Annotated in this window: 49 protein-coding genes and 1 pseudogene (1 of these 50 only partly in view); 22 read left to right on the forward strand and 28 right to left on the reverse strand. The window is 71.6% G+C overall.

Annotation, left to right across the window (positions count from 1 at the left end; translation table 11 throughout):
• Positions 1-129: 129 nt before the first annotated feature.
• Positions 130-801 (reverse strand): annotated as a pseudogene (locus KBX00_RS14150) (hypothetical protein); the annotation flags it as partial.
• 598 nt (positions 802-1,399) lie between these two features.
• Between KBX00_RS14150 and KBX00_RS14155 the strand changes: the two are divergent.
• Entirely contained in the window at positions 1,400-1,993 is a 594-nt protein-coding gene (locus KBX00_RS14155; protein WP_210826986.1) for a DoxX family membrane protein, read from the forward strand.
• Between the two features lie 60 nt (positions 1,994-2,053).
• Here KBX00_RS14155 and KBX00_RS14160 read toward each other — a convergent pair whose 3' ends face one another.
• On the reverse strand, positions 2,054-2,728 hold the full coding sequence (locus KBX00_RS14160) for a response regulator transcription factor (RefSeq protein WP_210826987.1): 675 nt from the start codon (positions 2,726-2,728) through the stop codon (positions 2,054-2,056).
• Positions 2,725-3,870: a sensor histidine kinase gene (locus KBX00_RS14165; RefSeq protein ID WP_210826988.1), complete on the reverse strand. Its 1,146-nt coding sequence runs from the start codon at positions 3,868-3,870 to the stop codon at positions 2,725-2,727. Before KBX00_RS14165 ends, KBX00_RS14160 begins: the two co-directional genes overlap by 4 nt.
• Positions 3,871-4,088: 218 nt before the next feature.
• Between KBX00_RS14165 and KBX00_RS14170 the strand changes: the two genes are divergently transcribed.
• Together KBX00_RS14170 and KBX00_RS14175 are read left to right on the forward strand one after the other, a co-directional pair.
• On the forward strand, positions 4,089-6,227 hold the full coding sequence (locus tag KBX00_RS14170; RefSeq protein WP_301547939.1) for an MMPL family transporter: 2,139 nt from the start codon (positions 4,089-4,091) through the stop codon (positions 6,225-6,227).
• A 103-nt stretch (positions 6,228-6,330) separates the two neighbouring features.
• Positions 6,331-7,284, forward strand: a complete 954-nt coding sequence (locus KBX00_RS14175) for an alpha/beta fold hydrolase (protein WP_210826991.1) — start codon at positions 6,331-6,333, stop codon at positions 7,282-7,284.
• Positions 7,285-7,317: 33 nt separating this feature from the next.
• On the opposite strand, the gene KBX00_RS14180 is transcribed toward KBX00_RS14175, so the two are convergent.
• A complete protein-coding gene (locus tag KBX00_RS14180) occupies positions 7,318-8,277 on the reverse strand; it encodes a DNA polymerase domain-containing protein (RefSeq protein WP_210826992.1) in 960 nt (319 codons plus the stop codon).
• Positions 8,278-8,477: 200 nt separating this feature from the next.
• Here KBX00_RS14180 and KBX00_RS14185 point away from each other — a divergent pair, with 200 nt between their 5' ends.
• Positions 8,478-9,029: a TetR/AcrR family transcriptional regulator gene (locus tag KBX00_RS14185; protein ID WP_210826994.1), complete on the forward strand. Its 552-nt coding sequence runs from the start codon at positions 8,478-8,480 to the stop codon at positions 9,027-9,029.
• 36 nt (positions 9,030-9,065) lie between these two features.
• Complete coding sequence (locus KBX00_RS14190; RefSeq protein WP_210826995.1) at positions 9,066-11,315, forward strand: MMPL family transporter; 2,250 nt, start codon at positions 9,066-9,068, stop codon at positions 11,313-11,315.
• Between the two features lie 60 nt (positions 11,316-11,375).
• Here KBX00_RS14190 and KBX00_RS14195 read toward each other — a convergent pair whose 3' ends face one another.
• Positions 11,376-12,632 carry an erythromycin esterase family protein gene (locus KBX00_RS14195; RefSeq protein ID WP_210826997.1) on the reverse strand — a complete coding sequence of 419 codons (1,257 nt, stop codon included), beginning with the start codon at positions 12,630-12,632 and terminating at the stop codon, positions 11,376-11,378.
• Between the two features lie 85 nt (positions 12,633-12,717).
• On the opposite strand from KBX00_RS14195, the gene KBX00_RS14200 reads away from it, so the two are divergent.
• Positions 12,718-12,909, forward strand: a complete 192-nt coding sequence (locus tag KBX00_RS14200; protein ID WP_093405351.1) for a DUF2795 domain-containing protein — start codon at positions 12,718-12,720, stop codon at positions 12,907-12,909.
• A gap of 5 nt (positions 12,910-12,914) precedes the next feature.
• Here KBX00_RS14200 and erm read toward each other — a convergent pair whose 3' ends face one another.
• Positions 12,915-13,712 (reverse strand): ErmE/ErmH/ErmO/ErmR family 23S rRNA (adenine(2058)-N(6))-methyltransferase, encoded by a 798-nt coding sequence (erm, locus tag KBX00_RS14205; RefSeq protein WP_210826999.1) that lies wholly within the window; start codon positions 13,710-13,712, stop codon positions 12,915-12,917.
• Between the two features lie 329 nt (positions 13,713-14,041).
• Positions 14,042-14,944 carry a Gfo/Idh/MocA family protein gene (locus tag KBX00_RS14210; RefSeq protein ID WP_210827000.1) on the reverse strand — a complete coding sequence of 301 codons (903 nt, stop codon included), beginning with the start codon at positions 14,942-14,944 and terminating at the stop codon, positions 14,042-14,044.
• A gap of 167 nt (positions 14,945-15,111) precedes the next feature.
• Between KBX00_RS14210 and KBX00_RS14215 the strand changes: the two genes are divergently transcribed.
• Together KBX00_RS14215 and KBX00_RS14220 are read left to right on the forward strand one after the other, a co-directional pair.
• The gene (locus tag KBX00_RS14215; RefSeq protein WP_210827001.1) at positions 15,112-15,510 is read left to right on the forward strand and encodes a hypothetical protein; all 399 of its coding nucleotides are present in this window, start codon (positions 15,112-15,114) and stop codon (positions 15,508-15,510) included.
• Positions 15,503-15,931 (forward strand): hypothetical protein, encoded by a 429-nt coding sequence (locus KBX00_RS14220; protein ID WP_210827002.1) that lies wholly within the window; start codon positions 15,503-15,505, stop codon positions 15,929-15,931. Before KBX00_RS14215 ends, KBX00_RS14220 begins: the two co-directional genes overlap by 8 nt.
• Positions 15,932-15,968: 37 nt before the next feature.
• On the opposite strand, the gene fabG is transcribed toward KBX00_RS14220, so the two are convergent.
• A complete protein-coding gene (gene fabG / locus KBX00_RS14225) occupies positions 15,969-16,727 on the reverse strand; it encodes a 3-oxoacyl-ACP reductase FabG (protein WP_210827003.1) in 759 nt (252 codons plus the stop codon).
• 140 nt (positions 16,728-16,867) lie between these two features.
• On the reverse strand, positions 16,868-18,520 hold the full coding sequence (locus KBX00_RS14230; RefSeq protein WP_210827004.1) for an alpha-amylase family protein: 1,653 nt from the start codon (positions 18,518-18,520) through the stop codon (positions 16,868-16,870).
• A gap of 58 nt (positions 18,521-18,578) precedes the next feature.
• On the opposite strand from KBX00_RS14230, the gene KBX00_RS14235 reads away from it, so the two are divergent.
• Both KBX00_RS14235 and KBX00_RS14240 read left to right on the forward strand, forming a co-directional pair.
• On the forward strand, positions 18,579-19,169 hold the full coding sequence (locus KBX00_RS14235; RefSeq protein WP_210827006.1) for a DUF1349 domain-containing protein: 591 nt from the start codon (positions 18,579-18,581) through the stop codon (positions 19,167-19,169).
• Positions 19,170-19,244: 75 nt separating this feature from the next.
• A complete protein-coding gene (locus KBX00_RS14240; protein WP_210827008.1) occupies positions 19,245-19,901 on the forward strand; it encodes a DedA family protein in 657 nt (218 codons plus the stop codon).
• 86 nt (positions 19,902-19,987) lie between these two features.
• Here the strand turns inward: KBX00_RS14240 and KBX00_RS14245 are convergent, their stop codons facing one another.
• Both KBX00_RS14245 and KBX00_RS14250 read right to left on the reverse strand, forming a co-directional pair.
• A complete protein-coding gene (locus KBX00_RS14245; RefSeq protein WP_210827010.1) occupies positions 19,988-21,391 on the reverse strand; it encodes a chitinase in 1,404 nt (467 codons plus the stop codon).
• Positions 21,392-21,541: 150 nt separating this feature from the next.
• Complete coding sequence (locus tag KBX00_RS14250; RefSeq protein WP_210827012.1) at positions 21,542-22,966, reverse strand: carbohydrate-binding protein; 1,425 nt, start codon at positions 22,964-22,966, stop codon at positions 21,542-21,544.
• Positions 22,967-23,178: 212 nt separating this feature from the next.
• Here KBX00_RS14250 and KBX00_RS14255 point away from each other — a divergent pair, with 212 nt between their 5' ends.
• From KBX00_RS14255 to KBX00_RS14270, 4 genes are all read left to right on the forward strand, one after another.
• Complete coding sequence (locus KBX00_RS14255) at positions 23,179-24,333, forward strand: glutamate--cysteine ligase (protein WP_210827014.1); 1,155 nt, start codon at positions 23,179-23,181, stop codon at positions 24,331-24,333.
• Between the two features lie 4 nt (positions 24,334-24,337).
• Positions 24,338-25,708, forward strand: coding sequence for an FAD-dependent oxidoreductase (locus tag KBX00_RS14260; protein WP_210827016.1), 1,371 nt, complete (start codon positions 24,338-24,340; stop codon positions 25,706-25,708).
• A 92-nt stretch (positions 25,709-25,800) separates the two neighbouring features.
• The gene (locus tag KBX00_RS14265) at positions 25,801-27,222 is read left to right on the forward strand and encodes a WGR domain-containing protein (protein WP_210827018.1); all 1,422 of its coding nucleotides are present in this window, start codon (positions 25,801-25,803) and stop codon (positions 27,220-27,222) included.
• Between the two features lie 249 nt (positions 27,223-27,471).
• A complete protein-coding gene (locus KBX00_RS14270; protein ID WP_307868629.1) occupies positions 27,472-28,344 on the forward strand; it encodes an aminoglycoside phosphotransferase family protein in 873 nt (290 codons plus the stop codon).
• Positions 28,345-28,421: 77 nt separating this feature from the next.
• Here KBX00_RS14270 and KBX00_RS14275 read toward each other — a convergent pair whose 3' ends face one another.
• From KBX00_RS14275 to KBX00_RS14285, 3 genes are all read right to left on the reverse strand, one after another.
• Entirely contained in the window at positions 28,422-29,228 is an 807-nt protein-coding gene (locus KBX00_RS14275) for an Fpg/Nei family DNA glycosylase (RefSeq protein ID WP_210827019.1), read from the reverse strand.
• Positions 29,229-29,374: 146 nt separating this feature from the next.
• The gene (locus KBX00_RS14280) at positions 29,375-29,572 is read right to left on the reverse strand and encodes a DUF397 domain-containing protein (RefSeq protein ID WP_210827020.1); all 198 of its coding nucleotides are present in this window, start codon (positions 29,570-29,572) and stop codon (positions 29,375-29,377) included.
• Positions 29,565-30,140: a DUF5753 domain-containing protein gene (locus KBX00_RS14285; RefSeq protein ID WP_210827021.1), complete on the reverse strand. Its 576-nt coding sequence runs from the start codon at positions 30,138-30,140 to the stop codon at positions 29,565-29,567. The genes KBX00_RS14280 and KBX00_RS14285 overlap by 8 nt, the downstream gene beginning before the upstream one ends.
• Before the next feature lie 150 nt (positions 30,141-30,290).
• Here KBX00_RS14285 and KBX00_RS14290 point away from each other — a divergent pair, with 150 nt between their 5' ends.
• From KBX00_RS14290 to rocD, 3 genes are all read left to right on the forward strand, one after another.
• Positions 30,291-31,199, forward strand: a complete 909-nt coding sequence (locus KBX00_RS14290) for a DUF308 domain-containing protein (RefSeq protein ID WP_210827022.1) — start codon at positions 30,291-30,293, stop codon at positions 31,197-31,199.
• Between the two features lie 359 nt (positions 31,200-31,558).
• Positions 31,559-32,374, forward strand: a complete 816-nt coding sequence (ddaH, locus tag KBX00_RS14295) for a dimethylargininase (protein ID WP_210827338.1) — start codon at positions 31,559-31,561, stop codon at positions 32,372-32,374.
• Positions 32,371-33,585 carry an ornithine--oxo-acid transaminase gene (gene rocD, locus KBX00_RS14300; RefSeq protein ID WP_210827023.1) on the forward strand — a complete coding sequence of 405 codons (1,215 nt, stop codon included), beginning with the start codon at positions 32,371-32,373 and terminating at the stop codon, positions 33,583-33,585. Before ddaH ends, rocD begins: the two co-directional genes overlap by 4 nt.
• A gap of 50 nt (positions 33,586-33,635) precedes the next feature.
• Here rocD and KBX00_RS14305 read toward each other — a convergent pair whose 3' ends face one another.
• The 6 genes from KBX00_RS14305 to KBX00_RS14330 all read right to left on the reverse strand — a co-directional run bounded on the left by KBX00_RS14305 (position 33,636) and on the right by KBX00_RS14330 (position 41,302).
• Complete coding sequence (locus tag KBX00_RS14305) at positions 33,636-34,784, reverse strand: FHA domain-containing protein (protein WP_210827024.1); 1,149 nt, start codon at positions 34,782-34,784, stop codon at positions 33,636-33,638.
• Positions 34,784-35,074: a 4a-hydroxytetrahydrobiopterin dehydratase gene (locus tag KBX00_RS14310; RefSeq protein WP_210827026.1), complete on the reverse strand. Its 291-nt coding sequence runs from the start codon at positions 35,072-35,074 to the stop codon at positions 34,784-34,786. Before KBX00_RS14310 ends, KBX00_RS14305 begins: the two co-directional genes overlap by 1 nt.
• A 221-nt stretch (positions 35,075-35,295) precedes the next feature.
• The gene (locus tag KBX00_RS14315; protein WP_210827028.1) at positions 35,296-39,075 is read right to left on the reverse strand and encodes an SCO7613 C-terminal domain-containing membrane protein; all 3,780 of its coding nucleotides are present in this window, start codon (positions 39,073-39,075) and stop codon (positions 35,296-35,298) included.
• Between the two features lie 48 nt (positions 39,076-39,123).
• Positions 39,124-39,444 (reverse strand): divalent-cation tolerance protein CutA, encoded by a 321-nt coding sequence (gene cutA, locus KBX00_RS14320; protein WP_210827030.1) that lies wholly within the window; start codon positions 39,442-39,444, stop codon positions 39,124-39,126.
• 9 nt (positions 39,445-39,453) lie between these two features.
• Entirely contained in the window at positions 39,454-40,470 is a 1,017-nt protein-coding gene (locus KBX00_RS14325) for a 1-acyl-sn-glycerol-3-phosphate acyltransferase (protein ID WP_210827032.1), read from the reverse strand.
• A 1-nt stretch (position 40,471) separates the two neighbouring features.
• Positions 40,472-41,302, reverse strand: coding sequence for a patatin-like phospholipase family protein (locus KBX00_RS14330; RefSeq protein ID WP_210827034.1), 831 nt, complete (start codon positions 41,300-41,302; stop codon positions 40,472-40,474).
• A gap of 179 nt (positions 41,303-41,481) precedes the next feature.
• Here KBX00_RS14330 and KBX00_RS14335 point away from each other — a divergent pair, with 179 nt between their 5' ends.
• A complete protein-coding gene (locus KBX00_RS14335) occupies positions 41,482-43,179 on the forward strand; it encodes a protein kinase (RefSeq protein WP_307868634.1) in 1,698 nt (565 codons plus the stop codon).
• Positions 43,180-43,192: 13 nt separating this feature from the next.
• Here the strand turns inward: KBX00_RS14335 and KBX00_RS14340 are convergent, their stop codons facing one another.
• The 8 genes from KBX00_RS14340 to KBX00_RS14375 all read right to left on the reverse strand — a co-directional run bounded on the left by KBX00_RS14340 (position 43,193) and on the right by KBX00_RS14375 (position 51,133).
• Positions 43,193-44,254 (reverse strand): glycosyltransferase, encoded by a 1,062-nt coding sequence (locus KBX00_RS14340; RefSeq protein ID WP_301547955.1) that lies wholly within the window; start codon positions 44,252-44,254, stop codon positions 43,193-43,195.
• A 150-nt stretch (positions 44,255-44,404) separates the two neighbouring features.
• Complete coding sequence (locus tag KBX00_RS14345) at positions 44,405-45,076, reverse strand: BON domain-containing protein (protein WP_210827040.1); 672 nt, start codon at positions 45,074-45,076, stop codon at positions 44,405-44,407.
• A 180-nt stretch (positions 45,077-45,256) separates the two neighbouring features.
• Positions 45,257-46,795 carry a trypsin-like peptidase domain-containing protein gene (locus KBX00_RS14350; protein ID WP_210827042.1) on the reverse strand — a complete coding sequence of 513 codons (1,539 nt, stop codon included), beginning with the start codon at positions 46,793-46,795 and terminating at the stop codon, positions 45,257-45,259.
• 62 nt (positions 46,796-46,857) lie between these two features.
• Complete coding sequence (locus KBX00_RS14355) at positions 46,858-48,411, reverse strand: HAMP domain-containing sensor histidine kinase (protein ID WP_210827045.1); 1,554 nt, start codon at positions 48,409-48,411, stop codon at positions 46,858-46,860.
• Positions 48,408-49,109 carry a response regulator transcription factor gene (locus KBX00_RS14360; protein WP_099853003.1) on the reverse strand — a complete coding sequence of 234 codons (702 nt, stop codon included), beginning with the start codon at positions 49,107-49,109 and terminating at the stop codon, positions 48,408-48,410. Before KBX00_RS14360 ends, KBX00_RS14355 begins: the two co-directional genes overlap by 4 nt.
• Before the next feature lie 115 nt (positions 49,110-49,224).
• A complete protein-coding gene (locus tag KBX00_RS14365; protein ID WP_210827046.1) occupies positions 49,225-50,202 on the reverse strand; it encodes a 1-acyl-sn-glycerol-3-phosphate acyltransferase in 978 nt (325 codons plus the stop codon).
• Positions 50,199-50,963 carry a GNAT family N-acetyltransferase gene (locus KBX00_RS14370; protein ID WP_210827048.1) on the reverse strand — a complete coding sequence of 255 codons (765 nt, stop codon included), beginning with the start codon at positions 50,961-50,963 and terminating at the stop codon, positions 50,199-50,201. Before KBX00_RS14370 ends, KBX00_RS14365 begins: the two co-directional genes overlap by 4 nt.
• Positions 50,930-51,133 (reverse strand): hypothetical protein, encoded by a 204-nt coding sequence (locus tag KBX00_RS14375; protein ID WP_210827050.1) that lies wholly within the window; start codon positions 51,131-51,133, stop codon positions 50,930-50,932. Before KBX00_RS14375 ends, KBX00_RS14370 begins: the two co-directional genes overlap by 34 nt.
• Between KBX00_RS14375 and KBX00_RS14380 the strand changes: the two genes are divergently transcribed.
• From KBX00_RS14380 to KBX00_RS14395, 4 genes are all read left to right on the forward strand, one after another.
• Complete coding sequence (locus KBX00_RS14380) at positions 51,126-51,773, forward strand: hypothetical protein (protein WP_210827052.1); 648 nt, start codon at positions 51,126-51,128, stop codon at positions 51,771-51,773. The two genes, KBX00_RS14375 and KBX00_RS14380, sit on opposite strands and share 8 nt — an antisense overlap.
• 148 nt (positions 51,774-51,921) lie before the next feature.
• The gene (locus tag KBX00_RS14385; RefSeq protein ID WP_210827054.1) at positions 51,922-52,857 is read left to right on the forward strand and encodes an ABC transporter ATP-binding protein; all 936 of its coding nucleotides are present in this window, start codon (positions 51,922-51,924) and stop codon (positions 52,855-52,857) included.
• A complete protein-coding gene (locus tag KBX00_RS14390) occupies positions 52,854-53,669 on the forward strand; it encodes an ABC transporter permease (RefSeq protein WP_210827055.1) in 816 nt (271 codons plus the stop codon). Before KBX00_RS14385 ends, KBX00_RS14390 begins: the two co-directional genes overlap by 4 nt.
• A gap of 272 nt (positions 53,670-53,941) precedes the next feature.
• Positions 53,942-57,435, forward strand: partial view of a multifunctional oxoglutarate decarboxylase/oxoglutarate dehydrogenase thiamine pyrophosphate-binding subunit/dihydrolipoyllysine-residue succinyltransferase subunit gene (locus KBX00_RS14395; RefSeq protein WP_210827058.1) — the 5' portion only. 298 nt of this gene lie beyond the right edge of the window; only the first 3,494 of its 3,792 coding nucleotides appear in the window; the start codon lies at positions 53,942-53,944; its stop codon lies off the right edge, out of view.

Raw genomic sequence — 57,435 nt, forward strand, 5'->3', positions numbered from 1 at the left:
CTTGTGAGAACTCAGCAGGACCGCATTCCGCTTGACGGACTTGACATGCCAGTGAGCCTCACTCTGCCGATACAGACCGATGTCATCAAAACCGTCACCATCAAAATCAGCACGCGGCCGACCGCCGTTTCGCCACTGCGCCACACTCTCGCCGCGGAGCACGCTGAGCAGTGCCCGTTTGTTGTCGTAGCTCTCGACCTGGTTGCGGTTCTCGCTGAGGTGGATGTGCCACAGGTGGGAGTCGTCGGAACTCACCGTCGTCTCGTAGCGGAAGTCGTACCCCTCCACCACGTTATCGTTGTCGGTCTGGCCGAAGAACTCGCGCCAGCCGTCCAATCTGGGGTCGTTGGGGTCCTGTCCGGAGGCCAACAGCCGCTTGGAGTACTTGGCGATATTGCCGTAGTCGGCGGCGGCGGCGACCCGCGGCCCAACGGGAAGCGCGTCGAAGTCCGGGTTCACGGCGGGGGCGAATCCCTGGGCCTCCGGGAAGGTCCAGTCGTAGGCCGCGGCCTTGTCCGATGGGCCGCCCTGGTCCACGGCGTCCCGCACCGAGTAGTCGTATGAGGGGTTGGCAGCACGGGTGTTGTGGTAGCCCCGCTTGTTGTTGTAAATGCCGCCGTTCTGCGTGCCACTCTCTAGGGCGAGAAGCTCCTGCATCAGCCACCAGGAGGCCGCAGTGATGCGGTCCGGATTGGGATTCGTGGCCGCAGCTGCCGGTGCGGCAGAAGCGAGTGCGGTGCCTACGCACAGCGCCGTGGCCGTCGCGATACTGAGCGCAGACCTGATAAGTAATCGATGCACTTTGAAATCTCCCGTCGCAATAGGGTCACGACCTCCAGGTCGTGGTTGACGAATTCGTGCACTCACCCGCAGGCGTGGCCGAACCATTCCGCTGGCCGCACGAGAACCTTGGCGGTAATGGGCGATCGTGGTAGCGCCCTCGACATTTGAGGGCACCACGGATGGAGATGACGAGACAATGGGACATACCTTGCACGCTTGCGAGTGCGACACTGCTGCGGACCCGTCGCTGAATTCGACGCTAGGTGATGGATGGGGCCCGACGCTGCCCCGAACGATGCATGAGTGATATCGATCACTCATAAAATCGAGTGGCTTGTTCGAATCACGATTCGCGCTCACAGAGAAATGAATTACACATGTACAGGGATTGAAGAGCGCGTGGCTTTGGATCGGGCAACTCCCCGGCCGTCGCCGTGCTCCGTCCAGGAGGCGGCGTGGCCGCATCCATGGACTTCGCAGGCATCCGGCCACGTCAGCCGACGGTCCCGCCACGGTCGGGACCTTGGTCCTGACGGCTTCGGGTGTTCCGGCCCGCGCGCGGCGGAACGCAGCGGCGCGAGAGTGGTCACGTAAGCAGCTGACCACGGAGGCAACGATGACCGTCCACCACGGCACCCACCGATCGATCGAGCGCCCGCTCGAGCACGCCGAACTGCCCGGCGCCATGCTGACCACGACCGCCGCCCGGGCCCTTGCCGTGCTGCGGATCTCCACCGGCCTCGTCTTCCTCTGGGCCTTCCTCGACAAGACCTTCGGCCTCGGCTACGCGACTCCGGCCGAGCGGGCCTGGATCAACGGCGGGTCGCCGACCAAGGGTTTCCTCGCCAACGTCGAGGTGGGACCGTTGCAGTCGATGGCCCACTCGATCGCCGGGACGTGGTGGGCGAACATCCTGTTCATGGTCGGCCTGGCCGCCATCGGCCTCGCCCTCATCGCCGGCGTCGGCCTGCGGGTGGCGGCCGCCTCGGGCACCCTGATGATGGCGCTGATGTGGCTGGCCGAATTCCCGTTGGCCCGGTTCACCGCCGGTGGCGACCCGACCGGTTCCACCAATCCGGTGGTCGACTATCACCTGATCTACGCCGTGGTCCTGGTTGCCCTGGCCGCCGCGTACGGCGGGCACACCTGGGGTCTGGGCCGGCTCTGGGCCCGCCTGCCCTTCGTGCAGCGCCACCGTTGGATGCTCTGACGCCCAACTCGACAACGGTGCCCGACCGTCACCACGGTCCGGCACCGTTCTCGATGGACATCATCCGGAGGCGGCGGGCGGGTTCGGGGTGGCAAGTCCACTCTCGTAGGCAAGGACGACGAGCTGAGCCCGGTCTCGGACCTGAAGTTTCACCATGGCCCGACTGATGTGAGTCTTTGCGGTGGCAACACTGATGACCATGTGGGCGGCGATCTCCTCGTTGGACATGCCACGAGCGGCCAGGGCAACAGCCTCCCGTTCGCGATTGGTGAGCGTGTTCAACGCCGCAGTGCTGCTGGTCGCCGGTGGTCGAGACACGTACGCGGCGATAAGCCGGCGCGTGATGACGGGTGCCAGTAACGCGTCGCCCCGCGCGGCGACGCGAATCCCGTGCAACAGATCGGCCGGTTCGGTGTCCTTCACGAGGAAACCGGCGGCCCCGATGCGCAACGCGGCGTACACGTGCTCGTCCAAACCGTAATTGGTCAGGATGACGACGTGCACACCGGCGAGCATCGGGTCGGCGGCGATCTGCCGAGTGGCCTCAATCCCGTCGAGGACGGGCATCTGAATGTCGATCAGAGCCACGTCGGGCAGGTGCCGTGCGGCAAGCGCAACGGCCTGATACCCGTTGGCTCCTTCCGCGACCACCTCCAGGTCGTCCTCGGCGTCGATCAGCGCGCGGAACCCAGCCCGGATGAGGGACTGGTCGTCGACGAGCATCACGCGGATCATGGGGCCACCGCCCAGGGCAGGGTCGCCTGTACGCCGAATCCGCAGCTGTCGCCGGGGCCGACGTCCAACGAGCCGCCGAGTGCGGTGACGCGCTCCCGCATGCCGGTCAGTCCGACGCCCGCGACGACCTCACCATCGTTGCCGTGCCCGTCGTCATCGACCCGAATGACCAGTGCGTGCTCGCGGTAATGCAGCCGGACAGCGGCGGTGGCCGGCCCGGCGTGCTTAACGACGTTTGTCAACGCTTCCTGGATGATGCGGAATGCGGCCCGGTCGACCGGGGCCGGCAGGTTCCGAGGTTCCCCGGTGACCGTCACGGTGATTGCCAACCCGGCCTCCTGCAGGTCGCGGATCAGGTTGTCCAGCCGGTCCAAGCTCGCTCCGGGCGAGTTGTCGACGGCGCGCAGGACGTTGAGGGTGGCACGCAGTTCGCGCATCGCCTCCTGGCTCGCCTTCTGAATGGTGACCAGGGCCTCGGGGACTGGTTGAGCGTGCTTGCGCGACAGGTGTATGGCCACGCCGGCCTGCACGTTGATGATCGAGATGCAATGGGTGAGGGAGTCGTGCAGCTCGCGGGCTATTCGCAGGCGTTCCTCGTCGGCTCGACGCCGAGCGGCCTCCTCCCGGGTGCGCTCCGCCTCGATCGCGCGTTGTTCGGCGTGCTGAAGGTGGATGCGACGCTGCCGGGACAGCTCGGCGGCGACGCAGCTGGCCACCATCCAACCAATGAGCAGGAACCAGCGTTGGAAGACGTCCGGTGCCGTCGCGGCGGTCGCGGCCACGCCAACATCACCGACAAAACCGCCCACCAGGATGATTCCGATGGCCGTCCCGGCAGCCCGCCGCAGCCCTGTCCGGACGGCGGCATACAGCGCCACCAGGACAGGTAGCGCGGCGGCCAGACCGGGGTATCCCCGTATCTGGTAAATCAGGAGACAGCCGGTGGTGACCACCAGAACGAGGGTCGGCGCCCGCCACCGCGCGACCACCGCCACCGCCGCGACGAACAGCAGGAGCGCGCCAGCGGGATCGAGTGGTAACCGACCAGGTGCGGCGGTGGCCGCGCTGACGAACACCAGCACGACGAGACCGGCGGTTTCGGCCACCAACCGCCGTCCGTCACGCCCTGCGTCGTCAGCCATGCTTCGCACGATAGGCAGTCCTGCCCTCGTGCCGCGTCCGCCGACAGGCTCAGCGTCCACTACCGCACGGGAGGTAGGCGGAGCCGGTATGAGACGTCGGTGGTAGCCGCACATGCCTTCCGCTGCGGGACGACCGCGTGCCGTTGAGCCGGCATCCTCACTCTCACCGGATCAACAACCCGGTCCGTCACCGCAGAAAGGCGGAGCCCGTGTCACGGATGACGAGATGGGTGCTCGCGCACCAGCTGCCGGTGGTCTTCGTCTGGGTGACGCTCGCGCTGGCCGGCGCGGCGCTGGCCGGTGACACCATCGACCGACTCAGCTATCAGACGCGGCTGCCGGACCGCGCGGGCCAGCAGGCAAACGACGCCATCGCTGAACGTTTCGGTAACACCGGTGGCCGCAACGCCCCCCTGTTGCTGGTGGTGACCGTGCCGCCGGGCGCGACCCTCGACAGCCCCGATGTGGGTCGGCAGTGGACGGCGCTCGTGCAACGAGTGACGCCCCCCGGCGGACGCAACGCAGCATACCGTGGACCCGGCAGCGAAGCGCTGCTCTCGGCGGACGGACGCACCACAGTGGCGTTGGTCTACCCTCCGGCGAATCCGTCGAACGCGCCCTACGAGCGGTGGCTGCCCGGCATCCGGGCAGAGGTCGCTCAAGCCAGGATCGCGGGTGCACCGGTCGAGTTGACCGGTCAGCCGGTACTGTCCGGCCGCAACAGCGGCGCGCAGCCCGGACCGATCTACGAGACGCTCATCGGCGCGGCAGGGGCGTTGTTCGTGCTGGTCCTCGTCTTCGGTAGCGGCCTCGCCGTCGTGCCGGTGCTGATGGCGGCGGTGGCCATTCCGACGACGTTTCTACTGGTACGCGGGATCACCGAGGTCACCGACGTCTCGTTCATCGCGCAGTTCCTGGTGGCGCTCATCGGCCTCGGCGTGGCGATCGACTATGCGTTACTCGTCGTCACGCGCTGGCGGGAGGAACGGACCAGGCCCGACACCCGCGGTCCCGACCCCGCAACGCGCGCCGAGGCGATCGTGAGATCCATGGCCAGTGCTGGCCGTACGGTGGTGATCAGCGGCGCGACGGTGGCTGTATCACTCGCGGCACTCGTGGTGCTGCCGGTGCCATTCCTACGCAGCGTCGGTTACGCCGGTCTGCTCATCCCGCTGGTCAGCGTTGCCGTTGCCGGCACCTTGTTGCCGGTCATTCTCTACTCCCTCGGCGACCGGTTGGACCGGCCGCGTCGTGAGCGCCGCCCGGACAGCCGGATCTGGACCCGGATCGCCCGCGCCACCACTCGACGCCCCGTAGTCGGCGCCCTGGTGAGCGGCGGGGTTCTGGTCGCCCTGGCCGCACCCGTGCTAACCCTGCAACTGGGCCAGCCGGCTACCTCGACGTTGGCCCCGCAAAGTCCATCAGGCCGGGCCTTCCAGCAGCTCATCGATGCGGGTCACGGTGCCGGCATCGCCCGCCCCGTCGAGGTCCTCGTCGCCGCCGACGCCACCGACACCACTCAGGAGCGGCTTCGTCGTATCGACGGTGTCGCGGGCACCGTCGCCGAACCGAGCTGGAGGCGCGGCGAGCTTCAGATCATCGATGTGTGGACGGTGCAGGACCCGTCCGACGATGGCGGCCGGGCGGCGGTGGCGGCCGTGCTGGAGACCGCCCGGCAAGCCTCGACCGCCCTGGCCGGTGGGGGTCCGGCAACCGACGCCGACTTCATCGAGGCCGTCTACGGCTCGTTCGGACCCATCCTGCTCTTCATCGCCGTGCTCACCTTCGTCATCCTGGCCCGGACCCTGCGGTCGATCGTGCTGCCGCTGAAGGCCCTGGCTCTCAACGCGCTGTCCACCTGTGCGGCGTACGGCGTGGTGGTGTTGATCTGGCAGCAGGGCTACGGCAGTGAATTGCTGTTCGGCACGCCCGCCATCGGGGCGATAACCATCTGGATCCCGATCGCCGTCTTCGCCTTCCTCTTCGGACTCTCCATGGACTACGAGGTGTTCATCCTGCACCGCGTACGGGAGGCGCACCTCGACCTGACCGCCGAGGGTGAGCCCGACACGGTCGTGTCCTCGGTCGTGACGGGAATCGGCCGGACCGGACGGCTCGTCACGTCGGCCGCGCTCATCCTCTTTCTCGCCTTCACCGCCCTGGCCAGCGTCCCGATCACCGATGTGCGGGTGTTCGCCACCGCTCTGGCGGCAGGCATCGTCATCGATGCCACCCTGGTCCGAGGTGTCCTTACCCCGGCTGTGATCACTCTCCTCGGCCGCTCGAACTGGTGGTTCCCTCGCCCGCCGAGCCGCCTGCTCAGCTCGGTGCTGAGCCGGCGACCGCACTCGACCTAGATCAGATAGGACGGCAGCTATGGCACCCCCGACACACCCGCCGCGTCGACACCGCCTTCGGAGGGCTCTTGTCGCGGCGCTGAGCATCCTGGTCGGCCTCCCAGTGCTGGCTGCGGTCGGCCTGACCCTGTGGGACGGCGGCGTCGACCTCGATCCGCAGCGCGAGTTGCTGCCGGGAGTCGCGATCAACCTACGGACCGCCGACACAGACCTGGGCCCGGTCGAGTACGACCTCTCCGGTGACGACGGTCCCGTCGTGCTTTCGGTACACGCCGGGCTGGGCGGTGCCGACCAGGGTCGGCTGTTCGCCAACTGGCTGCACGACGAATTCCGGATCCTGAGCCCGTCGCGCCCGGGCTACCTCGGCACTCCGCTGCGCAGCGGACGAACCCTGGCCGAGCAGGCCGACCTGCTGGCCGCCCTGCTCGACGAGCTCGACATCGAGCAGGTCGGCGTGTTCGCGGTGTCGGCTGGCAGTCCGGTCGCGTACACCTTCGCCGCCCGTCACCCAGGGCGGGTGTGGGGCCTGGTCTCGATCAGCGGCGTCAGCCTGCCCAACCCGGATGCCGCCCCCGGCTCCGCCCTGCGTTCGGCCTTCTTGAACTCGATCGGCCAGAAGCTCGCCAAGCTGACCGCATCGATATCGCTCGAATCGATCGTTGCCGGCACTCTCGACGAGACCAGCACGTTCACCGAAGAGCAGAAGGCGCAACGCGTCGACCACATCACGCACACGGAGGACGTCCGGCTCTTCTTCACGGCGATGTTCGACACCACCTTCCCGTACGAGAAACGCATGCCCGGCACCCGCAACGACACGCTCCAGACGCGCGAGATGCGGCTCGCCTTCGACCGGATCGCCGCACCGGTCCTCGTCATGCATGGTGACCGCGACGGCGACGTGCCGTTCGAGCACGGCGAGCACGCCGTAGCCCAGATCCGGGCAGCGCGGCACCAATGGATGCCGGAGGAGGACCATCTCGGATTCTGGCTGGGTCCCCGCGCTGAGGAGTGGCAACAGGTCGTCCGGGCGTTCCTACGCGAGCACGCCGGCTGATTCGTGCGACCGCACCGGCGCGGCTGTCGCTGCTCAGTCGGTTCCGGCGCGTCGGGCGCGGGCCCGACGGCGGCCCTCCTGCATGGCCTGCACCCTCGGTACGGGAATCGCCCGGCCCTCCTCGATCAAATCGACCGGGAGCCGCTGGGGTGCCGGTATCAGGTCGGCCCACGGATCCCGCTGCGCCACCAGCGCCGGGACCGTCCGGATGGTGAAGTCCGCCGGGGTGACGGACGCCAGGTCCGGCCAGGGCACCGGGAAGGAGACCGGCACGCCGGGACGCAGTCGGGGGCTGTACACCGACACGACCGTCGCGCCGCCGGTGCGGGTGGGGTCGACGAAGACCTTGCCGCCCCGGTCCTCACGGATGAAGGCGGTGGTCGCCAGCGCCGGATCCAGTCGTTCCGCCCGAACCGCGAGGGCCCGGGTGGCCGCAGCCAACTCCTCGGCGTCGGAGCCGGGCTCGACCGGGACGAAGACGTGCACCCCCTTGGCGCCGCTGGTCTTCACCGCGCCCGCCAGCCCGGCGTCGGCGAGGGCCTGCCGGACCAGCAGCGCGGCCGCCACTCCGGCCGCGAACCCACCACCCTCCGGCGGATCGAGGTCCAGCACCAGGTGGGTGGGACGGCTCAGGTCGTCGACCACGGCCAGGGTGGGGTGGTACTCGACGGCCCGCTGGTTGGCGAACCAGAGCAGGGTACGGCGGTCGTCGCAGAGCGCGTACGCGATCTCCCGGCGGGACGCCTCGGCCCAGATCGACACCCGGCGTACCCAGTCCGGGGTGTAGCGCGGCAGGTTCTTCTGCATGAACTGCGGCTGTCCCGGGCGCACCCGGACCACCGACAGCGGACGGCCGCGCAGCTGCGGGACGATCCGGTCGGCCACCGCGTCGAGGTAGTCGACCAGGTCGCGCTTGCTCGCGCCCGATCCGTCGAACAACGGCTGGTCGAGATTGGTAAGCGCGACCCCGTCCCGGGTCTCGTCAGCCCCCATCCGATCACCATCCCGGGCGGACGCCCGGTGGTCAACCGGAACCCGCAGGTGATCCGTTGATGCCGTCAGCTCGACAGGCTGTGGGAGGACGGCGCTGGGCAGCCGGGCGGAGAGCCAATCCGGCACCGCTGGTTGTGGGAAACGCCACTGATCTGACCGATCGGTCAGCTCTGACCGATCGGTCAGGCATGCTGGGAGTCATGGCCCGCACCACCCCGCAGACGCACGGCGAGATCCTCGCGGCCGCGGCGAGACGCTTCGCCGCCACCGGCTACCGGGGTACGTCGTTGCAGGACATCGCCACCGAGGTGGGCTGTTCCAAGGCGGCGGTGCTGTACCACTTCGCCAACAAGGAAGCCATCCTCACCGAGCTGATGGCGCCTGCGATCGAGGTGCTGCGGTCGCTCGACGACCGGATCGCCGACCAGCCCGGGCCGGCCGCCGCGCAGCGGGTCGCCGCCGAGGGCTTCGTCGACCTCGCGGTGCGGTTCCGCGGTGAGATCGCTCTGCTCCGGGGCGAGTTTCCGGAGTTGCTGCAACAGCCCGACTTCGCCCACATCCAGCAGATCTCCGAACGGTTGATCGACGCGCTCGCCGGGCAACCCGAGCGGGCCTCCGCCCGGATCACCGCGCTGGTGCTGCTCGCCGGCATCGCCGAGACCTGCGGCCAGTTCGCCGACGTGCCCGACCAGGAACTGGGCGACGCGCTGCTGGCCCTGCTGCGCCGGGCGCTCGAACCGCCCGCTCACTGACCCGTCCCACCATCCACGACCGAGGGAAAGGACCTCATGGCGACCCTGCTCTACCGGCTAGGCCGGGGATCGATGCGTCGGCGGCGACTCGTCGCCGCGATCTGGCTCGTCGTACTCGTCGGGCTCGGCCTGGCAGCGGCGACCCTGCGCGGCCCGACGGCCAGCAACTTCACCATGCCCGGCACGGAGTCGCAGCGTGCGCTCGACCTGCTGAACGAGCAGTTCCCAGCGGCGGCCGGCGCCACCGGCACGATCGCGGTCAAGGCACCGGCTCCGGGACAGCTCGGCACACCCGATGGCCAGGCGGCGATCCAGTCGATCGTTCAGGAGGCAACCACCGTCCCCGGTGTGCTCGCCGCCGTCGACCCGTTCCAGGTCGGCTCGGTCTCTCCCGACGGCCAGTACGCGCTGATCCAGGTGCAGTTCAACGACGGTGCCGACCAGATCACCGAGGAACAGCGCGAGGCGTACGAGCAGCTCGGTACCCAGGCCGAGGCCCGGGGTTGGCAGGTGGCGCCAGGCGGTGAGGTGCTCAACACCGAGCCCGAGGTCGGCTCCACCGAGGCGATCGGCGTCGCGGTGGCTCTCGTCGTCCTGGTGGTCACCTTCGGCTCGCTGGTGGCCGCGGGCATGACCATGCTCAACGCGCTCATCGGCGTCGGCGTCGGCATGGCCGGCCTCTTCGCGCTCAGCGGCGTCATCGAGCTGACCAGCACCGCACCCATTCTGGCGCTGATGCTCGGCCTGGCCGTCGGCATCGACTACTCGCTCTTCATCACCTCGCGGTATCGACAGAACCTGCTCGACGGCATGCCGGCGGACGAGGCTATCGGTCGGGCGGTCGGCACCGCCGGTTCGGCGGTGACCTTCGCCGGGGCCACGGTGGTCATCGCCCTGGCTGGTCTCGCGGTGGTGAACATCCCGTTCCTGACCGTGATGGGCCTGGCCGCCGCCGGCACCGTCACCGTCGCGGTGCTGGTGGCGGTCACCCTGCAACCAGCGCTGCTCGGCTTCGCCGGACGCCGGGTGCTGCCCCGCCGGCTGCGCTCGTCGGTGCCGGTGGCCCTGACCGCCGACGACATCCCGGACGCCGCCCGCCGCAGCGACGTGACCACCCACCGCGCGGCGCCGGAGACCGCCCCCAACGGCAGCGAGGACACCTCGGCGTTCGGCTTCCGGTGGGCCCGACTGGTCACCCGGCTCCGAATTCCGGTGATCCTCGTCAGCCTGCTCGGCCTGGGGCTGCTCGCGCTGCCGGCACCGGACATGCGCCTGGCGCTGCCCGACGCCGGTACCGCTCCGGTCGGCTCCGCCGCCCGGGTCTCCAACGACCTGATCACGGAGGGCTTCGGCCCGGGCTTCACCGGCCGGCTCGCGGTGGTTGTCGCCGGGGACGACGCAGCGGCCACCGCTGCGGCCGTTCCGCAGGTCACCGCCCTGGTCCAGGGCACCGACAACGTGCTCGCCGTGGCCCCACCGCAGCTCAGCCCGGACGGCCGGACCGCGCTGCTCGGGGTGATCCCGCAGACCGGCCCGACCGACCCGGCCACCGAGACGATGGTGCACGACATCCGCGCCGCCGTCGGCGGCATCCAGGGTGCCGATGTGCTGCTCACCGGCGTGACCGCGATCGGCATCGACATCTCGGAGAAGCTCTCCGACGCGTTGCCGATCTACCTGGCGCTGGTGGTCGGCCTGTCGATCCTGCTGCTGATGCTGGTGTTCCGCTCGGTGCTGGTGCCGGTCAAGGCGGCGCTTGGCTTCCTGCTCACCGTCGCCGCCACCTTCGGTTTGACGGTCGCGGTCTTCCAGCAGGGGCACCTCGCCGACCTGGTCGGCCTGGACACTCCCGGTCCGCTGATCAGCTTCCTGCCGATCCTGCTGATCGGCATCCTGTTCGGCCTGGCCATGGACTACGAGGTGTTCCTGGTCTCCCGGATGCGGGAGGACTTCGTCCACGGTGACACCGCCCAGCAGGCCACCATCAACGGGATGGGACACGGCGCGCGGGTGGTCACCGCTGCGGCTCTGATCATGACCTCGGTCTTCGGCGGCTTCATCTTCCTCGACGACCCGGTGATCAAGTCGATGGGCTTCGCGCTCGCCATCGGTGTGGCCATCGACGCCTTCGTGGTCCGGATGACAATCGTCCCGGCGGTGATGTCGCTGCTCGGCAAGGTGGCCTGGTGGCTGCCGCGCTGGCTGGACCGGGCCCTGCCAAACGTCGACATCGAGGGCGAGAAACTGCGCGCCCGGCTCGACGACAAGGTCGGCGCCGGCGCCTGACCCGCACGGCGACACGGCCCTCCACCGCGCGTCGGCTGGAGGGCCGTGTCGACACCGGCTTCAGACGCCGGCCGGGTAGGTCTCCATCTCGCCCGGAGCGGCCAAGGCCGGCAACGGGTGCAGCGCGGTGGTCTCGTCGCACCAGATGAAGGCGTCGTAGCGTTCCCCCAGCCGGGTCGGCACGTAGTTGCCCCACGACTCGAACGACGGGTCGTACACCACCCCGATCGCCCGGTGGTCGAGTGAGTCGGTGACCCAACCCGGCTGGTCCGGCCCGCCGAAGACCAGCACCGCCCGCTCCGGCATCAGCTCGTGCAGCCGGTGTTCCAACGAACCCTCCCGGGCCGGGGGCACCACCATCGCCTCCGCCGGCGAACCCCAGCGCGGCGCGGCGATCACCGTGCCCCGCCAGCTGCCGAAGCCGATCAACACCACCTGGTCCGCGCCGTGACGTTCCCGCGCCAACTGGCCGATGTTCACCATCCCGTCGGCGGCCATGTCGGTCGCCCGCGCGTCACCGACGTGCGTGTTGTGCGCCCACACCACGCCCCGGGCACCCGGCCCGTAGCGGTCGAGCAGTCGATCCAGGGTGTCGGTCATGTGGCCGTCCCGGACGTTCCACGAGCCGGGCCCACCGGCGACCATCTCCCGGTAGTAGCGCTCCGCGCCGGCCACCACCTCCGCGTTCTGCCAGGCCGAGAAGGCGTCCGGCCCGTCCGCGGCGGCATGTTCACGGGTACGCGCCAGCAGCCGGATCACCTCCTGCTCGCAGCGGGCGGAGACGAACCGGCTCGCCGCGCCGTACTCCTCGACCCGCTTGCCGTACGGCTCGAAGCACCGGTAGGCGTCCTGGGCGGCCTCCAGCGACGCCGGCTCCTCCTCACCGAGGTAGTCGAAGATCGCCTGCATCGACTCCCAGAGGCTGTAGACGTCGAGCCCGTGGAAACCGACCCGGGCCGCCGCGCCCCGCTCCATGTTCCAGGCCCGCAGCCAACGGCAGAAGCGGGCGACCTCGGCGTTGGCCCACATCCACGTCGGCCACCGTTCGAACCCCTCCAGCGCGGTCTGCGGCTCGGCCGGCGCTCCCGGGGCACCGGTCACCGATCGGTGCACCCGGTCGCAGTCCGGCCAGTCGCCCTCCACCGCCACGAAGGAGAAGCCGCACTCGGCGACCAGCCGGCGGGTCAGCTGCTCCCGGATGCGGTAGTAGTCGTAGCTGCCGTGCGTCGCCTCCCCGATCATCACGACCCGGGCCTCCCGGGCGCGCTCCAGCAACGGATCGAGGTCGCTCGGCGCACCGAGCCGCTGTACCAGCATGCCTGCGGCTACCCGGCACCCCGACGGGCAAACGCGGTGGCCTGCCGGGGTGTGCCGGGGCACCTGCGCGGGTAGTTCGCACAGCATGACCGACAGCGGTGCCGCCCTGCACGAGTACCTCGCCGGGCTGGACTATCCCGTCTCCCGTGAGGATCTGATCCGCTGGTGCCAGGAGAACGGCGCGAGCACCGAGCAGTTGCAGGCGGTACGCGCGCTGCCGGTGGACCAGTTCAGCTCGCCCACCGAGTTGACCGAGGCGCTGGGCACCCTCCCCTGAGCCGGCTAGCGGGCGTGCAGCAGGCGGTACAGCACCAGCCACTGCTCCGGCCAGACCTGCCCGACCGGGAGGTCCGGGTCGAGCCGGCCGGCACGCAACGCCGCCGCCAGCCGCCCCCGCGGATGCTCGCGGGCCAGCGAGGCCGCGAGCGAGCCGCCGACCCCGCCGAACCCCAGCTCGACCATCCGCCGGTACGCCGGTAGCGCCCGGGGTGGCAGCAACGGCGTTGCCCGCCGCTCGATGCGCAGGATGCCGGCGTCGACCCGGGGCACCGGGCGGAAAGCGGTACGCGACACCCGCCCGGCGAGCCGCCAGTCGAACTCCGGCCAGCTGAGCACCGTCAGCCGGGTCCACCGGCCGTAGTCACCGGCCCGCCGCCGGGCGTACTCCAGCTGGGTGAGCAGGGTGGCGGCGCGCAGTTGCGGCGCGGTCAGGCACCAGCGCACCACCGCCGCGGTCAGCGACCACGGGATGTTGCCGACCACGGAGAACTCCTCCCCCGGTGCCACGGTGGCGAGGAAGTCGGCCTGGCGGTGTGTCACGTTCGGCAGGGTCGCGCAGACCCGGGCCAGTTCCGTGGCGGCGACGGGGTCCACCTCGTACGCCGTCAGCCGGCCGCAGCGCGCGGCCAGCCGACGGGTCAGTTGCCCCCGCCCGGCGCCGACCTCAAGCACCAGCCCGTGCGGGTCGGGGCGGGCGGCATCGACGAACCGCGCGACGGCGGCCGGGTCGGCAAGGAAATTCTGGGAGAGCACGCGACGGGACCGGTCGCGCTCGGTCGTGCGGGTACGGCGGGGCGCCATGGCGTCGTCCTTGTCTGTCGCCGGGTGGCGACGAGAGCGGACAGGCGACCGTCGACGGGGCCTGTCCGAGCGATCGGGACTCGGACGGCCCTGGTGAGATGGCGCGGAAGCGGCACCGCGCGATGCGGCGCGGGTGACGCGGGCGGATGCGCGGAAGGCGTCAGTCGCGGGTCGCGCCGGCCAGGGCCGGACGCCGGACGCGCGGGCGGACCACCAGCAGCGGCCCGTAGGCGGCCGGCGAGGCGACCGCGTTGATCAGGGCGTACACGCACATGCCGGCGACCCTACCGGCCCTCCCGGCCGGTGACGACCGGTTTAACCGCCCGCACTCAGGCCGGTACGTCGATCACGGCGCCCTGCGCGCGGGCGGTCTCGGCGGCGGCGAGAACGGTTACCACCTCGCGGCCGAAACGCACGTCGCAGCGGTGGTCCCGGGTATCGGCGTCGACCTCGGCCAGCAACTGGTCGATCGCCACCCCGAACGCGGTCGCCGGGCTCGCGCCACCGTTGGGGAGTCGCTCGATGCCGCTCTCGCCGTAGAAGACGAACTCGGCGGCGACCGAACTGGGTGGTGCGTCAAGCGTCAGCGAAACCGTGCTGGTGGCCCCGTCGGCGTGGCTGAGCAGCAGGTGCACCAGGCCGCCGGGACCGTCGGTGGCGGCGACCCGGGCCACCCGACCGAGCACCGGCAGCAGCACGGCCAGCGCGTGCGGGCCGATGTCCCACAGCGCGCCGTGCTCCCGCCGCCACGGCGACTGCCCGTACGGGCTGCCGGGCTGGAAGATCGAGGCGAACCTGATCACGCTTGCGGTGTGCCAGCCGCCGGCCGCAGCGGTCGCGGCGATGAAGCCGGCGACGTCCGGCTGGTACCGGCCGGTGAAGAAGACCACCGACGCCACACCCGAGCCGGCGGCGGCCTCTACCACGCGGTCGGCGTCGGCCACGGTCAGCGCGAGCGGCTTGTCCAGCAGCAGGTGCCGACCGGCGGTGGCGGCCCGGACGGCGATGTCCGCCTGGACGTCCGGCGGCAGTGCGACGGCCACCGCCTCGCCCGCCTCGATCAGCGAGTCGACGTCGTCGAACGCCGGTACCCCGTACCGGGTGGCCAGCGCGGCGGCCTTGTCGGGGTTGCGCCCCCACACGCCGACCAGTTCCGCCCTCGGGTGCGCCTCGAGCGCCGCCGCATGCGTCTCCGCCGCCCAGTGCCCGGTGCCGAACAACCCGAACCGCATCCCGTACCTCCGCCATCCTTGCCTGGCCACGGCTGACCCGCGACGGTGATCACGCTAGTCTCCGCCGACCGGTCGCGCCCGCCGTCCTCCGGGACCTGTCGGCGTCACTCTTACTACGGGAGTTAGTAGAGTGGGCCGGTGATCGGAACGAGCACCGGACGGACCGGGTGACCACCGCCGCGACCACCACCGGGTCTCCGGCCGACGGGGCACTTGCCGTCGCCGCCATCGTGCTGTCGCTGCTGGTCGCCGGCTGGGCGCTGGTGGCCGCGCTGCGCCACCGGCCGCCGGACCGGATGCAGTTGATCGGGCTGGCCGTGCTGGAGTTGCTGCTGCTCGGCCTGGTGCTGGTGACCGCCGTGGCGCTGGCCGGTGGCGAGCGCCCGGGCGAACCGGGTGCGTTCTTCGGCTACCTGGTCACGCTGGTCTGCCTGCCGCCGCTGGCGGCGGTGCTGGCTCGGATGGAACCGACCCGCTGGGGTTCGGCGATCGTGTGCGCGGTGTGCCTGGTGACGCCGGTGGTGGTGGTCCGGCTCCAGCAGACCTGGCAGGTACTCGGTGGCTGAGCTGAGCCCGGCCCGGCTCCGGACCAACTCCGGCCCGGGACGGCTGCTGATCGCGGTGTACCTGCTCTTCGCCATCGCCGCCAGCAGCCGCGCCGCCCTTCAGATCGCCACCAGGTTCGACGAGGCGCCGTTGGCGTACCTGCTCTCCGCGCTCGCCGCGATCGTCTACATCGTGGCGGCGGTCGGTCTGGCGCGGGCCGGTCACGCGGGCCGCCGGGTCGCCCTGGCCTGCTGCGCGCTGGAACTGGTCGGCGTGGTCGGGGTCGGCGCCGTCAGTCTGGCCCGCCCGGACCTCTTCCCCGACGAGACGGTCTGGTCCGGCTTCGGCAGCGGCTACGGCTACATTCCCCTGGTGCTGCCGATCCTCGGCCTGGCCTGGCTCCGGCACACCCGCCGACGGACGACAGCGGCCCCTTCCTGAGACCGGGGTCCAGGTAGGGGCCGCTGTGCGGGGCCGGTCAGTCCCGGGGGCCGCCGGCGACGTAGACGACCTGGCCGGACACGAACGACGCGCCCTCGCTGGCCAGGAACGAGATGGTGTGCGCCACATCGTCGGGCCGGCCCACCCGGCGGACCGGGATCTCCGACTCGGCGTGCTTCTGCATCGCCTCGAAGTCCACCTTCATCCGGGCGGCGGTGGCCGCGGTCATGTCGGTGACGATGAACCCGGGCGCGACCGCGTTGACGGTCACCCCGAACGGGCCCAGCTCGATGGCGAGGGTTTTGGTGAAGCCCTGCATCCCGGCCTTGGCCGCCGAGTAGTTGGCCTGGCCCCGGTTGCCCAGCGCGGACGTGCTGGACAGGTTGACGATGCGGCCCCAGCGGGCCTCGACCATGTGCTTCTGTGCGGCCTGGCTGAACAGGAACGCCCCGCGCAGGTGTACGCCCAGGACGGTGTCCCAGTCGGCGTCGGTCATCTTGAACAGCAGGTTGTCGCGCAGCACGCCGGCGTTGTTGACGAGCACGGTCGGCGCGCCCAGGTCGGCGGCCACCCGTTGCACGGCGGCCTCCACCTGGGCCCGGTCCGCCACGTCCGCGCCGACGCCGAGCGCCCGGCCGCCGGCCGCCACGATCGCGTCCACGGTCTCCTTCGTCGCCGACTCCTCGATGTCGACCACCGCGACGGCCAGCCCGTCGGCGGCCAACCGCCTGGCGGTGGCCGCGCCGATTCCCCGTGCCGCCCCGGTCACGATCGCGACCCGCTGCCCTTCCGACATGCCTACCTCCCGGTAACTTGGCTCGACGGCAGGAGCCTAACCCACGCCGGGTCGCCCCGGTCTCCGTCGATCCCGACCTCCGGACCGCGCACGCCGGCCCGGAGGTCACCGGCCCACGGCGGGTCGGCCCGGCCTTCGGCTCAGTGCGACCAGGATCGACAGAGCCGGATCCAGCGGTAGCCGTACCCGGACAGTTGCAGTTTGTCCAGCTTGCCGACGTCGTCGTAGTTGCGGTCGGCGAGCACGTCGACGGGCAGGTCCGCCTCGGGTTGCAGCCGGCTGAGATCCACCTCGGCGTCGGCGGTGCCGAGGTTGTGCAGGAAGACCATCGTTCCGGTCGGCCCGTCGGCGCGGTGCGCCAGCACCCCCGGCGGCATCGGCACGTCGATGTGGCTGGTGGAGCCGCAGCCGATCTCCGGTGCCTCCCGCAGCGTCCGGATCATCCGCTCGAACCAAGCCAGCAGCGAGGTCCGGTCCCGGCGTTGGAGGGTGACGTTCACCTTCTCGTAGCCGAACTCACCCTTGTCGATGACCGGGCGGACGAGCTTCTCCGGCTCCGCGGTGGAGAAGCCGGCGTTCGGCTGGTTGGACCACTGCATCGGGGTACGGATGGCCTCCCGGCCGTCCAGCGACAGGTCCTCCCCCATGCCGATCTCCTCGCCGTAGCGCAGCACCGGCGTGCCGCGCAACGCGAACTGCAGGGAGTACGCCAACTCGATGCGCCGGCGGTCGTTGCCCAGCATCGGCGCCAACCGGCGGCGGATGCCCCGGTCGTAGATGCGCATGTGCTCCTCGGGGCCGAACTGCGCGTACACCTCGTTGCGCTGTTCGGCGGTGAGCCGGGACAGGTCGATCTCGTCGTGGTTGCGCAGGAACGTCGCCCACTGCCCGCCCTGGGGCAGCGCCGGGGTGTCCCGTAGCGCCTCGACCACCGGTTCCGGATCCTGCCGGGCCAGAGCCAGCATCAGCCGTCCGTTGAGCATGAAGTCGAAGAGCATGTGCAGCCGGTTCGCCGAGCCGCCGCTGTCACCGAAGAAGGCGGGCAGGTTGTCGGGTTCGACGTTCGCCTCGGCCAGCAGGACCGCGTCCCCGCGCCGCCACTGCACGTGCTGGCGCAGGTCGGTGAGGAACTCGAAGTCCAGCTCCGGGTTCGGGTCACCGGGTTCGGTGCGCTCGATGATGAACGGCACCGCGTCCATCCGGAACCCGGCGACGCCGAGCTGGATCCAGAACGACATGATCTTCTTGATCTCGTCGCGTACCGCCGGGTTCGTGGTGTTGAGGTCCGGCTGGAACTTGTAGAACCGGTGGTAGTACCAGGCTTTCGCGGCCCGGTCGTAGGTCCAGGTCTCGTGCTGTTCGCCGGGGAAGACCATGCCCTGATACCGGTCGGCCGGCTCCTGGTCGGACCAGACGTACCAGTCGCGGTACGGCGAGTCCGGCGAGGAGCGCGCGGACTGGAACCAGGGGTGCTGGTCGGAGGTGTGGTTCACCACCAGGTCGATGATCACCCGGATGCCCCGGTTGCTGGCCTGGTGCAGCAGCTCGGCGAAGTCACCCAGGGTGCCGAAGCGCGGGTCGACGTTGTAGAAGTCGGTCACGTCGTAGCCGTCGTCGTCGTTGGGCGACGGATGGATGGGGTGCAGCCAGAGGCAGGTCACCCCGAGCCGGGCGAGGTAGTCCAGCCGGCCGATCAGACCCCGGATGTCACCGACCCCGTCACCGTCGGAGTCCGCGTACGTGTCGATGTCGAGGCAGTAGACGACCGCCTCCGAGTACCACCTGTCAGACATGCCCCGATACCTTCTCCCGACCGGGACGTCGGCAAACCCGACTCGGTACGGTGCCGGGATGCGCAGCATCGATTGGTCCGGCGGCGACTGGCACGGCCGGCCGGTCCGGGTGACCGAGGAACCGGACGGCACGCTGGCCGTCGAGCCGGGTCACGGCAGCGACCTGTGGCGACACACCAGCTACGGCTTCGTACACGACGATGCCCCGGCCCTGCTCGCGCCGTTTCCGGTCGGTACGGCCGTGGAGGTCGACTTCCGGCTGGCCTGGACCGGGCAGTTCGACCAGGCCGGCGTGCTGGTCCGGGTGGACGACCGGAACTGGGTGAAGGCAGGCGTGGAGGTGAGCGACGGGCAGCCCCAGGTGGGCGCGGTGGTGACCCGGGACTTCTCCGACTGGTCCGTGGCGCCCGTGCCGGACTGGGCGGGCCGGGAGGTGAGCGTACGGGTCAGCCGCGCCGGTGACGCGCTCACCGTACGCGCCCGGGTCGCCGGTGAGTCGTGGCGACTGGTTCGGCTCGCCCCGTTGGCTCCGGACGCGACGGCGACCGCCGGGCCGTACTGCTGCTCACCCAGCCGGGGCGGGCTGGTCGTACGGTTCAGCGGCTGGCGCCTGGGCCCGGCCGACGAGGAACTGCATCCGCAGGAGTGAGCCGTCCGACCGGTGTGCCTCGCGGCTGGGGCGGGTAAGGGCTCTCTTTACGCCGGAACCGCGAAGGGCAACATCATGGCACTCGCCCAGGACGTCGACCCTGCTCAGGTCGGTGGGCTCACCGGCTGGGTCGCCGGGGTGATCGAGGCGGGCGGGGCGGTGGGAGTCGCCCTGCTGGTCGCCCTGGAGAGCATCGTCCCGCCCATCCCGAGCGAGATCGTCCTGGCGATGGCGGGATACCTGGCCGGCGAGGGCCGGTTCAACGTGGTCGTGGTGACCGTCGCGGCCACCCTCGGCTCGGTGCTCGGCGCATTGTTCCTCTACTGGGTCGGCGCGGTGGTCGGCGAGGACCGGCTCAAACGGTGGCTCGACCGGTTGCCCCTTGTCGATCTGGACGATCTGGAGAAGGCGGACCGGTGGTTCGAGCGGTACGGCCGCTGGGCGGTCTTCTTCGGCCGGATGGCGCCGGTGGTCCGCAGCCTCGTGTCGGTGCCGGCCGGGGCGAACCGGATGCCACTCGTCGAGTTCATCACGCTCACCACGCTGGGCAGCGGCATCTGGAACGGGATCTTCATCGGGCTCGGCTACGCCCTCGGCTCCCGCTGGCAGCAGATCGACCGCTACAGCTCCTGGTTCGACTACGGCATCCTCGCCCTGTTCACCCTCATGCTCGCCACCTGGGTGATCAAGAAACTCCGCCGCCGCCACCACACCCCCACCCCCACCCACTAACCCCACCCCCGGTTGATCATGAAGTTGTTGTCGCGCCACGCCGGGCGGAGCAACAACAACTTCATGATCAACGCGGCGGGACCGGGTCAGGGGAGGGTGCGGAGGTGGGGGGAGACGGTGCGGGCGAAGGTGTTGTTGTTCGTGATGTCCCAGTTGATGGACCAGGTCATGGCGCCGCGCAGGGCGGGGTAGGTGCGCGGGGGGCGGAAGCTGCCGCAGTTGGTGGCCCGGGTCAGGCAGTCCAGGGCGGCGTTGACCACGCTTGGCGCGACTATGCCGCCGCCGGCCGCCCCCGGCCCGGCCGGCAGGCCGAGCCCGACCTGGTCGGGGCGCAGTCCCGCCTCCAACTGGATGCAGGCCAGCGCGACGATGAAGTTGACCGTCCCCTGGGCGTACGCGGCGTTGTTGTCGCAGCCGAGCATCGCCCCGGAGTTGTAGAACTGGGTGTTCACCACGGTCAGGATGTCCTTGATGTCCAACGCCAGCTTGAAGTAGCTGCCCGCCGGGTTCTGCATGTCGATGGTCTGCGGCGCCATGGCGATGATCAGCCCGCTGCCCACCTTCGCCCGCAGTGACCGCAGGGCCTGCGCCATGTACGCCGGGTTCAGCCCGTTCTCCAGGTCGATGTCGACGCCGTCGAAGCCGTAGCGCTGGATCAGGGCGTACACGCTGTCGGCGAAGGCCACCGCGGACGCCGAACTGTTGACCACGACCCGGCCGGTCTCGCCGCCCACCGAGATGATCACCTTCTTGCCTCGGCTCTGGAGGGTCCGCACGTCGGCGGAGAACTCGGCGTCGGTGTACCCACCAAGCGCGGCGGACAGGCCGGGGTCGATGGCGAAGCCGACCGCGCCGGGCGTGCCGGTCGCGTCGGCGAAGGCGACCGCCACCAGGTCGTACTCGGTGGGCACGTCACGCAGCCGCAGCTCGACGGCCGGGTTGTCGAAGTTGTGCCAGTAGCCGGTCAGGATGTGCTTCGGCAGCCCGCCGACCGGCGGCGGACTGGTCGGCGGCGGCGTCGTCGGAGGCGGCGTCGTCGTCGGAGGCGTGGTGGGCGGGGGCGTCGTCGGCGGCGGCGTGGTGGGCGTGGTGCCGCCCGTGCAGGCCGCGCCGTTGAGCCGGCAGTTCGCCGGTACGCCGGGACCGCTGCCCAGGAAGCCGAAGGAGACCGAGGCGCCGGGTGCGATGGTGCCGTTCCAGGAGCGGTTGGTGAAGGTGTACCGCTGGCCGCTGGAGGTCAGCAGCGCGTCCCAGTAGGTGCCGACCGTGGTGCCGGCGGGCAGGTCGAAGGCGAGACTCCAACCGTTCACCGTGGTGCCGCCACCGTTGGCGATCGTGTACTTCCCCTCCCAACCCGAGCCCCAGTCGGACGTCTTGACGAAGCTCGCGCTGACTCCGGCGGCGTACGCGGCGGGTGCCAGCCACACCGCGCCGAGCGCGGCGGCCAGCGCGCCGACCACCGACAGCACCAGGGTTCTGGACCGTTTCATGTGCCCCTCCAGCCCGGACGAAAATTCATGAACGTCAACCTGGCGCCTATTATTAGGACTGTTAACTGTTTCTGTCCAGGGACGGAGCTTGGCGAATCGGCGCGGCCCCCGCGCTGCCGGAGGCGATGCCAGGGGGCCGCGCCGCACGCCTCAGCGGCGGAAGTGGAACCAGTTGACGTTCACGAAGTCGTTTGGCTGGCCGCTGGTGAAGGTGAGGTAGACGGTCCGTCGCCCGGTCACCCCGGAGACGTTGCCGGGCACCGAACGCCAGCTCTGCCAACCGCCGGTGTTGGCGATGGCGAAGCTACCGATGGGTGCGCTGGTCGGGCTGCCCACCCGCACCTCCACCAGGCCGCTGACGCCGGATGCCGCGCCGGAGGCGACCCGGGCCACGAAGTCGCGTGGCCCGCCGGAGCCGAACTCCACGTTGTCGAAGCGGACCCAGTCGCCGTTGCGCAGCGCACCGATGTTCTGCCCGCCCTCGGAACACGCCTCGACGATCACGCCGTTCTGGGCGTTGAAGGATTCGGCCTGGATGGTCGCGTACGCGTCCCGGGTACCGCCCGGCGGCGGGGTGGTCGGCGGCGGCGTCGTGGGTGGCGGGTTGCTGCCGCCACCCCGGCTGTAGACGGCGACGTAGTCGACGAGCATCGGCCGGCCGGGCACGGTGGCCGAGGTCGGCGTGGCGCTGCCGGCGACCCCGTTCGGGAAGGCGCCGCCCATCGCCACGTTCAGCAGCAGGAAGTAGCCGGCGTGGCTGGTCATCTGCGACCAGTACGGCTCACCGACCCGGCTCTGGCTTACCGTGTGGTAGAGCTGCCCGTCGACGTACCAGCGCAGCTGCTGCGGGCTGATCGAGGCGTCCCACTCGAAGCGGTAGGTGTGGAACGCCGACTGGCAGGTGCTACCGGGGCAGGCCCGGGAGGCGCCGATGCCGTTGAACTCGTCGCACGGACCGCCCGGTGCGACGCCGCAGTGCAGCACGCCCCAGACCGAGTTGAGTCCGTTGACGTTCTCCATCACGTCGAACTCGCCGATGCCCGGCCAGTTCTGGTAGTTGCCCCGGTAGGGCGAACCGAGCGCCCAGAACGCCGGCCAGTACCCCGACGCGGCGGCACCGGTGACGTTCGGCATCTGGATGCGGCCCTCGATGGCCAGCACCCCGCCGGCCGGGGCCTTGAAGTTGCTGCGGACGGTCTCGATGCGGGCCGAGGTCCAGCGGCCGGCGCCGTCGCGCAGCGGGGTGATCCGCAGGTTGCCGGCACCGTCGTGGCTGACGTTGGCGGTGCTGTTGGTGTACGTCTGGATCTCGCCGGTGCCCCACTGGGGTGGACCACCCGGGTAGCTGGTGCCGGTGTCGATGATCCAGTTGCCGGAGGACGGGAGGGTGCCGGCCGCACCGGTGAAGTCGTCGCTCCACACCAGGCTCCAGCCCGACGGGGGTGGCGGCACGGCGGCGTCCGCGGTCGTGCCGAGCCCGGCCAGGACGGTGGTGACGGCGGTGAGCAGGACCAACGCCAGCGGCAGCCGGCGTCGCACAGGCGGGGCGGCGGATGCCGCCGGGGCAGATGTCATGGACGTGCCTCTCTGCGGGGACGGGTGAGAGAGCGCTCTCTCAGGAGTTGTACGTCCCCCTCGCGCAGTTGTCAATGTCGATCGATGCGGCCGCTTCCGACCAACGACACACCGCGCCACACCGGCCGGAGTTTCCCGGTGCCACCACAGGGGGTAATTGCCGGCCGACCCGGTGCGGACGGACCGCCCGGCAGAAGTGGACGGTGGTAGTGATGGTCACGCAGGCGGCACCGGCCCCGAGCCCTCCGGCCGAGGCAACCGAGCTGCTCACCGTGGGTGTCGAGGAGGAGTTCCTGCTCGTCGATCCGGACACCGGGGTCGCGGTGCCCGCGGTCGAGGCGGTCCTCGATCAGGTTTCGGCCGAGCTGCGCGGACAGGTCGAGCGGGAGTTCCAGACCAGCCAGATCGAGATCGGCAGCCCACCGGGACTGGAGCTCTCCTCGATCCGGCACTCCCTCGGCCTGCTCCGCGCCTCGCTCGCCGACGCCGCCGAGCGGGCCGGCGCCCGGTTGCTGGCGATCGGCACCGGGCCGATCGACGGTCCGGTGCCCGCCGTGGTCGACAAGCCCCGCTTCGATCGGATGCTCGCCCGGTTCCGGCTGCTGGTTCCCGGGCCGGGCAACAACGGCATGCACGTCCATGTCGGGGTGCCGGATCCCGACGCCGGCGTACAGGTGCTCAACCACGTGCGGCCGTGGCTGCCGATCCTGCACGCGGTCACCGCCAACTCGCCGTTCTCCCGAGGGGAGGACACCGGTTACGCCAGCTGGCGGTCGATCGAGTGGGAACGCTGGCCCTCGGTCGCGCCGACGCCCTACCTGGTCAACCACGAGCACTACCAACGGCTGATCCGGCAGCTGATCAGCAGCGGCGTGATGCTCGACGAGGGGATGCTCTACTGGTACGCCCGGCTGTCGGCCAAGTACCCGACGGTGGAGCTGCGCATCGGTGACGTCTGCCCGACGGTCGACGACGCCGTCCTGGTCGCCGCGCTGGTCCGTGGGCTGGTGGCGACCGCGCTCGACGACATCGCGGCCGGGCGGCCACCGCTGCCGACCGACCATCACCTGCTGGTCGGCGCGCACTGGCGGGCCGCCCACGACGGGCTGGAGGGTGAGGCGGTCGACCTGTCCAGCGGTGAGCTACGGCCGGCCTGGGACCTGCTGCACCAGCTCGTCGGGCGCCTCGGGCCGGCGCTGGAACGCCACGGCGACCTCGCCGAGGTGACCAGCCTGCTGGAGGGGCTGCGCCGGCACGGCAGCGGTGCCCAACGGCAGCGTTCGGTGTACGCCCGGACCGGACGGTTGGAGGATGTGGTGGAGGACGTGACACGCCAGACCCGGGGCGAGAACGGGGGAAAGAGGTGACCGCGTGGCGGAACGACTGATCGTCATCGGTGGGGATGCCGCCGGCATGTCGGCCGCCGCCCAGGCGCGTCGCCGCCAGGGTCCGGACGACCTGGAGATCATCGTGTTCGAACGGGGGCACTTCACCTCCTACTCGGCCTGCGGTATCCCGTACTGGATCAGCGGCCTGGTGACCGACCGGGAGCAGTTGGTGGCCCGGTCGCCGCAGACGCACCGCGAGGACTACGCCATCGACGTGCGGATTCGGCACGAGGTGGTCGGGATCGACCTGGACCGCCGCGAGGTGATCGCCCGCGACCTGGACGGCGGCGGCGACGTCCGCGAGCCGTTCGACAATCTGATGTACGCCGCCGGGGCGGTGCCGAAGAAGCCGGCCTGGGCGGAAACCGACGCCGCCGGGGTGTTCGGGGTGCAGACCCTCGACGACGGTTCGGCGTTGCGCGGTTGGCTGGAGGCCGACCCGCGGCCCCGCCGGGCGGTGGTGGTCGGTGGCGGTTACATCGGTGTCGAGATGGCCGAGGCACTGGTCCGCCGGGGGCTGTCGGTCTCCCTGGTCGAGCGCGACGAGCAGCCGATGTCGACCGTCGACCCCGACATGGCGCGGCTGGTCACCGAGGCGATGCGCGGGCTGGGCGTGGACATCCGCACCGGCGTACAGGTCACCGGCCTGACGGAGCGCGACGGCCGGGTGAGCGAGGTGGTCACCGACGACGGGCCGATCCCGACCGACCTGGTGGTGCTCGGTCTCGGCGTACGCCCCAACACCGAGCTGGCCGCCGCCGCCGGCCTGCCGCTGGGACCGACCGGTGGGATCCGGGTGGACCGCCAGATGCGGGTGTCCGAGGTGCCCGGAGTGTGGGCCGCCGGGGACTGCGTGGAGACCCTGCACAGGGTGAGCGGCATGCCGGTGCACGTACCGCTCGGCACCCACGCCAACAAGCAGGGCCGGGTCGCCGGGATCAACATCGGCGGCGGGTACGCCACCTTCGCGGGGGTGATCGGCACGGCCGTGACCAAGGTGTGCGACCTGGAGGTGGGGCGCACCGGGCTGCGGGAGCGCGAGGCGCGGATGTCCGGGTTCGAGTTCGTCTCGGTGATCGCGGAGTCGACGAACCGGGCCGGCTACTACCCCGGTGCCCGGCTGATGACGGTGAAGCTGATCGCCGAGCGGCCGAGCGGGCGACTGCTCGGCGCCCAGATCGTCGGCTGGTCCGAGGCGGCGAAGCGGATCGACCCGCTGGCCGTGGCGCTGTGGAACAAGATGACGGTGGACGACATGACCGCCCTCGACCTCGGCTACGCCCCGCCGTACGCCCCGGTCTGGGATCCGGTGCTGGTCGCCGCCCGCAAGGCCGTGGACGCGCTCGCCCGCTGACGCCGCCGAGGGCGCGAATTCTGTCGGTGCCGGGGGTTAGCGTAGGCGCGCCGCCCGGTCAGGGCCGACGCCAACCCCTCGGAGGAATCCCCATGTCGCAGGAGACGACCTACCTCGAACTGTCCGAAGTGGACGGTGCGGCGCACAAGTTCTACGAGGTGGCGGTCGACGACACCACAATGACCGTGCGCTTCGGGCGGATCGGCGACCAGGGCCAGGTGAAGACCACCGGCTACCCCGACAACACGCGGGCCCGCGCCGCGGCGGCGAAGAAGATCGGCGAAAAGATCCGCAAGGGGTACGCCCCGGCGGTGCCCGGCGTACGCCAGAAGCGGGCCGTCTCCCGGCGGCAGATCGTCAGCACCCGCTCGACCGCCCGCACCGCCCCGGTGCTCTGGCGGTACGACTCCGGCGCGCCGGCCTTCGGCATCTTCGTCGACGGGCGCACCTGCATGGTGGGCAACGAGCGGGGTGTGATCACCACTCTCGACCACGACGCCCGGGTGCTGGACCAGGTCCGCCTGCCCGACGGGGTCAAGTGCATCGTCGCCGACGACGCCTGGGTCTACGCCGGCTGCGACGACGGCAACGTCTACGACCTCTCCGGCAAGATCCCCCGGGTGGCGTACGCGATCGTCCCCGACATCGACATCTACTGGCTCGACATCCACGACGGCGTGCTGGGTGTCTCCGACGCCGACGGCGGGATCGCCGCCATCGACCACGAGGACGAGTTCCTCTGGCGGCGGGCCGGGCGCGGCCGGTCGGCCTGGATGGTGCGCTGCGACGCCGACGCGGTCTACCACGGCGACTCGACCGGGGTGAGCGGCTACGACTGGCGCACCGGCCGCGAGCTGTGGCACACCCGCACCGGCTCGGTGCTCTTCGGCTGGCAGGAACGCGACGCCGTGTTCGCCGGCACCGCCACCCGCGAGGTGGTCCGGATCGGCAAGGACGGCCGGGCCGCCCGCAGCTACCGCGCCGACGCGCCGGTCTTCTCCTGCGCCACCGCCTCCGACGGCCGCTACGTCTTCGCCGGGGACAGCCAGTCCTCGATCTACTGCTTCGCCGCCGACGGCACCCGGCTGTGGAAGCTCGGCACCGGCTGCGGGTCGGCCTACTCCATGCAGTACCACGACCAGCGCCTCTACGTGGTGACCACCAGCGGCCACCTGGCCTGCATCGATGCCAGCGAGCCCGCGATCCGGGCGGCGGAGGCGGGCAGCGTCCCCGACGTGGTCGACGTCAAGGCGCCGGCCCGACTGCCCGAACCGGCCGCGGTCACCCAGGTGGAGGTCGTCGGCGACGCCCGTGACGGCGTGGTCGTCGAGTGCGTCGAGCAGGGCGGCCGGCTGCGGGTGCACGTGCTCTCCGGCGGCTACCACCGGAACTGGTCGGTGCAGTTTCCCAAGGGCATCCGCGAGCCGGGCGCGCGCTACCTGGTCACCGAGGTCCGCGAGTCCGGCCGGGGCGGCTTCTACCGCGCCTACGGCGACATCCGCCGCCTTGGCTGATCCCGATCGCGCGCGTGACCCCGCCGTGCGGCTGATCCCGGTCGTGCGGCTGATCCCGGTCGTGCCGTTGGCCAGGCCCGGCCTGGGGCCGTTGTGACGGTGCCGCAGCACCCGGGCCGTTGTGACGGTGCCGCAGCACCCGGGCCGGTGTGACGGTGCCGCAGCACTCGGCCCGGGCCGGTGTGACAGTGCCGCAGCACTCGGCCCGGGCGGTTGTGACGGTGCCGCCGCGCCGGTCACCATGAGCCGGTGACCGGCGCACTGCGACTCCCCGATGGCTTGGCCTGGCTTCGCGACGTGGCGGGGGGCCCAGAGTGGTTGGCCGATCTGCCGGACCGGTTGGCCGCCTGCGTCCGCCGCTGGTCGCTGCGGGCCGGACCACCCTTCGGGTACGCCTGCGCTTCCCTGGCGCTGCCGGCCGAGCTGCCGGACGGCACCCGGGCGGTGCTCAAGGTGCAGTTTCCCGACGCGGAGAGCGAGCACGAGGCGACCGCGCTGCGTCGCTGGGACGGCGACGGGGCGGTCCGGCTGCTCGCCCACGATCCCGACCTGCGGGCCCTGCTGGTGGAGCGCTGCGACCCCGGCACACCGCTGCACGCGGTACCGCTCGACGAGGCGCTCGACGCCGTGGTGGCGCTGCTCCCCCGCCTCTGGGTACCGGCCGGTCAGCCGTTCCTGCCGTTGGCGGAGGCCGCCGCCGGGTGGGCGTGCCGGCTGCCGGTCAAGTGGGAACGGGCCGGGCGACCGTACGAGCGGCGGCTTGTCGACGCCGCGCTCGACCAGCTCGGCGGGTTGGCCGGCAGCCAGGGCGAGCAGGTCCTGGTCAACCAGGACCTGCACGCCGCCAACGTGCTGCGCGCCGAACGCGAGCCGTGGTTGGTGATCGACCCGAAGCCGCTTGTCGGCGAGCGGGAGTTCTCGGTGGTGGCGATGGTGCGCGGCACCGAGCTGGGCCACTCCCGGGCGGCCGTCCGCCACCGCCTGGACCGGCTCAGCGCCGAGCTGGGGCTGGACCGCGACCGGGTCCGGGGCTGGACGATCGGCCAGACAATGGCCTGGAGCATCGACGGCGACCAGGTCTTCCCCGACCACGCCGACGTGGTCCGCTGGCTCCTCGACTGAGGTGGCATCTCGGTCAGATCTTGGTCGAGCACGGCCCCCTGGAGGGCCGTTCCGGACCAAGATCCACGCCGGTCGGGTCAGGACTGGCAGGTGGGGCACCAGTAGAGGTTGCGGGCGGTGATGGTGCCTCGGCTGATCAGGGTGCGGCAGACGTGGCAGGGCTGGCCGGGGCGGCGGTAGACGTACACCTCTCCGCCGTGGCGGTCGACGCGGGCCGGACGGCCCATCGCCTCGGGCAGGTGGGTGGGGCGGACGGTGTCGATCCGGCCGGTGCCGACCGCGAGCGTCATCAGCTCGACCAGGTCGGCCCAGAGCACCTGCCACCCGGCCCGGGTCAGCTCCCGGCCGGGCAGCCTCGGCGACAGACCGGCGCGGAACAGCGCCTCGGTCACGAAGATCAGACCGGTGCCGGCCACCACCGCCTGATCCAGCAGCAGCGCCGCCAGCGGCGTCACGCTGCGCGAGATCCGGGCGTACGCCCGCTCCGGATCAGCGTCGGCGCGCAGCGGATCCGGTCCGAGTCGGGCCCGCAGCGCGGCCACCTCGGGCGGGCTGAGCAGTTCGCAGGCGGTCGGTCCGCGCAGGTCGAGCCAGTGCTGGTCACTTGTCAGCCGTAGCCGGATCTGGCCCACCGGCTCCGGCGGCTCACCGGCGCCGTCGGTGACCTTGCCATAGAGGCCGAGGTGTACGTGCAGCGTCAGCTCACCGGCGTAGTGGTGCAGCAGGTGCTTGCCGTACGCCTCGGTGCCGTCCAGCACCGTGCCGGAGATCATGGCGGCACCGTCGGCGAAGCGGCCCTGGGGGCTGGCGGCGTGCACCTTGTCCCCGGCGAACAGCTCGGCGTGCCGGGCCGCCAGGCGATGAATCGTGTGTCCCTCTGGCACGGCGCCAAGCGTAGCCAGCGGATGGCGCAGCAGTCTCCGGCCGGCCGGTGTCCGCCGCGTCCACCACCTGCACGATCGCCACCCTCGACAGCGCCGCGTGGCAGCGCGGGCCGGGCCACCGGCTTCCGCACCCGCCGCGTGGGGTGTCAGCGTGTGTCGCGTCGCACCTCGGCGACGAAGGCTGCCCAGGCTGGCGGGGCGATGGTGAGCACCGGGCCGTGCGGGTCCTTGCTGTCGCGGACGGCCACCACGCCGGGCAGATTGTCGGCCACCTCGACGCAGTCGCCGCCGCTGCCGCCGCTGCGGCTGCTCGTGCGCCAGACGGCACCGGCAAGATCAGGCATGATGCTCCTCGATGATCGTCTGGACGAGTTTCTCCGATTCTGCCGCATCCGGCGCGAGCGTTTCCAGGTCGGACCAGACGTGCTCGAAGGCGGCCACCTCCGCCGGCTTGTCGAGGTAGAGCGCACCGGTGATGTTCTCCAGGTAGACGGTGGTCGGCTCGGTCGACGCCCGGCCGAGCGGGCGCGGGAAGTCCAGCAGGACGAACGTGCCGGTCTCGCAGGCCAGCGGCGGGCCGGCGGCCAGCGGCAGCACCCGCAGCGAGACGGTCGGCAGCGCGGCGACGTCGAGCAGGTGGCGCAACTGCTCGACCATCGCCCGGCGGTCGGGGATGGTGCGGCGCAGCACGGCCTCGCTCAGCACCACCTTGAGCGTGGGCGCGCTGGGCAGCCGGCGGACCAGGATGTGCTGACGCTGGAGGCGTACCGCGACCAGTTTCTCCCGCTCATCGACCGTCATCGTCGGGTTCTTGCGGCGGAACAGTTCGGTGGCGTATTCCCGGGTCTGGAGCAGCCACTGTCTCCTCTCGCCGATCTTGCAGTTATGGTCGTTGATATGTCCCATTGACATGCTTTGTCGCGACCAAAAGTGCAAGATCGGCGAGAGGTGGGGCGGGGGTGGGGTGTTGGTGGGGTGGGGGGTGGGTAACTGCGAGGTGTTGTGGCGTGGCTGGCGATACGGGGCTGGTGCCGCCGTCCACGCATCGATCAGGAGGTGAAGATGATGAAGTTTCCTTCGCTGTTGCGCCGGGACGAATCGGCGGCGCCGACGGACGACGAGCGCGGCCGTACCGGGACGGTCGCCACCGACACCCGCAGCGGCGCGCGATCCGACGTCGCGGACAGCACCGACGGCAGCACCGGGCAGCGCCGAACGTCGTCCGGCAACACCGTCGTCACCGGTCGGACTACCGCCGGCCGGAGCGCCGGCCCGGACACCGACCGGGCGGCTCCCCAACCTGACGCGGAGCGGGCCGCCGAGGCCCGAGCCGCCACCGCCCGCTCCACCGTGCACGGTTCCCGCAGCGCCCGAGCCGCCGCCACCGGAACCACCGACCGCGACCGGACCACCGAGGACAAGCACAGCACCGACCTCGACCGCACCGCGGACCGAGACCGGACCGCCGACGACAAGCACGCCACCGACCTCGACCGCACCGCTGCGGCCGACCGGGCCGTCGACGCGGACCGCCGTGGCGACCGGGACCGGATCGCCGGCACCGTCGACCAGGACCGCAGCGTCGACGACGACCGGACCGCCGACGGTGCAGCCAGCCGGGACGTGCCGCCGGCACCGGTCGGTCCGCGACCCCGGGCCAGCCTGCTGGCCACGCTCGGTCTGATCGTCGGCGTCGGCAGCGTCCTGTTCGTGCTGACCGGCGCCCTCGCCGGGTACGGCATCGCGCTGGGCACGGTCGGGGCGGTGCTCGCCGTGCTCGGACTGATGGCCACCCGTCGGCGGCACATCGCCGGCAAGTCCGACGCCCTGCTGGGCATCGCCTTCGGACTCGGGGCGGTGGTCCTGGGCGTGCTCGCGATGACCGGTCAGTACGACTGGCCGACCACCGATGGGGACACCGTGGTCCGCTTCCGTGAGTGGCTTGATTCACAGTTTGTGGATCGCCTGTAGCGGGCACCTTTCGCCCCGCCGGTGGTTCACCGGTGCCGGTCGGTGCGGAACCGACCGTAGCCCGATCAGATCTGGTGGTTCACCAGCCGGGCGCACACGCTCGTCAGGGGCGGCGATTCGCCGCCCCTGACGTATGCCCGGGCCAGTTTCTGCCGCGCAGAACTCGCCCGGTCTGCCGGTCCGCGAGTCATTCGCAACGAATCTGCGCCACTCGGGTGCCATACGCAACGATCCGCCACTGAATGCAAGGGTTCGCGGTGGATCCTGCCGGTCGAGCCCGCATACCGTTGAGCCACGGCGCCAGCCCGTGGGCCGACGGTGGCCGGGCGCGCCCGAGGCTTGGAGCAGGACACATGACGATGGACGCCACCCGCCAACGGTTTCTGATGTGCCGGCCGACGTACTTCGCCGTCGACTACGCGATCAACCCGTGGATGGATCCGACCGCCCCGGTCGATGCCGACCTCGCCGTACGGCAGTGGGAGCGGCTGCGCCAGGTCTATCTGGACCTCGGCCACACCGTCGAGGAGATCGCGCCGGTACCGGGCCTGCCCGACATGGTCTTCGCCGCCAACGGGGGCACCGTGATCGAGGGCAAGGCGATGGCGGTGCAGTTCCGCGACCCGCAGCGCGCCGACGAGGCCCCCGCGTACCGCGCCTGGTTCGAGGCCGCCGGCTTCGAGATGTACGACCCGAAGCACGTCAACGAGGGTGAGGGCGACGTCCTGCTGGCCGGCGACCACCTGCTCGCCGGCACCGGTTTCCGCACCGCGCACGCCTCGCACGCCCAGCTCCAGGAGGTCTTCGGTTACCCGGTGATCACCATGCAGCTTGTCGATCCCCGCTTCTACCACCTGGACACCGCGCTGACCGTGCTCGACGAGCGGACCGTGGCGTACCTGCCGGAGGCGTTCTCCCCCGGCAGCCAGGCCGTGCTCCGCCGGCTCTTCCCGGACGCGGTGCACGCCACCATGGCCGACGCGGAGGTTCTCGGCCTCAACGCGGTCAGCGACGGCCGGCACGTGGTGCTGCCCGAGCAGGCCACCGGCCTGGCCGCCAAGCTGCGCGACCGGGGCTACCAGACGATCGGCGTCGACCTGTCCGAGCTGCGTCGGGCCGGCGGCGGCCCGAAGTGCTGCACGTTGCGACTCCGTCAGGGAAAGGCAGACCGATGATCGAGGACATGCTGCGGACCCCCGCCGCGGTGCAGGACTCGGAGCGGCACACCGCGCACAACTACCACCCGCTGCCGGTGGTGATCACCTCGGCCGAGGGCGCCTGGGTGACCGACGTGGACGGCAACCGCTACCTGGACTGCCTGGCCGGCTACTCGGCGCTCAACTTCGGCCACCGGCACCCGACGCTTGTCGCCGCCGCGCACGCCCAGCTCGACAAGCTGACACTGACCAGCCGGGCGTTCATCCACGACCAGTTCGCCGACTTCTGCCGGGAGCTGGCGGCACTGTGCGGCAAGGATCTCGTGCTGCCGATGAACACCGGGGCCGAGGCCGTGGAGACCGGCATCAAGGTGGCCCGCAAGTGGGGTTACCAGGTCAAGGGGGTGCCGGCCGGTCAGGCCAACATCGTGGTCGCGGAGGGCAACTTCCACGGGCGTACGACCACGATCGTCAGCTTCTCCACCGACGCCGACGCCCGGGCCGACTTCGGGCCGTACACCCCGGGCTTCCGGGTCGTTCCCTACGGTGACCTGGCCGCGCTTGGCGAGGCGGTCGACGAGCACACCGTCGGCGTGCTGCTGGAGCCGATCCAGGGCGAGCAGGGCGTGGTGGTGCCGCCCGAGGGCTACCTGCCCGGCGTACGGCGGCTGTGTACCGAACGCGACGTGCTGTTCATCGCCGACGAGATCCAGTCCGGCCTGGGCCGCACCGGCAGCACCTTCGCGTGCGAGCAGGAGGGCGTGGTGCCGGACATGTACCTGCTGGGCAAGGCGCTCGGCGGGGGCATCGTGCCGGTCTCCGCGGTGGCCGCCGACGCCGACGTGCTCGGCGTACTCAAGCCCGGCCAGCACGGTTCCACCTTCGGCGGCAACCCGCTCGCCTGCGCCGTGGCAACCGAGGTGGTCCGGCTGCTGGCGACCGGCGAATTCCAGCGCCGCTCCGCCGCACTCGGCGAGCGGCTGCACGCCGGTCTGCGCGGCCTGATCGGCAAGGGTCTGGTCGCGGTACGCGGCCGAGGTCTGTGGGCCGGCCTGGACATCGACCCGGCTCTGATGAGCGGCCGGGAGGCCTGCGAGCGGCTGATGGCGCGCGGGGTGCTGGCCAAGGACACGCACGGCTCGACCATCCGGCTCGCCCCGCCGCTGGTCATCACCGAGGAGGAGATCGACCACGCGGTGGCGCAGTTGGCCGCCGTACTGGCCGGCTGAGCTGTCGTAGCGCCGGTGACGCCGGGACGACGGTCCCGGCGCCACCGGCGTCAGCGCGGCAGGCGCATCGCCATGGTCGGTGCCTCGGACATCACCGAGTCCGGGTTGTACGGCGCTCCCGCCGGGAACTCGTTCGGCCGACCGACCTGCACCCCCGGATACAGCTCCACCATGTCACCGGTGCCGAGCACCCGGGACTGCTGCGGGGCCAGTGGAAGCCGGTCCGCCTCCGCCAGGGAGCCGCCCGGCCGTACGCCGGAACCGTTGGTGCTGACGTCGGTGGCGACGACGTCCGCGCCGCGCAGCTCCAGTCGCAGGTGGTTGCGGCTGATCCAGCGTCGCGCCTCGTCGTTGAGCCACTGGCCGAGCATGATGCCGCCGGAGCCCTCCGGTGCCCGGCCGATCGTCACCGACTGGTCCTCGGTGAGCACGAAACGACGACGGATCAGGCCACCGACGCGGACCGCGAGCACCTCGCTGCGCGGCCGGGGCCCGGCGTCCCGCAGCCGCGCACCGTGCCGGGGGCAGGTGGGTACGCCGTTGCGCAGCGACGGCGGCGGCTGCCCGGTCGGTGCGCGGTCGATCCGGGCGAGGTCGGCGAAGGCTCCGCCGCCACCGGCACCGCCGAACAGGGTGCAACCGGACTCCGGGCAGCGCCACTCACGGGAGAGCAGCTTTGCGCCGGCCGGTGCGGGTGGGCCGGAGACCGGGGTGTGACCGCCGCCGACGTGGGCGATGAAGACCGGGCCGCCGGCACCCGGCACCGGGGCGAGTACCCGGCCCGGCTGCTCCACCAGCCAGGGAAAACGCCCACGTAGGCCGTCGAAGCGGACCCGACTGAGCACCGGCAGGCCGAGCAGGTCGGCCACCTCCAGCATCCGGTCACCGGGGTTGTCGAGCACCTCCACCAGGCCGTCGTCGGCCCACCGGCGCACCACCATCCGCTCGTTGGAGGTGAGGTCGGCGTCGGAGAGCATCCCCCGGTGCACCACCGCGTAGACCGGGACGCTGTCCTCCTCCAGGCTGCGCGCCAGCGCGTCGATGACCATGCCGAGACGCAGCGAACTGGCCGGCCGGCCACCGTCGAGGTCCTGGTAGCGGATGATCTCGGCCAGGTCGAGCACCGCGCGGGCCAGTTGCGGGTCGGTGCAGACCCGCCCCTCGATGGCGTCCAGCACCTTGCTGATCTCGAACCTCATCAGGCACTCTCCACGATCTCGTCGATCCGCCGGGCCAGCCGGATGTCACGGATGGTGACCCCGCCGACCGAGTGGGTCACACAGCGGAAGGTCACCGTGCGCCACCGGATGTCGATGTCGGGGTGGTGGTCCAGTTCCTCTGCCGTGGCGGCGACCCGGTCGACCACCGCGATGGCGTCCCGGAAGCTGACCAGCTCCACGGTTCGGGTGATCCCGGCGGGGTCTCCCGACCAGCCCACCAGCCCACCCAGCTCGTCTCGCACCGCCTCGGCGGTGAGCACCTCTGCCATGGCCAGACCCTACCGGTGCCCACCGGCACCACCGCCACCAGCGGCGACCGACCCACCACCCGCCCCCGATCAATCATCGGAGGCGACAACATCAGGGATGTTGTCGCCTCCGCCGCTGCCTGACACATCAGAATCCCCGATGTTGTCGCCCTCGGCGTGGTCCGTGGCGGTGCCGGCGATGTTGGGGAGACGCTGGCCCGAGGGTGGTTGTGGGCCGGGCGTCAGCTCATGCGACCGACGACGGATCGGAGTCGGAGCAGGTCCCGGCGGCGGCGCTCGTAGGTGGTCGCCACGCCGATCAAAGCCAGCCCGGCGGCAGCCAGGAACGCCCACCGGGGCAGCAGGTCCCAGCTGCGCACCAGCTCGTACAGGGCCAACAGGGTCAGCGTGCCCGCGCCGAGCAGCACCGGCGCCTGCCAGCGGCGGACCGCACCGAACAGCGTCGCGGCGAGCGCGGCGACGCCGAGCAGCAGTCGCCGCCAGGGGTCCGGGTCGGCGCCGAACAGCACAGCCGTCAGGCTGGGCAGTAGCAGGGCGGCCAGGCCCGGGCCGAGCGCAAGCCAACTGTTCAGTCCCGGCCGGGTACGCAGTCCCACCGCACCAGCGGCCAGCGCCGCCGCGGCCAGCGGCACCGTGTACGCCTCCAGCACGCTGACTCCGCCGGCCGCCAACAGCAGCCAGACCGCCAGCAGTTCGCTCCCCCCGCCGATACCGGCGAAGACCCGGCGTCGCTCGATCGACTCGTCCCGACGCAACAGCCGGACCCCCATCGCGACGCCCCACAACACGCAGATCGTCGCGGCGTGCCGGAGTGCGCCAACGGTGAGCAGCAGCGCGAGCAGCGCCACCGCCTGTGCGGCGGCATCCAGCACCTGTCCCACCAGCGCCTGCGGAGCGGGACCGATGGCCCCACCGGCAGCCGGCTGCGGACGTGGCGCCTCCGGCAGACTCCCTCGGCTCGACGGCAGCGTCGCGGCGAGCGCGAGGCTGAGCACGGCGACGCCGAGCACCGCGAACGCCGCCACGCGAGGCGGCTGCCCGCCGGCCAGCGGGGCGGTCAACGCGAACCCGGTCGCCGCCGCCACCGCGACCAGCCAACCGAGCACGCGTACCGCGAGGTGACGCCCGCCCACCCCGACAACCGTCGCCGCCGCCACCAACAGGCCCAGCCCGCCCAGGCTGCCGGCCCGGGTCGCCTGGAGGTTGAGCAGCCCGGCCGCCGCCAGCACCAGACCGACCGGAACGGCCACTCCGACGAACGGCCCGCCCGGATGCCGCAGCGCACTTGTCAGCAGCAGAACCACACCACCCAGCAGAGCTGCGGCCGGCACCACCGGCCAGGGCACGGCGGCGGCGACCAGCAGCACCGGACCGGCGGCGGCCACGAAGGGCAGCATCGCCCCGGCGACCCGCCAGCCGCCGATACCGCTGCCGCCGACCCGGCCACCATCAGCCCGGCCGCTACCGGCCGGGTCACCACCGGCGCTGTCGGTGCCGCCAGAACCACAAACGGGGTCGGTACCAGCGCCGTCCTCCGCAGCGGAGGAACCCGCAGGGGCGGTGCGGTTCACCGGCCAGGCGAACAGGGCCGCCGCCAACGACAGCAGCACCAGTGCCAGACCGACCGGTAGCGCATCCGGTGACAGGCGAGTCGCCGGAACGCCGGACCATGGGGCGGGTGGCGGCCCGTACGGCGTCAGCAGGGCGGACAGCACCATCGGTAGGGCCGTAACCGTCGCCACCGTGGCCAGAACCAGCCCGACCACCGCCAGCAGCCCCACCGGGCGGGCCCGGAATCCAGCGAGCGCGACCAGCGACGCCGCCACCGCCGCGTACACCGTCACCCGCTCGGCACCCGGCACGACCAGGGGTGACAGACCGGTCAGCACCGCCACCACGGCGATCCCGGTCGAGGCGTACCCGGCCAGTTCGGGCCAGGACCGACGCAGCGCGAGCAGCGCCACCGCCGGCAGCGCGACGGCGGCCAGCGCGCCCCGGGCCTGCCACCACGGTGGGGCGCCGACGCCGATCAGCGCGACCGCCGCCCACGCCGGCACCACGAGCATCGCGGCGGTCAGCCCGCAGCCGGCCACCGCCCGCCGGACCGCGTCGCCGCGTCGTCCGGCGACCGCCACGCCGAGACCGACGGCCAGGATCACTGCGCAGGCGGTACCGGCACCGATCGGGTCGGCCAGCCCGACCAGCAGCCCGTGCCCGAGCAGTGCCGCACCGGCCCAGGACGAGGTGAGCACCGCAACGGTTGGCAGGGTCGGGCGGACCACCGCCGCGAACAGCAACACCGCCCCGATCGCAAGGTCGATCGCGACCACCGCCGGCCACGGCGCGGCCCAGGTCACCGGTACGGCGAACGCGGTCGCGGCAAGACCGACCGACAGCACCGCCGGCCGCGCCCCCCGGGGCAGCAGCAGCGCCACCGCCGCCGAGGTCAGCGCCACCGCCACCGGCAGCTGCCACCCCCACGCCAACGTCGGCCCCGCCGTGGCCCCCCGCCACGGCGGCAACGACCGACCCACGGTGGCGCCGGCCAGCAGCAGCCCGGCCAGTGCCGCCAGCAGCCCCCCGCCGCCGGCCACCAGCAACGCCCCCACGCGCGGACCGGCCCGCCAACCGGACGGGAGCAGCCGTACCACGCCAGCCAGTCCGGCCGCGACCAGGGCTGCCACCAGCAGCCAGACCGAGGCGCGTAACTCCACCACCGGGCGGAGAATCGCCGCTGCCAGCACCGGCACCAGCGCGCCGGCCGCCACCGCCCGTGCCGACCCGCCACCGGCCAGCAACGCCGCGCCGAAGACGGTGAGCGCCACCAGCAGCATCGGCCCGCCGGCCAGCAGCGGTACGCCGCCCGCTTGACCGACCAACAGCGGCACCAGCGCGCAGCCCGCGGCGAGCAGCAGCCAACCGGCGAACCCGGCCCAGGCCAGCGCCGAGCCGGCCAGCCGCATCGCCGGTGTCGGCGCGGCCCCCTCGTCCGCGCCGACCCCGGCGCGCCGCCGCAGCGCGACGACCACCGCCAGGTCGACCAGGGTCACCCCGACGAAGACCACCGACCAGCCGGCCGGTTCCGGGCGAGCCTCGGCGGCGAGCAACGGCAGCAGCGGCTGGACGACCAGCAGCGCGGCGAACCAGGGCACGGCCAGTCGGCTGAGTCGGGCGTAACCGATCGCCACCGCCGTGGCGACGGCGGCCACCAGGGCGGCGTATCTGCTGCCCGGCCAGGCGGTCACCCCGAACAGGTCGACCGTCCAGGCGGCGTACCCGTCGAGCAGCACCAGCAGCAGCCCGACGGCGGCGAAGGTCTCGGCGGTGCCACGCAACCCCCGCCAGCGGGCGACCAGCGGCACGGCCAGCAGCAGCGCGGTGAACGCCAGCAGGATCGCCGCCCGGCCGGCCACCCCGACCGAGGCCCAGGCCACCGCGGTGAAGACCGTCGCCGCCGTGCCGAGCAGCAGTCCACCCAGGACGAACAGCAGCCCCTGCACGGTCCGCGTCGACGCTTCCGCACCTCCCGGTCGGACCGACGCGGCAGCCGGCCGCTCCCCGGCCGGCACGGCAACGCCCGGCACGGCAACGCCCGGCACGGCAACGCCCGGCACCAGAGCAGCCGGCACCGGAGCAGCCGGCACGCTCACGGCAACGCCCGGCACCAGAGCAGCCGGCACCGGAGCAGCCGGCACGCGAGCGGGGTCCGGGCGCCCGACGGCCGGTGCGGTACTGCGGTCCGGCGGTGCGACGGGCACCGGGAACTCCGCCCGGACCGCGGCGGCCAGTTCGCTGCGCCGTCGCCGCGCCGCGTCCAGCCGCCCGACCAGCCCCTCGTACGCCTGACGGGCCCGCTGCGCCTCGCCACCCAGCGCGACGATCTCCCGGTCGAGCCGGATCACCTCCGCGGCGGCCGGATGCGGCGGTCGGCCGCAGCCGGTGCAGCCGGAGGTCAGATTCGCCGAGCCTCCGCAGGCTGGGCAGGGGTAGCCGTTGTCCACGCCGTCATCCTCGACGTCCGGGCGCCGTGGGCACCAGAGTGCGCGTACTCAGGGGCGGGTGTGGTCGAAGACCCAGGCGGCGTACCCGGGATGGCCGCACTCCACCCGGGTGACCAGGATCTCCGGCACCTCGTAGGGATGGCTGGCCCGCAACTGCTCGACCAACGCGTCGACCCGGTCGGGCGCGGTCTTGAACTGCACCGACCACTCGGTGCTGGTCTCCACGCCCGACCGCCACCAGTACGTGCTGTCCACTTGGCCACCCACCTGCGCGCAGGCCGCCAACCGCCCGGCCACCGCGGCGGCGGCCAGCAGATCGGCGACCGACCGCGCGTCGACCACCGTCGTCACCACGCTGATCTGCTCCACAGGCGCACCCTACGTCGCGTCGTCGCGGTTGGTCGCGACCCACTCGTCTATCCGACTCCACCATTCGTAGAGCCAGTCGATGCGCTCCTGCCGGTCGGTCGGCACCTCCTCCGGCGGCACCGACCAGAACCGCATCACCAGCCGCTTGTCCATCGGCAACTCCCGCCACACGTCGGCGACGGTGAGCATCCGGTCCAGGCCGGTGTGCGCCACGAAGATCACCCCCGCGTCGGGGGCCGCGTCAAGTGCCGCCAACAGCCCACCCGGTTGTGGGGCGAGCACGTGCCGCATCGCCTCCGCCTTCAGCGCCATCCGCTCGTGTCCCCGGTCACGCAGCCGGGCGATGGCCCGCAGCCGGCGCTTCGGGGTGAAGTTGCTGCCCTCGGGAAAGATCACGAAAGCGTCGTCCTCGTCCAACCCGGTGGCCAGATGCCCGACCTGCTCGGTCAGTGAGCCCCGGCCGTCGTGCCCCGGCGCGATGAACCGGCTTGGCAGCCGGTTGAGCAGCACGTCGATCGCCGGGTCCCACTGGAGGGTGTCCTTGAGCACGATCCGTGGCTCCCGCCGGAACCAGTTCACCAGCGCGTGGATCAGGATGAACGAGTCACCCGGGCCGGCGTGCCGGCACAGCACCAGTTCCGGCCGGCCCGGCAGCGCGGTGTCCGGGTCGGTGCCGACCACGTCGATGCGCAGCCGCAGCATCCATCGGGCCTGCCAGAAGAACACCCGCAGGAACCAGCCGGCCAGCACGTAGTGGGCCCGCTGGAAGGCCGGTGCGCGTACCCGCCAGCCGAATCCGGAGCCGACCCAGAGCCCGAAGAGACTGAGCAGCGCCGCCGCGTCCCAGACCAGGTAGAAGCAGCCGAGCCAGAGCAACCGCAACGGACGCAGGTGCCCGGGGACGAACGGGGACCCGGCGAGGGCGAGCAGCGCCCACAGCGGCACCGTGGTGACCAGCAGGATCGCCAGCAGCACCACGCCGGGTGCCAGCAGCAGTCGGCGCAGCCAACGCGGCGGTAACGGCATCTCAGCGTTCCAGGTTCGCCAGGTAGTGCCGGGAGGCCGAGTAGGCCCGGCTGATCCGCCGGCCCACCGCCGCCATGTCCCGGTACGCCCATGGAGTGTCGTCGCGCGGTTCCAGCCCGCCGGTCGGCAGCACGTGCACCTCCACCCCGTCGGGCAGTGCGGCCATTTCCCGGGCGAACCGGTGCCGGCGAGCGATCTCGAACGCGACCTGGGCGATCTCCCAGGGCCGTCGGGGCGGTGCCAGCGCCCGCTCGATCCGGCCCACCTGGAGTACGAAGATCCGGCTGGCGCCGGCAGCGACCGCCTCGCCGATCGGGATGGAGTTGACGATCCCGCCGTCGACGTAGTGCTGGTCGCCGATGCGGGCCGGCGGCAGCAGCCCCGGCACCGAGGCGGAGGCCAGGACGGCCGGCACCACCGGCCCGCTGACGAACCAGTGCTCGGCGGCCCGCTCGATGTTCGCCGCGCAGCAGCGGAACGGAATCTTCAGGTCGGCGAAGGTGGTCTGGGCGCCGAGTTCGTTCTCCAGCAGCTTCCGCAACGGCCGGGGCGAGTGCAGATGGGTACGGGCGGCGAAGCGTCGCAGCTGCCGGGCGACCGAGTCGCCGTACACCTCGCTGGCCTCCGGGGAGGCCCACAGGCGTACCAGCCGGTCGGTCACCGCCTCGGACGGGTCGGCGGCCACCAGGGCGCCGTTGACCGCACCGATGGAGGTGCCGAGCACCAGGTCGGGCCGGATCCCGGCCCGGAACAGGGCGCGCAACATGCCCACCTCGACCGCGCCCAGGACGCCCCCGCCGCCGAGCACGAAAGCCACCGGTCCCCGCGCCATGCCGTTCATCCTGGCATGGCCGGGCACCGACGGCCCCTCCCGTACGCCCCTGCGCCGTGGCATCGCACCGCGACGTCCACCGGCCGGTCGCACCCGCCGAGATGCATCGAGGCCCGTTGACAGGTGAGCAACATTCGCGCAACCTGATACCGCTCCCACCTATGAGGCAGGTGCGATCCGTGAAGCCAGCACTGCAGCCCGGCCGGTTGCTGGCCACCAGATACCGGCTGATCGACCAGATCGGCTCCGGCGGCATGTCGGTGATCTGGCGGGCCCACGACGAGGTACTCGACCGGGTGGTCGCACTGAAGGTGCTCGCCCCGTCGCTGGCCGCCGATGCCAGATTTCGCGACATGGTCCGCGAGGAGGCCCGAGCCGCCGCACAGCTGGTCCACCCGAACGTCACCTCGGTGCACGACTACGGCGAGACGGTGTCGCCGGACGGTGCCATCACCTCGTTCGTCGTGATGGAACTGCTCGCCGGTGAGGAGTTGGAGTTCCGGCTCACCGAGGGGCCACTGCCGTGGCCACAGGCGGTGGAGATCGGCGCCCAGGTCGCCGACGCGCTGGCCGCCGCCCACCGGCTCGGCATCGTGCACCGGGACATCACCACGGCCAACGTGATGATGACCCAGGTCGGCGCGAAGGTGCTCGACTTCGGTATCGCCACCCGGATCGGCGCACCCGACGACGATGAGGACGGTGCCACCTTCGGCACCCCCGCGTACGTGGCGCCGGAGCGGCTCGACGGCGCGCCGGCCCAACCGGCGACCGACGTCTACTCGCTCGGGGTGCTGCTGCACGAGGCCCTGACCGGCCGGGTGCCCTACCCGGCGGACACCTGGGACGAACTCACTGTCGCGCTCGCCGAGCGCCCGCCGCCGTCGCTGACCGGGGTGCCGGGGCTGCCGGCGACGGTGGCCGAGATCTGCCTGCGCTGCCTGTCGCGGGATCCCGCCGACCGCCCCACCGCCCGGCAGGTGGCCACCGTGCTGCGGGACCAGATGCTGCCCGCCGATCCGCAGGCCAACACGATGCTCGCGCCCACCGTCACGCTGCCCACCACGCGCCGGGCCGACGCCGCCGCCCCGGTTCCGGCCTGGGTGCTACCGACCGTCGGCCCCGTCCCTTTGCAGCCCGCCCTCGCCGGGGCCGCCTCCGCCGCGCCGGCGGGCAGCTCGGTCGCCCCTGGTGGCACGATCGACAGCGCCGCCGGACATCCGGATGGGCGTGACGCGCAGACCGGTACCGGGGTGGTCGACGGCGGGTCCGTACCGGTCTCCGGGGCCGACCCGGGGCGGGGACGGCGGTTGCCGCGCCCAGCACCAGTGACCGGAGACGACCCGCAGCAGGGGCGGCGACCGTGGCGCCCGCTGCTCGTCACGGCGGCCGTGGTCACACTTGTCGCTGCGGCGCTGGCGGTGCCGGCACTGCTGCCGGACGACGACGCCGGACCGCCCGCCGGGCTACCCACGGCCGGACCGACGGCTACGTCCGAGCCGGCCGCACCGGACGACACCGCCAGCGTGCCGCCGACCCCCACGCCCTCGAACACCTCGGCCACGCCGGCAACGACGACCGGCGCGCCCAACCCACCCCCGAGTGGCGACAGCCTCATCGAGGCCGCGAACCGCCTGGACGAGGTGATCGGTGCCGGTCTCGCCGACGGTGGCATCCGCGACGATGTCGGCGTCGACCTGCGCAACGAACTGCGCAACCTGACCCGGGCGGTGACCGGCGGCGAGGGCGAGCTGGGGCCGGGCGTCGCCCGGCTCCGGGAGAAGGTCTCCATCCGACTGCGCGAAAACGGCTTGAGCCCGGCGTACGCGCAGCAGTTGGACGCGGCGATCACCGCGCTCGGTGCCGCGCAGGTCTGAGCGGCACGACCGGTCAGGCCGGCGTGACCGGGGCCGGCTCGCGAACGGCGGCACGGGGGGCCGCCGCGGCGAGGAAACGGCGGTACACCTTCTCGTAGCCGACGGCCATCCGCTCCGTGGAGAAGGTCTGGGCCACGTGCGCCACGCAGTCCTCCGGGGCGAGGTCGACGGCCCGCCGCAGGGCCGCCGGCAACTCGTCCGGCCGCTGACAGATCAGCCCGCTCACCCCGGGGCGGACCAGTTCCGGCACCGCTCCCCGGTCCAGCGCCACCACCGGCGTCCCGGTCGCCATCGCCTCCAGCATCACGATGCCGAACGGCTCCTCCCACTGGATCGGCATGACCAGGCAGCGCGCCTCGACCAGCAACCGCAGCACGGCCTTCCGGTCGGCGTCGAGCACCACCGTGACGTCCGGCCCGAGCATCGGCCGGATCACCTCGTCGTAGTAGCGCCGCTCGGCGGGCTCGTTGCACTTGCCGGCCAGCACCAGCGGCAGACCCGCCGCCCGGCAGGCGCGGATGGCCAGCTCCGGCCCCTTGTCGGGGCTGAACCGGGCGAGCCACAGCACCGGCCCGTGGCTGGGGGCCTCCTTGCGCGGGAAGCCGTCCAGGCTCATCGCGTTGTGCACGGTGCCGACCCAGGGCAGGTGCGGGTTCAACGCCCGTTGGGTGTGTGAGATCGCCACCAGGCCCACCCCCCGGTCGGTGTCGCTGAGCACCGTGCCGTACTCGCCCACCGGGTTGCCGTGCACGGTGGCCACGGTGGGTACCTGCCGTCGCCCGGCGACCAGCGGACCGATCGTGCTGTGGTCGTGCACGATGTCGAAATCGGCCGGACTGAGCAGATGGTTGACCCGGGCCAGGTGGGCCAGTTCGGGCAGTGCCTCGCCGAGGCGGTCGAACTGCAACTCGTCGAGGGTGGCCAGGAAGTCGGCGGCGGTGCCGTGCGCCGCGCCGGCGCCCATCAGCGTCACCGCGTGTCCCCGGGCGATCAGGGCGTCGACCAGACCGGCCACCACCTGCTCCAGTCCGCCGTAACCCGGCGGCGGCACCGACAGCCAGGGTGGCACGACCATGGCGATCCGCAACCGCTGCTCACGCGCAAGGTTGTCGGCCACGTGCCCTCCCCATCGCTGTCCGGGGGCGTCGACCCCGATCGGCTCCCGTGCTGGGATCGAGCGTCTTCCCGGTCCCGGCATGGACAAACCGGGCGCCGGGTCGCCGGTTCAGCCGCCCACCAGCAGGTGGTCCCGTACCATGCACACGCCCTCGGCCGACCACGCGATCCGTTCCGCCTGATCCCGCTCCCACCAGGACCGCACCACCCCACTCAGGGTCACCGTGTCGCCGCGCACCTGCACGATCACCCGTTCCGTGCCGATTCCCCGCATCAGGGCCCGTTGCACGTCACTGCGGATCCGGTCGACGTCGGCCGGCGCGGCGGGCCGCACCTCGACCAGGTTGGTGACGCCGCGTACGCCCCACAGCCGGCGCAACTCCCGCTCGGCGATCCGCCGCTGCCAACCGAACTCCACCGCACCGCGGAGCATCAGCCACCCGTCGGCGACGGTGATGTCCAGCCGCTCGGCCGGCACGAAACTGTGCCACTCCAGCGCCCGGCTGGCCGCGATCGCCAGGTCACCGTCGGTGATGTCGACCGGGCCGGTGGGCCGTACCTCGATGTCGTCGGCGACCGCCCGCACGCCGCGTACCCGTTGCGCCCCACGCACCGCCGCCCACCTGTGGGCGGCGCTGTCCACGCCGCCGGTGAGCGAAACCACCCCGTCGCGCACACTCACCCCGATGTCGGTCGAGCGCACCTGCGCGTCCCAGGCGAGTTCGGCGAGCACGTCGCGCTGAATCTGGTCGTCGCTGCGGGTAGCCGTCGCCGTGGTCATGACACCCTCCGGTCCGCTTCGGCAGTCTCCGTCGCCGATGGTGCCGGCCGCCAGGGTGAGCCTGGTTCACCCGGTGCGGGTGAACGGGCCCGAGACGGAGGAAGGGCGGCGGGTGCCGTGGCCAACCCCCTTGGCCACGCCACCCGCCGCCCCGGAGGGAGGAAGCAGGTCCAGTACCCGTTAGGACGCTTCGGCGAGCGTCACGGTTGCCGTCGCCTCGGCGCCATTTCGCTGGTACGTCACCTCGACCTGGTCACCGACCTTGCCGGCCTGGACGGCGGCCACCAGATCGTTGGAGTCGTTGATCACCTTGTCGCCGAACCGGGTGATGACGTCACCCTGTTGCAACCCGGCCCGCTCGGCCGCGCTGCCCGGGTTCACCGCGCCGATCAGCGCGCCGCCGTCGGGCGCCGCGTTCACGCTGACCCCCAGCGACGGATGGCTGATCTTCTCGCCACGCTGGAGCTTCTCCGCGACGTCCTTGGCCTTGTTGCTCGGGATGGCGAAGCCGACGCCGATGTTGCCGGTGTTGCCCTGTCCCGCGGTGGCGATCGCGGTGTTGATGCCGATCACCTCGCCCCGGGTGTTCACAAGTGCGCCACCCGAGTTGCCCGGGTTGATCGGCGCGTCGGTCTGCAGCAGCCCGGAGATCGAGCTGACCGCCTGGCCCGGGAGCTGCTGCCCCCCGCCGGCCCGGATGGTGCGGTCCCGGGCGCTGAGGATCCCCGCGGTGACCGAGCCCTGCAGGCCGAGCGGACTGCCCAGGGCGAGCACCTGGTCACCGACCTGCATGGCATCGCTGTCACCGAGGGTGGCCGGCTGGAGATCGGTCAGCCCGTTCGCCTTCAGCACCGCGAGGTCGGTCTTCGGGTCCGTACCGACGACCTCGGCCTGGGTGCTGGTGCCGTCGGCGAAGAAGACCCGTACCGTGTCGCCGCCCCCGGCGATCACGTGGTTGTTGGTCAACACGTAGCCGTCGGCGCTGAGCACCACGCCGGAGCCCTCACCACTGCCGGTGCTGATGGACACCACGCTGTCCTGCACCGACGCGGCGATGCGCGGCAGGTCGGCACCGTCGATCACGGGTGCGGCGCTGTAGGTGCGGGTGATCCCGCCGCCGTCGCTCAGTGCGAGGGCGAGGGCCCCACCGGCCACACCGCTGCCCAGCATCAGCGCGAACACCGCCACGCCGGCCCCGACCAGCTTGGCGATCTTGCCAGGGCGGGGGCCGCTGGAGGGGGTGGCCGTCCACGGGACCGGCTGCCCCGGGTAGCCGCTCGGCACCCCGCCGGCCTGCCCCGGATACCCGGGCTGCCCCGCACCGGGGCCGGCCGGCTGGCCACCGCTCCAGGCGGGCTGGCCGGGATACCAGGGGTTGCCGGGGTAGCGGACGCCCGGCTGGTAGGGGTGCTGGTACGGATGCTGGTGCTGGTGGCTGCCACTCGGCGCCCAGGTGGGCTGGCCGGAGACCGGCGGCGTGGCTGCGGGTGCGCCGGCGCCGTCGATCGGGCCTGGCCGGCTCGGCACGGCGTCCGGGCCGGCCGACGGCGGGTCGACGGCCCGGACCGGTACGGTCGGCGCCTCGACCGTCGGGTCGGCGTCGGGACGGACGGGGGACGGGGAGTCGGACCGCGCGTACTCGGCGCGGGACAGCTCGGGATGCGACGGCTCGGCGTCGGTCGGGGCCGGCCGCCGCGGGTCGGACTCGTACTCGGTCATGCCCCTACCTTCTCCCATCGCTCTGCGTCCCGCCTTGGGCTGAACTGAGGATTGGCTGAAAATCACTCGTCATCGATGTCGGTGGCTGGTGCGAGCGGCAGCCGCACCCGGAAGGTGGCACCACCGCCCGGCGTCTCGGTCACCTCGACGGTGCCCTGGTGGACGGTCACCAGCGCCGCCACGATGGCCAGGCCGAGACCGGTGCCGGTGTTGCCGTCGGTCCGCCGGGTACGCGAGGCGTCCACCCGGTAGAAGCGCTCGAAGACCCGCTCCGCCTGCTCGGCGGTGAGCCCCGGCCCGGTGTCGGCCACCTCGATCACCGCCAGGTTGCCGGGCTCGGCGCCCAGCCGCAACGTCACCGCCGCACCGGGCGGGGTGTGCCGCAGCGCGTTTGTCATCAGGTTGCCGATCACCTGCCGCAGCCGGGCGTCGTCGCCGCGTACCACGAGCGGCCCGGAGCCGGGCTCGATCTCCAACTCGATGCGCCGGTCCGGTGCCATCGCCCGGGCCGCCGCCACCGCGTCCGCGGCCAGTACCGGCAGCTCTATCGGGGCGAGCGACAGTGGTCGTTCGCGATCCAGTCGGGCCAGCAGCAGCAGGTCCTCCACCAGCAGCCCCATCCGGGCCGCCTCGTCCTCGATCCGGCGCAGCAGGTCGGAGGTCTGCCCAGGCGCCCGGGCCGCGCCCTGGCGGTACAGCTCGGCGAAGCCGCGGATGGTGGTCAGCGGGGTACGCAGCTCGTGCGAGGCGTCCGCGACGAACTGCCGCATCCGTTCCTCGGAGCGGCGGGCCCGGGCCTCGGAGATGCGGGCCCCCTCGGCGGCCTCCCGGGCCGCGGACTCCGACGCCGCCCGGGCGGTGAAGGCCATCTCGATCTGACTGAGCATCGCGTTCAGGGCCCGGGACAACCGACCCAGTTCCGAGGTCGGGCAGGGTTGGCCGTCCTCCGGGTCGGGGACCCGGCGACTGAGATCACCACCGGCGATGGCGGCGGCGGTGCGTTCGATCTCCACGAGCGGCTTGAGGCTGGTCCGGACGATCGCCGCGCCGATCGAGGCGAGCAGCACCAGCACCGCCCCACCGACCAGCAGGTCGATCCAGATGAGCCGCTTCACCGCCTGCTCCACGTCGGTGAGGTGCTGCCCGACCGCAGCCCACTGCCCGTTGGGTAGCTCGGTGTAGAGCATCCGCCAGCGCACGTCGGTGCCGCGCGCCCGGGTATCGAACGGTTTCCCGGCCAGTTGCTGGAAGCCGGCGGCGTCCTCGGGCCAGCGCGGCAGGTCGGCGGCGTCGAACCGGCGTTCGTCGAACCCGTAGTCCTTGACCAGCCCGGTGCTGCGGCTGGTCACCACCACCACGTAGTCGGTGGGGATGACCGAGTCGGGCGGGATGTAGACCTCCGCCCAGGGCTTGCCGGCCAGATCGCTCTCGATGGTTTCGACCGCGCTTGTCAGCTCCCCGTCCACCTGGTCGACCAGGTAGCTACGAAGAAAGATCGTGGTCAGTGAGGCGATCACCAGCAGCGCAGCGGCGACCAGGGTCAGCACGGCCGCGACCAGCTTGACCCGCAGCGGTACCGCGCGGAGCCGGAACTTGACCTGCTGTACCGCGTTCACGCCGCCGGCTTGCGCAGGACGTAACCGACGCCGCGCAGGGTGTGGATCAGCCGGGGATCGGTCGTGTCGACCTTGCGGCGCAGGTACGAGATGTACGACTCGACGATGTTGTCGTCGCCCCGGAAGTCGTAGTTCCACACGTGGTCGAGGATCTGCGCCTTGGACAGCACCCGGTTGGCGTTGAGCATCAGGTAGCGCAGCAGCTTGAACTCGGTCGGCGACAGCTGCACCCGCTGACCGGCCCGGTACACCTCGTGGGTCTCCTCGTCCAGCTCCAGGTCGGCGAAGGTGAGCCGGGCGGGCGCCTGCTCTCCGGTGCTGGTGCGGCGCAGCACCGCCCGGATCCGCGCGGTCAACTCCTCCAGGCTGAACGGCTTGGTCACGTAGTCGTCACCGCCCAGCGTGAGCCCGCGGATCTTGTCGTCGGTGGCGTCGCGGGCGGTGAGGAAGACCACCGGCGTGCGGGTGCCGCCCTCGCGCATCATCCGGATCACCTCGAACCCGTCGAGGTCCGGCAGCATCACGTCGAGCACCACCAGGTCGGGGCGATGGTCCCGGGCCGCGCTCAGCGCGGCGCTGCCGCTGGTGGCGGTGGCCACGTCGAATCCCGCGAAGCGCAGGCTCGCGGAGAGCAGCTCGAGGATGTTGGGATCGTCCTCGACGACGAGCAGTCGCGCCTCGGTCTGGGTAGCGGCCATGCCGCCCATCATCCGCGCAGACACTGCGCCTCCGCTGGGCGGATCCTGGAAAAACCCTGTGAGCGCCCGGGTCGACCCGCTGCTTCGGCCACCCGGGTCCACCCGGCTCCGGCGGTCAGGCGGCCAGCGGCAGCTCCGGCTCCCCCGCCACCGGGCCGGGGGATGTCGCGGCCGCAGGCCGGATCGTCACCGGCAGCACCGCCGCTGCCGCACGCGCCGGCGCGTGAACCGGCTGGGTGGGCCCGGCGACCACCGGGGCCGGTCGCGCGGCTGACATCGACGGTACGAGGTGCACGGCCGCTTCGGCGACCCGGGCGAGCGCCCGCCGATCAGCGGACCGTCCGGGGTGCAGCGGCGCGGCGATGTCGACGCAGACCGTCAGCTTCCGCACGGCGAGCATCCGCCGCACCGATCGCAGCAGGGTCTCGTCGCCGACGAAAGCCGGTGCCGTGGTGGTCTCGCCGGTCACCCCGCAGCGGTAGCCGATCCGCAGTGGTACGACAGGGGCCCCGGCGTCGATCGCGGCCTGGAACATCGCCGGCCGGAAACCGGTCGGTGGACGGCAGGAGGCCGAGGCGCCGCACCAGGTGGTGCCCTCCGGAAAGACCGCCACCGAACGACCCGACCGCAACGCCGAGGCGACCCGGCCCACCGTCGCGGGCAGCCCACGCGGGCGGGAACGGTCCACGAACACGGTGCCGGCGGCGCGGGCGAGCAGTCCGATCAGTGGCCACCGGCGTACCTCGTGCTTGGCGACCAGCCGGGCCGGAGCGACCGCGAGCAGCGCCAGGACGTCCCACCAGGAGACGTGGTTGGCCACCAGCAGGGCCCGCCGTCGGGGCAGCCGACCGCGTACTTCGAGGCGTACGCCGCAGGCGCGGGCCGTGGTCCGGGCCCAGCCGCGCAGTGCGGCCCTACGCTCCCGGTTCGGCAGCGCCGGAAGCACGACCGCCAGTCCGATGCCGAGCCCGAGCATGCCGAGCAGGCCGACGGCACGGCCCAGCTGCCGGATCAGCGGGATGACGGGGGCTTCGCCCGGGCCGGGGAGACAGTCCGGACCGCAGCCGGAGCTGGGCCGCCACAGCGGGCTCACGGCTGCCCGCCGAGGAAGTGCCGCAGGTAACGCGGGTTGATCCGGTCCATCGAGAGCAGGACGTAGAAGTCGGCCACCCCGAAGTCCGGGTCGTACGCCGGTTCGCCACAGATCTGGGCGCCGAGCCGCAGGTAGCCGCGAAGCAAGGGCGGAACCAGCTTGGCCGATCCGGGGATCGTCTCGGTCGGCGCACCCGGTTCGGCGAACCAGGGGCGCAGCGGCCGGACCCGCAGCGGTGCCGGTGCCAGGTGCTTCGCCCGCGCCTGGGCCCAGACCTCGGCGGCGGCGAGGCCACCGTCGGCCACCGGTACGGAGGCACACCCGCCGAGCCAGCGCAACCCGCGCAGGTGCAGGTAGCGGGCGATGCCCGCCCACATCAGGTTGATCACGGCTCCGCTGCGGTGCGCGGGGTGCACACACGAGCGACCGGCCTCGACCAGTTGGGTACGCAACGGGTCGAGCGCGCTCAGGTCGAACTCGCCCTCGGCGTAGCGGCGGGTGGTACGCCCCGGCGGAAGCAGCCGGTACGTGCCGACCACCTCGCCGCTGCTCTCCTGACGCACCACCAGGTGGTCGCAGTACGTGTCGAAGACATCACGGTCGAGGCCAGCCGCGTCGACGGACACGGTGGCGCCCAATTCGCCGGCGAACACCTGATGACGCAGGCGTTGCGCGGCCTCGACCTGGCTGGGGCTGTCGGCGATCGAGAGGGTGTAGCCGCTTGTCGTCAGTGCGACGTCCACGGCTGGCAGAACGGCCATGCCACCTGTGTAGCGCCCGGTCGGTTGCCGGCCATGGTGACCAGCGGTGTCGATCCGGTGAACGCCGGTCGGCGACCGGTGGCCGACCCGCCGCGCCGGGCGTCGGCGACGGCGTGCGAGGCTTCCGTGTCGGCGACGAGGCCGGGCTGGCGGAGGGGCTTGATGATCATCGAGGGACGTTTCAACGGCCCACCGGGCTCGGGCAACGGCGGATGGAGCGCCGGGGTCTTCGCCACCGCGTACGGCGGAAACGGTCCGGTCGAGGTGACCCTGCGCCGACCGCCGCCGCTGGACACCCCGCTGACGCTCGTCGACGCCCAGGTACGCGACCCGGCCGGCGAGGTGATCGCGCAGTTGCGCACGGCGGGTGACCTCGGCGAAGCGGTCCCGCCGGTGGACCTGGCGACCGCCCGGGCCGCCTCGGCGGCATACCCGGGGCTGGTGGAGCACCCGTTCCCCGGCTGCTACGTCTGCGGTCCGCAGCGCGCCGACGGCCTCCGGATCTTTCCGGGTCGGCTGCCCGACGGCCGGACGGCCGCGCCGGTACGGGCGCCCCGGCAGGTCGTCCTCGCCACGGTCTGGGCCGCCCTGGACTGCCCCGGCGGCTGGGCGGTGATCGGCGCCGGCCGCCCGTACGTGCTGGGGCGGATCGCGGCCCGGATCGCGGCGTTGCCCCGCCCCGGCGACGAGTGTGTGGTGACCGGCGCGGTGACCGGCACCGACGGCCGCAAGGCGTTCGTGCACACCAGCCTGTACGCCCCGGACGGCCGCCCGCTCGGTCACGCCCGGGCCACCTGGATCGCCGTGTAGACACGACGGCCGATCGGCTCGTACCTGGGGATGAGACGGCTCCTGCCTGAGGCGGACCACGATTTCCCGAGCGAGCCCGATTGAATTGCTTGACCATTAACGTCACGCTGTGCAACGGCGCAAATCGGCGCCACACGGGAGGAGAACGATGACCGACGGGCGACCAAGCCCCACCAACGACGCACAGATCGTGGTTTCCGGTCTGACCAAGCGGTACCGCAAGGTACTCGCGGTCAACAACCTGTCGTTCACGGTCGAACCGGGTCGGGTCACCGGCTTCCTCGGCCCGAACGGTGCGGGTAAGACCACCACCCTGAGGATGCTGCTGAACCTGGTCACCCCGACCGCCGGCGGGGCCACCATCGGTGGTCAGCGCTACCCCGACCTGGCCGACCCGCTGCGGCACGTCGGCGCGGTCCTGGAGGCGTCCAGCGCACACAAGGGCCGCACCGGCGTCAACCACCTGCGGGTGATCTGCGCGGCCGCCGGGCTGCCTCGGGAGCGGGCCGACCAGGCGTTGGACCTGGTCGGGTTGACCCCTGCGGCCAAGCGCAAGTTCAAGGGCTACTCGCTGGGCATGAAACAGCGACTCGGCATCGCCGCGGCGATGCTCGGCGACCCGCGGGTGCTGATCCTCGACGAACCGGCCAACGGGCTGGACCCGGAGGGCATCCGGTGGATGCGCGGGTTCCTCAAGGGCCTGGCCGCCGAGGGCCGCACCGTGCTCGTCTCCAGCCACCTGCTCTCGGAGATGCAGTTGCTGGCCGACGACGTGGTGATCATCGCGGCCGGACAGCTGGTCCGGCAGGGTCCGGTCGACCAGGTGATCGGGTCCATGGCGCAGGGCGTCCGGGTGCGGGTCCGCACCCCGCAGGCCGACGCGCTGACCGCCGCGCTGAAGGACGGGCCGGCCACGGTGGAGAGCGACGGGCAGGGCGCGCTGCTGATCGGCGGGGTCGACGCCCCGGCGGTGGGTCGGGCGGCCCTGGCCGCCGGTGTGGAACTGCACGAGCTGACCACTGAACGACCCGACCTGGAACGCGTGTTCCTGGAACTGACGGCCGGAAAGGCGGGCATCCGATGAGCAACCTTGTCCGCTCCGAACTGCTCAAGATCCGTACGACCAGCACCTGGTGGTGGCTGGCCATCGGGGCGTTCCTGTCGATCGCCATGGCCTTCGCCTTCAACGCGTGGCTGGCCACCGAGACGCTCAGCGGCGGTGGCGAGGAGTTCGGCTACACCGGCGACGCCGCCTCCGCGCCGGCCCAGGCGGCGAACCTCTACACCTCGGGGCAGTACCTGGGGCTGATGTTCGTGATGCTCATCGGCATCCTCATGGTGACCAACGAGTTCTTCCACCAGACCGCGACCACGACGTTCCTGGCCACCCCGCGACGCACCTCGGTGATCGTCAGCAAGCTCGTCGCGGCCAGCCTGCTCGGCTTCGCGTTCTGGCTGGTGACCACGATCATCGATCTCGCCGCCGGTGCGACGTTCCTGTCCCTCAACGACTACGGCACCCAGCTCGGCGAGTGGGAGGTCCAGCGGGCCCTGCTGCTCAACCTGATGGCGTACGCGATCTGGACGGTGCTCGGCGTGGGCATCGGCACGCTGATCACCAACCAGTTGGGCGCGGTGATCACCGCCTCGGTGCTCTACCTGATCGGCACCCAGGTGGTGGGGCTGCTCTTCCTGCTGCTGGCGAACCTGCTGGACAACATGGCCGTGATCAAGTGGCAGGTGCTCTGGCCGGCCGCCGCCTCCCAGGTCATGATCACGCCAGGCGAGAACGAGATGTTGCCGGTGTGGTGGGTCGGCGCACTCGTGCTGGTGGGCTACGCCGTGGTCAGCGGCGTGGCCGGGATCCTCATCACCCGGCGCCGCGACATCTCCTGACACCCCGGGCGGCCGACTCGGTCGCCCCACCCCGACGGGCCCGGTGCACCGGTGGACAGCCGGCGCACCGGGCCCGTCGGCCGTAGCAGCGATCAAGGGAATACGCAGCGCTTACCGAACTTCTGGCATCCTCTGTGAATCCGACCACGGGACGGAGGCGGAAATGCCTCAGGGTCGGCTACGGCGTAGCCTGGAACCGTCCTGTGCGTCCGTCCCGGCGCACCGGGCACCGCGTGACACACAAACCCGCGTGAAAGAGGCGATTACCGGCCGTGTCGACCCAGCAGACTTCGCAGGAGAACCCACTGGCGGGTTTCGGCCCGAACGAGTGGATCGTCGAGGAGATGTACCAGCGCTACCTCGCCGATCCCAGCAGCGTCGACCCGGCCTGGCACGACTTCTTCGCCGACTACCGGCCCGGCCAGAACACAGCGGGCAGCGGTGACGGGCGGCCGGCCACCACCGCGGAGACCAAGGAAGCCACCCCGGCCAGAACCGAGGCGGCCACCAGGAGCGAACCGACGGTCCAGGCCGAGCCGGCGGCCAAGAGCGACCGCCAGCCGGCGGCGGAGACCTCGAAGCCGGCGTCCGGCGCGGCCAAGTCGACCACCGCGAAGCCGGCCGCCCCCAAGCCGGCCGCCGCCAAGCCCGCCGCCGGCAAGGCCGAGCCGACGAAGAGCCAGCCGACCCGGACCGCACCCACCGCCAACGGGCCACAGACCACGCCGCTGCGCGGCGTGGCTGCCAAGATCGTCCAGAACATGGACGCTTCGCTGGCCGTACCGACCGCGACGAGCGTCCGAGCCGTGCCGGCAAAGCTCCTGGTCGACAACCGCATTGTGATCAACAACCACCTCGCCCGGGGGCGCGGCGGCAAGGTCAGCTTCACCCACCTGATCGGCTACGCCCTGGTGCGGGCGCTTGTCGCGCATCCGGAGATGAACAACTCCTTCGCCGAGGTCGACGGCAAGCCGGTGATGGTCCGTCCCGAGCACGTCAACCTGGGCATCGCCATCGACCTGACCAAGCCCGACGGCAGCCGCAACCTGGTGGTTCCCTCCATCAAGGCCTGCGAGCAGATGGACTTCCGGCAGTTCTGGCAGGCGTACGAGGACGTGGTCCGGCGCGCCCGGCGCAACGAGCTGACCATGGAGGACTACTCCGGCACCACCATCTCGCTGACCAACCCCGGCGGCATCGGCACGGTGCACTCCATGCCGCGACTGATGCAGGGCCAGAGCGCGATCGTCGGGGTCGGCGCCATGGAGTACCCGGCGCCGTACCAGGGCATGAGCGAGGCCACCCTGGCCGAGCTGGCGGTCAGCAAGGTCATCACGCTGACCAGCACGTACGACCACCGGATCATCCAGGGCGCGCAGTCCGGCGAGTTCCTCAAGGTCATGCACGAGCTGATGCTCGGCGAGCACGGCTTCTACGACCAGATCTTCACCTCGCTGCGGATCCCCTACGAGCCGGTGCGCTGGATGCGCGACGTCGCGGTCGACAGCGAGGGGCAGATCAACAAGACCGCCCGGGTCCACGAGCTGATCCACTCCTACCGGGTGCGTGGTCATCTGATGGCCGACACCGACCCGCTGGAGTTCAAGATCCGTAAGCACCCGGATCTGGACGTCCTCCAGCACGGGCTGACCCTGTGGGACCTGGACCGCACCTTCCCGGTCAACGGCTTCGCCGGCCGTCAGCGGATGAAGCTGCGGGAGATCCTCGGGGTCCTACGCGACTCGTACTGCCGCCGCGTCGGCATCGAGTACATGCACATCCAGGACCCGGCCGAGCGCCGCTGGATCCAGGAGCGGGTCGAGCGCAAGTACGAGAAGCCGCCGGCCGGCGAGCAGAAGCACGTGCTCAACCGGCTCAACGCGGCCGAGGCCTTCGAGACCTTCCTCCAGACCAAGTACGTCGGCCAGAAGCGCTTCTCGCTGGAGGGCGGTGAGTCGCTGATTCCGCTGCTCGGTGAGGTGCTGGAGGCGTCCGCCGAGAACGACCTGGACGAGGTCGTCATCGGCATGGCCCACCGGGGCCGCCTCAACGTGCTGGCCAACATCGTCGGCAAACCGTACGAGAAGATCTTCTCCGAGTTCGAGGGACACCTGGACCCACGCTCCACCCAGGGCTCGGGCGACGTGAAGTACCACCTGGGCCAGAACGGCAAGTTCACCACTCCCGACGGCGACCACGCCGTGAAGGTCTCGGTGGTGGCGAACCCGTCGCACCTGGAGGCCGTCGATCCGGTGCTGGAGGGGATCGTCCGGGCCAAGCAGGACCGCATCGACCTCAAGCTGGAGGGCTACACCGTGCTGCCGCTGGCGGTGCACGGCGACGCGGCCTTCGCCGGCCAGGGTGTGGTGGCCGAAACGCTCAACCTCTCCCAGTTGCGCGGTTACCGCACCGGCGGGACGGTCCACGTGGTGGTCAACAACCAGGTCGGTTTCACCACCGCGCCGGAGTACAGCCGCTCCAGCCTCTACAGCACCGACGTGGCCCGGATGATCCAGGCCCCGATCTTCCACGTCAACGGCGACGACCCGGAGGCCGTCGTCCGGGTGGCCCGGCTCGCCTTCGAGTACCGCCAGGCGTTCAACAAGGACGTCGTCATCGACCTGGTCTGCTACCGGCGGCGCGGGCACAACGAGGGTGACGACCCCTCGATGTCCAACCCCCAGATGTACCGGATCATCGACTCGAAGCGCTCGGTCCGCAAGCTCTACACCGAGGAGCTGATCGGGCGGGGTGACATCACCCTGGAAGACGCCGAGGAACTGCTGCGCGACTACCAGGCGCAGCTGGAGCGGGTCTTCAAGGCGACCCGCGACGCGGCCAGCACGCCGCGTCAGCTGAGCCGCCCGCCCCGGCAGGACGAACCCGAGCCGCAGGTGGAGACGGCGACCGAGGCGTCGGTCGTCAAGGCCATCGGTGAGGCGCACGTCAACCTGCCCGACGGCTTCACCCCGCACAAGCGGATCCGGCAGCTGCTCGACCGGCGGGCCCGGATGGCCGTCGAGGGCAACATCGACTGGGGCTTCGGCGAGATCATCGCCTTCGGTGCGCTGCTGCACGACGGGGTCACCGTCCGGCTCGCCGGGCAGGACTCGCGTCGCGGCACCTTCGTGCAGCGGCACGCCTCGATCGTCGACGCGGAGACCGGCGACGACTACCTGCCGCTGCAGTCGCTCACCGCCGACGGCGAGCGCTCCCGGCTCTTCGTGCACGACTCGCTGCTGAGCGAGTACGCGGCGATGGGCTTCGAGTACGGCTACTCGGTGGAGAATCTCGATGCGCTGGTCTGCTGGGAGGCGCAGTTCGGCGACTTCGTCAACGGCTCCCAGTCGGTGATCGACGAGTTCATCTCCTCGGGCGAGGTGAAGTGGGGCCAGCGGTCCGCGGTGACCCTGCTGTTGCCGCACGGCCACGAGGGTCAGGGGCCGGACCACACCTCCGGCCGCCCGGAGCGCTTCCTCCAGCTCTGCGCCGAGGACAACATGCGGGTGGCGAACCCGACCACCCCGGCGAACTACTTCCACCTGCTGCGCCGGCAGGCTCTGTCGCCCAAGCGCAAGCCGCTCGTGGTGTTCACGCCGAAGTCGCTGCTGCGGCACAAGCTCTGCGTCTCATCCGTGGAGGACTTCACCACCGGCACCTTCTCCCCGGTGTTGGCCGACCCGGCGGCCGGCAACCCCGAGCGGGTCAAGCGGGTGCTGCTCTGCTCGGGCAAGGTCTACTACGACCTGTTCCAGGCCCGGCAGGA

Source organism: Micromonospora sp. C95, assembly GCF_018070465.1.
Classification (GTDB): domain Bacteria; phylum Actinomycetota; class Actinomycetes; order Mycobacteriales; family Micromonosporaceae; genus Micromonospora.

Coding starts and splice junctions, on each gene's coding strand:
- KBX00_RS14370 (WP_210827048.1), bottom strand. CDS start 50,963: ATGGCCGTTCTGCCAGCCGTGGACGTCGCACTGACGACAAGCGGCTAC.
- KBX00_RS14280 (WP_210827020.1), bottom strand. CDS start 29,572: ATGCCTGATCTTGCCGGTGCCGTCTGGCGCACGAGCAGCCGCAGCGGC.
- KBX00_RS14165 (WP_210826988.1), bottom strand. CDS start 3,870: ATGGCTGACGACGCAGGGCGTGACGGACGGCGGTTGGTGGCCGAAACC.
- fabG (WP_210827003.1), bottom strand. CDS start 16,727: ATGTCGGAAGGGCAGCGGGTCGCGATCGTGACCGGGGCGGCACGGGGA.
- KBX00_RS14230 (WP_210827004.1), bottom strand. CDS start 18,520: ATGTCTGACAGGTGGTACTCGGAGGCGGTCGTCTACTGCCTCGACATC.
- KBX00_RS14285 (WP_210827021.1), bottom strand. CDS start 30,140: ATGTCAATGGGACATATCAACGACCATAACTGCAAGATCGGCGAGAGG.
- KBX00_RS14345 (WP_210827040.1), bottom strand. CDS start 45,076: ATGACCACGGCGACGGCTACCCGCAGCGACGACCAGATTCAGCGCGAC.
- KBX00_RS14290 (WP_210827022.1), top strand. CDS start 30,291: ATGATGAAGTTTCCTTCGCTGTTGCGCCGGGACGAATCGGCGGCGCCG.
- erm (WP_210826999.1), bottom strand. CDS start 13,712: ATGGCGCCCCGCCGTACCCGCACGACCGAGCGCGACCGGTCCCGTCGC.
- KBX00_RS14170 (WP_301547939.1), top strand. CDS start 4,089: ATGACGAGATGGGTGCTCGCGCACCAGCTGCCGGTGGTCTTCGTCTGG.
- KBX00_RS14245 (WP_210827010.1), bottom strand. CDS start 21,391: ATGAAACGGTCCAGAACCCTGGTGCTGTCGGTGGTCGGCGCGCTGGCC.
- ddaH (WP_210827338.1), top strand. CDS start 31,559: ATGGACGCCACCCGCCAACGGTTTCTGATGTGCCGGCCGACGTACTTC.
- KBX00_RS14360 (WP_099853003.1), bottom strand. CDS start 49,109: ATGGCCGCTACCCAGACCGAGGCGCGACTGCTCGTCGTCGAGGACGAT.
- KBX00_RS14325 (WP_210827032.1), bottom strand. CDS start 40,470: ATGCCGTTACCGCCGCGTTGGCTGCGCCGACTGCTGCTGGCACCCGGC.
- KBX00_RS14210 (WP_210827000.1), bottom strand. CDS start 14,944: ATGCGGTTCGGGTTGTTCGGCACCGGGCACTGGGCGGCGGAGACGCAT.
- KBX00_RS14380 (WP_210827052.1), top strand. CDS start 51,126: ATGATCATCGAGGGACGTTTCAACGGCCCACCGGGCTCGGGCAACGGC.
- KBX00_RS14180 (WP_210826992.1), bottom strand. CDS start 8,277: ATGGGGGCTGACGAGACCCGGGACGGGGTCGCGCTTACCAATCTCGAC.
- KBX00_RS14155 (WP_210826986.1), top strand. CDS start 1,400: ATGACCGTCCACCACGGCACCCACCGATCGATCGAGCGCCCGCTCGAG.
- rocD (WP_210827023.1), top strand. CDS start 32,371: ATGATCGAGGACATGCTGCGGACCCCCGCCGCGGTGCAGGACTCGGAG.
- KBX00_RS14265 (WP_210827018.1), top strand. CDS start 25,801: ATGTCGCAGGAGACGACCTACCTCGAACTGTCCGAAGTGGACGGTGCG.
- KBX00_RS14185 (WP_210826994.1), top strand. CDS start 8,478: ATGGCCCGCACCACCCCGCAGACGCACGGCGAGATCCTCGCGGCCGCG.
- KBX00_RS14255 (WP_210827014.1), top strand. CDS start 23,179: ATGGTCACGCAGGCGGCACCGGCCCCGAGCCCTCCGGCCGAGGCAACC.
- KBX00_RS14305 (WP_210827024.1), bottom strand. CDS start 34,784: ATGAGGTTCGAGATCAGCAAGGTGCTGGACGCCATCGAGGGGCGGGTC.
- KBX00_RS14190 (WP_210826995.1), top strand. CDS start 9,066: ATGGCGACCCTGCTCTACCGGCTAGGCCGGGGATCGATGCGTCGGCGG.
- KBX00_RS14390 (WP_210827055.1), top strand. CDS start 52,854: ATGAGCAACCTTGTCCGCTCCGAACTGCTCAAGATCCGTACGACCAGC.
- KBX00_RS14330 (WP_210827034.1), bottom strand. CDS start 41,302: ATGGCGCGGGGACCGGTGGCTTTCGTGCTCGGCGGCGGGGGCGTCCTG.
- KBX00_RS14375 (WP_210827050.1), bottom strand. CDS start 51,133: ATGATCATCAAGCCCCTCCGCCAGCCCGGCCTCGTCGCCGACACGGAA.
- KBX00_RS14160 (WP_210826987.1), bottom strand. CDS start 2,728: ATGATCCGCGTGATGCTCGTCGACGACCAGTCCCTCATCCGGGCTGGG.
- KBX00_RS14195 (WP_210826997.1), bottom strand. CDS start 12,632: ATGCTGGTACAGCGGCTCGGTGCGCCGAGCGACCTCGATCCGTTGCTG.
- KBX00_RS14310 (WP_210827026.1), bottom strand. CDS start 35,074: ATGGCAGAGGTGCTCACCGCCGAGGCGGTGCGAGACGAGCTGGGTGGG.
- KBX00_RS14340 (WP_301547955.1), bottom strand. CDS start 44,254: ATGGTCGTGCCACCCTGGCTGTCGGTGCCGCCGCCGGGTTACGGCGGA.
- KBX00_RS14235 (WP_210827006.1), top strand. CDS start 18,579: ATGCGCAGCATCGATTGGTCCGGCGGCGACTGGCACGGCCGGCCGGTC.
- KBX00_RS14200 (WP_093405351.1), top strand. CDS start 12,718: ATGACCGACAGCGGTGCCGCCCTGCACGAGTACCTCGCCGGGCTGGAC.
- KBX00_RS14250 (WP_210827012.1), bottom strand. CDS start 22,966: ATGACATCTGCCCCGGCGGCATCCGCCGCCCCGCCTGTGCGACGCCGG.
- KBX00_RS14240 (WP_210827008.1), top strand. CDS start 19,245: ATGGCACTCGCCCAGGACGTCGACCCTGCTCAGGTCGGTGGGCTCACC.
- KBX00_RS14350 (WP_210827042.1), bottom strand. CDS start 46,795: ATGACCGAGTACGAGTCCGACCCGCGGCGGCCGGCCCCGACCGACGCC.
- KBX00_RS14385 (WP_210827054.1), top strand. CDS start 51,922: ATGACCGACGGGCGACCAAGCCCCACCAACGACGCACAGATCGTGGTT.